Annotated in this window: 54 protein-coding genes; 29 read left to right on the top strand and 25 right to left on the bottom strand. The window is 69.6% G+C overall.

Translation table 11 applies throughout. The features are described 5' to 3' along the window. The first annotated feature begins 394 nt into the window (after positions 1-394). The 7 genes from VF522_RS12270 to VF522_RS12240 all read left to right on the top strand — a co-directional run bounded on the left by VF522_RS12270 (position 395) and on the right by VF522_RS12240 (position 6,312). The gene (locus VF522_RS12270) at positions 395-985 is read left to right on the top strand and encodes a hypothetical protein (protein WP_330908552.1); all 591 of its coding nucleotides are present in this window, start codon (positions 395-397) and stop codon (positions 983-985) included. A gap of 5 nt (positions 986-990) precedes the next feature. Beyond that, positions 991-1,527, top strand: a complete 537-nt coding sequence (locus VF522_RS12265; RefSeq protein ID WP_330908551.1) for a TlpA disulfide reductase family protein — start codon at positions 991-993, stop codon at positions 1,525-1,527. Positions 1,528-1,684: 157 nt separating this feature from the next. Next, positions 1,685-2,143 carry an acetyl-CoA carboxylase biotin carboxyl carrier protein gene (gene accB, locus VF522_RS12260; RefSeq protein ID WP_330908550.1) on the top strand — a complete coding sequence of 153 codons (459 nt, stop codon included), beginning with the start codon at positions 1,685-1,687 and terminating at the stop codon, positions 2,141-2,143. Between the two features lie 3 nt (positions 2,144-2,146). Then, a complete protein-coding gene (accC, locus tag VF522_RS12255; RefSeq protein ID WP_330908549.1) occupies positions 2,147-3,496 on the top strand; it encodes an acetyl-CoA carboxylase biotin carboxylase subunit in 1,350 nt (449 codons plus the stop codon). A 7-nt stretch (positions 3,497-3,503) separates the two neighbouring features. Then, entirely contained in the window at positions 3,504-4,385 is an 882-nt protein-coding gene (gene prmA, locus VF522_RS12250; RefSeq protein WP_330908548.1) for a 50S ribosomal protein L11 methyltransferase, read from the top strand. 34 nt (positions 4,386-4,419) lie between these two features. Next, entirely contained in the window at positions 4,420-5,397 is a 978-nt protein-coding gene (locus VF522_RS12245; protein WP_330908547.1) for a DUF3426 domain-containing protein, read from the top strand. Positions 5,398-5,415: 18 nt separating this feature from the next. Then, positions 5,416-6,312: a carbohydrate kinase family protein gene (locus tag VF522_RS12240; protein WP_330908546.1), complete on the top strand. Its 897-nt coding sequence runs from the start codon at positions 5,416-5,418 to the stop codon at positions 6,310-6,312. A gap of 107 nt (positions 6,313-6,419) precedes the next feature. Here the strand turns inward: VF522_RS12240 and VF522_RS12235 are convergent, their stop codons facing one another. Next, complete coding sequence (locus VF522_RS12235) at positions 6,420-7,187, bottom strand: SDR family oxidoreductase (RefSeq protein ID WP_330908545.1); 768 nt, start codon at positions 7,185-7,187, stop codon at positions 6,420-6,422. Between the two features lie 121 nt (positions 7,188-7,308). Between VF522_RS12235 and VF522_RS12230 the strand changes: the two genes are divergently transcribed. Then, on the top strand, positions 7,309-8,745 hold the full coding sequence (locus tag VF522_RS12230; protein WP_330908544.1) for an MBL fold metallo-hydrolase: 1,437 nt from the start codon (positions 7,309-7,311) through the stop codon (positions 8,743-8,745). Between the two features lie 131 nt (positions 8,746-8,876). Here the strand turns inward: VF522_RS12230 and VF522_RS12225 are convergent, their stop codons facing one another. The 5 genes from VF522_RS12225 to VF522_RS12205 all read right to left on the bottom strand — a co-directional run bounded on the left by VF522_RS12225 (position 8,877) and on the right by VF522_RS12205 (position 13,559). Next, a complete protein-coding gene (locus tag VF522_RS12225; RefSeq protein WP_330908554.1) occupies positions 8,877-9,818 on the bottom strand; it encodes a branched-chain amino acid ABC transporter permease in 942 nt (313 codons plus the stop codon). An 83-nt stretch (positions 9,819-9,901) separates the two neighbouring features. Then, the gene (locus VF522_RS12220) at positions 9,902-10,786 is read right to left on the bottom strand and encodes a branched-chain amino acid ABC transporter permease (RefSeq protein ID WP_330908543.1); all 885 of its coding nucleotides are present in this window, start codon (positions 10,784-10,786) and stop codon (positions 9,902-9,904) included. 48 nt (positions 10,787-10,834) lie between these two features. After that, entirely contained in the window at positions 10,835-12,037 is a 1,203-nt protein-coding gene (locus tag VF522_RS12215) for an ABC transporter substrate-binding protein (RefSeq protein ID WP_330908542.1), read from the bottom strand. A 32-nt stretch (positions 12,038-12,069) separates the two neighbouring features. Continuing rightward, positions 12,070-12,777 carry an ABC transporter ATP-binding protein gene (locus VF522_RS12210; protein ID WP_330908541.1) on the bottom strand — a complete coding sequence of 236 codons (708 nt, stop codon included), beginning with the start codon at positions 12,775-12,777 and terminating at the stop codon, positions 12,070-12,072. Further along, on the bottom strand, positions 12,777-13,559 hold the full coding sequence (locus VF522_RS12205; protein WP_330908540.1) for an ABC transporter ATP-binding protein: 783 nt from the start codon (positions 13,557-13,559) through the stop codon (positions 12,777-12,779). The genes VF522_RS12210 and VF522_RS12205 overlap by 1 nt, the downstream gene beginning before the upstream one ends. A 267-nt stretch (positions 13,560-13,826) precedes the next feature. On the opposite strand from VF522_RS12205, the gene VF522_RS12200 reads away from it, so the two are divergent. Continuing rightward, positions 13,827-14,630: a crotonase/enoyl-CoA hydratase family protein gene (locus VF522_RS12200; RefSeq protein ID WP_330908539.1), complete on the top strand. Its 804-nt coding sequence runs from the start codon at positions 13,827-13,829 to the stop codon at positions 14,628-14,630. Between the two features lie 91 nt (positions 14,631-14,721). After that, positions 14,722-15,951: a D-alanyl-D-alanine carboxypeptidase family protein gene (locus tag VF522_RS12195; RefSeq protein ID WP_330908538.1), complete on the top strand. Its 1,230-nt coding sequence runs from the start codon at positions 14,722-14,724 to the stop codon at positions 15,949-15,951. A gap of 39 nt (positions 15,952-15,990) precedes the next feature. Here VF522_RS12195 and selD read toward each other — a convergent pair whose 3' ends face one another. Beyond that, positions 15,991-17,061, bottom strand: coding sequence for a selenide, water dikinase SelD (gene selD, locus VF522_RS12190; RefSeq protein ID WP_330908537.1), 1,071 nt, complete (start codon positions 17,059-17,061; stop codon positions 15,991-15,993). After that, positions 17,058-18,056, bottom strand: coding sequence for a selenoneine biosynthesis selenosugar synthase SenB (senB, locus tag VF522_RS12185; RefSeq protein ID WP_330908536.1), 999 nt, complete (start codon positions 18,054-18,056; stop codon positions 17,058-17,060). Before senB ends, selD begins: the two co-directional genes overlap by 4 nt. A gap of 71 nt (positions 18,057-18,127) precedes the next feature. Here senB and senA point away from each other — a divergent pair, with 71 nt between their 5' ends. The 6 genes from senA to VF522_RS12155 are packed head-to-tail and all read left to right on the top strand — an operon-like array spanning position 18,128 to position 23,897. After that, positions 18,128-19,306 carry a selenoneine synthase SenA gene (gene senA / locus VF522_RS12180; RefSeq protein ID WP_330908535.1) on the top strand — a complete coding sequence of 393 codons (1,179 nt, stop codon included), beginning with the start codon at positions 18,128-18,130 and terminating at the stop codon, positions 19,304-19,306. A 26-nt stretch (positions 19,307-19,332) separates the two neighbouring features. Then, positions 19,333-20,190, top strand: a complete 858-nt coding sequence (locus VF522_RS12175; protein WP_330908534.1) for a putative selenate ABC transporter substrate-binding protein — start codon at positions 19,333-19,335, stop codon at positions 20,188-20,190. Continuing rightward, positions 20,187-21,008, top strand: coding sequence for a phosphonate ABC transporter ATP-binding protein (locus VF522_RS12170; protein ID WP_330908533.1), 822 nt, complete (start codon positions 20,187-20,189; stop codon positions 21,006-21,008). Before VF522_RS12175 ends, VF522_RS12170 begins: the two co-directional genes overlap by 4 nt. Next, the gene (locus VF522_RS12165; RefSeq protein ID WP_330908531.1) at positions 21,008-21,847 is read left to right on the top strand and encodes a PhnE/PtxC family ABC transporter permease; all 840 of its coding nucleotides are present in this window, start codon (positions 21,008-21,010) and stop codon (positions 21,845-21,847) included. Before VF522_RS12170 ends, VF522_RS12165 begins: the two co-directional genes overlap by 1 nt. After that, the gene (gene phnE, locus VF522_RS12160) at positions 21,844-22,695 is read left to right on the top strand and encodes a phosphonate ABC transporter, permease protein PhnE (RefSeq protein WP_414709510.1); all 852 of its coding nucleotides are present in this window, start codon (positions 21,844-21,846) and stop codon (positions 22,693-22,695) included. Before VF522_RS12165 ends, phnE begins: the two co-directional genes overlap by 4 nt. Positions 22,696-22,697: 2 nt before the next feature. Next, complete coding sequence (locus tag VF522_RS12155) at positions 22,698-23,897, top strand: FAD-dependent monooxygenase (protein WP_330908530.1); 1,200 nt, start codon at positions 22,698-22,700, stop codon at positions 23,895-23,897. Between the two features lie 4 nt (positions 23,898-23,901). On the opposite strand, the gene VF522_RS12150 is transcribed toward VF522_RS12155, so the two are convergent. The 3 genes from VF522_RS12150 to VF522_RS12140 all read right to left on the bottom strand — a co-directional run bounded on the left by VF522_RS12150 (position 23,902) and on the right by VF522_RS12140 (position 26,796). Beyond that, positions 23,902-24,591: an RNA polymerase sigma factor gene (locus VF522_RS12150; protein WP_330908529.1), complete on the bottom strand. Its 690-nt coding sequence runs from the start codon at positions 24,589-24,591 to the stop codon at positions 23,902-23,904. A 9-nt stretch (positions 24,592-24,600) separates the two neighbouring features. Then, complete coding sequence (locus VF522_RS12145; protein ID WP_330908528.1) at positions 24,601-25,821, bottom strand: c-type cytochrome; 1,221 nt, start codon at positions 25,819-25,821, stop codon at positions 24,601-24,603. Between the two features lie 72 nt (positions 25,822-25,893). Then, positions 25,894-26,796 carry a LysR substrate-binding domain-containing protein gene (locus VF522_RS12140; RefSeq protein WP_330908527.1) on the bottom strand — a complete coding sequence of 301 codons (903 nt, stop codon included), beginning with the start codon at positions 26,794-26,796 and terminating at the stop codon, positions 25,894-25,896. Positions 26,797-26,919: 123 nt separating this feature from the next. Between VF522_RS12140 and VF522_RS12135 the strand changes: the two genes are divergently transcribed. The 3 genes from VF522_RS12135 to VF522_RS12125 are packed head-to-tail and all read left to right on the top strand — an operon-like array spanning position 26,920 to position 30,522. After that, positions 26,920-27,894, top strand: coding sequence for a tripartite tricarboxylate transporter substrate binding protein (locus VF522_RS12135; RefSeq protein WP_330908526.1), 975 nt, complete (start codon positions 26,920-26,922; stop codon positions 27,892-27,894). An 11-nt stretch (positions 27,895-27,905) separates the two neighbouring features. Next, positions 27,906-29,453: an altronate dehydratase family protein gene (locus VF522_RS12130; protein WP_330908525.1), complete on the top strand. Its 1,548-nt coding sequence runs from the start codon at positions 27,906-27,908 to the stop codon at positions 29,451-29,453. Between the two features lie 55 nt (positions 29,454-29,508). Next, positions 29,509-30,522 (top strand): MBL fold metallo-hydrolase, encoded by a 1,014-nt coding sequence (locus VF522_RS12125; RefSeq protein WP_330908524.1) that lies wholly within the window; start codon positions 29,509-29,511, stop codon positions 30,520-30,522. Here the strand turns inward: VF522_RS12125 and trhA are convergent. Further along, positions 30,519-31,214 carry a PAQR family membrane homeostasis protein TrhA gene (gene trhA, locus VF522_RS12120; protein ID WP_330908523.1) on the bottom strand — a complete coding sequence of 232 codons (696 nt, stop codon included), beginning with the start codon at positions 31,212-31,214 and terminating at the stop codon, positions 30,519-30,521. The genes VF522_RS12125 and trhA overlap by 4 nt on opposite strands. Positions 31,215-31,409: 195 nt before the next feature. Here trhA and VF522_RS12115 point away from each other — a divergent pair, with 195 nt between their 5' ends. Then, positions 31,410-31,805 carry a hypothetical protein gene (locus VF522_RS12115; protein ID WP_330908522.1) on the top strand — a complete coding sequence of 132 codons (396 nt, stop codon included), beginning with the start codon at positions 31,410-31,412 and terminating at the stop codon, positions 31,803-31,805. A 6-nt stretch (positions 31,806-31,811) separates the two neighbouring features. Here the strand turns inward: VF522_RS12115 and flhD are convergent, their stop codons facing one another. From flhD to VF522_RS12090, 5 genes are all read right to left on the bottom strand, one after another. After that, positions 31,812-32,150, bottom strand: coding sequence for a flagellar transcriptional regulator FlhD (gene flhD, locus VF522_RS12110; protein ID WP_330908521.1), 339 nt, complete (start codon positions 32,148-32,150; stop codon positions 31,812-31,814). Between the two features lie 137 nt (positions 32,151-32,287). Next, a complete protein-coding gene (gene flhC, locus VF522_RS12105) occupies positions 32,288-32,818 on the bottom strand; it encodes a flagellar transcriptional regulator FlhC (RefSeq protein ID WP_330908520.1) in 531 nt (176 codons plus the stop codon). A gap of 10 nt (positions 32,819-32,828) precedes the next feature. After that, positions 32,829-33,137 carry a flagellar protein FliT gene (gene fliT, locus VF522_RS12100; RefSeq protein WP_330908519.1) on the bottom strand — a complete coding sequence of 103 codons (309 nt, stop codon included), beginning with the start codon at positions 33,135-33,137 and terminating at the stop codon, positions 32,829-32,831. A gap of 1 nt (position 33,138) precedes the next feature. Beyond that, positions 33,139-33,612 (bottom strand): cache domain-containing protein, encoded by a 474-nt coding sequence (locus VF522_RS12095; protein ID WP_330908518.1) that lies wholly within the window; start codon positions 33,610-33,612, stop codon positions 33,139-33,141. Positions 33,613-33,709: 97 nt separating this feature from the next. Further along, complete coding sequence (locus VF522_RS12090) at positions 33,710-34,639, bottom strand: dihydrodipicolinate synthase family protein (RefSeq protein ID WP_330908517.1); 930 nt, start codon at positions 34,637-34,639, stop codon at positions 33,710-33,712. Between the two features lie 150 nt (positions 34,640-34,789). On the opposite strand from VF522_RS12090, the gene VF522_RS12085 reads away from it, so the two are divergent. Both VF522_RS12085 and VF522_RS12080 read left to right on the top strand, forming a co-directional pair. Further along, positions 34,790-35,773 carry a tripartite tricarboxylate transporter substrate binding protein gene (locus tag VF522_RS12085; protein WP_330908516.1) on the top strand — a complete coding sequence of 328 codons (984 nt, stop codon included), beginning with the start codon at positions 34,790-34,792 and terminating at the stop codon, positions 35,771-35,773. 28 nt (positions 35,774-35,801) lie between these two features. Further along, on the top strand, positions 35,802-37,532 hold the full coding sequence (locus tag VF522_RS12080) for an IlvD/Edd family dehydratase (RefSeq protein ID WP_330908515.1): 1,731 nt from the start codon (positions 35,802-35,804) through the stop codon (positions 37,530-37,532). A gap of 104 nt (positions 37,533-37,636) precedes the next feature. Here VF522_RS12080 and VF522_RS12075 read toward each other — a convergent pair whose 3' ends face one another. Both VF522_RS12075 and VF522_RS12070 read right to left on the bottom strand, forming a co-directional pair. Beyond that, complete coding sequence (locus tag VF522_RS12075; protein ID WP_330908514.1) at positions 37,637-39,181, bottom strand: MFS transporter; 1,545 nt, start codon at positions 39,179-39,181, stop codon at positions 37,637-37,639. Positions 39,182-39,216: 35 nt separating this feature from the next. After that, entirely contained in the window at positions 39,217-42,801 is a 3,585-nt protein-coding gene (locus VF522_RS12070) for an indolepyruvate ferredoxin oxidoreductase family protein (RefSeq protein ID WP_330908513.1), read from the bottom strand. Between the two features lie 121 nt (positions 42,802-42,922). On the opposite strand from VF522_RS12070, the gene VF522_RS12065 reads away from it, so the two are divergent. The 7 genes from VF522_RS12065 to VF522_RS12035 all read left to right on the top strand — a co-directional run bounded on the left by VF522_RS12065 (position 42,923) and on the right by VF522_RS12035 (position 47,987). Continuing rightward, the gene (locus tag VF522_RS12065; protein WP_330908512.1) at positions 42,923-43,420 is read left to right on the top strand and encodes an Lrp/AsnC family transcriptional regulator; all 498 of its coding nucleotides are present in this window, start codon (positions 42,923-42,925) and stop codon (positions 43,418-43,420) included. A gap of 116 nt (positions 43,421-43,536) precedes the next feature. Beyond that, positions 43,537-44,544: a 1,2-phenylacetyl-CoA epoxidase subunit PaaA gene (gene paaA / locus VF522_RS12060; RefSeq protein WP_330908511.1), complete on the top strand. Its 1,008-nt coding sequence runs from the start codon at positions 43,537-43,539 to the stop codon at positions 44,542-44,544. A gap of 162 nt (positions 44,545-44,706) precedes the next feature. Then, a complete protein-coding gene (gene paaB / locus VF522_RS12055; RefSeq protein WP_330908510.1) occupies positions 44,707-45,000 on the top strand; it encodes a 1,2-phenylacetyl-CoA epoxidase subunit PaaB in 294 nt (97 codons plus the stop codon). Between the two features lie 10 nt (positions 45,001-45,010). Next, entirely contained in the window at positions 45,011-45,784 is a 774-nt protein-coding gene (gene paaC, locus VF522_RS12050) for a 1,2-phenylacetyl-CoA epoxidase subunit PaaC (RefSeq protein ID WP_330908509.1), read from the top strand. After that, a complete protein-coding gene (gene paaD / locus VF522_RS12045) occupies positions 45,781-46,281 on the top strand; it encodes a 1,2-phenylacetyl-CoA epoxidase subunit PaaD (RefSeq protein WP_414709509.1) in 501 nt (166 codons plus the stop codon). Before paaC ends, paaD begins: the two co-directional genes overlap by 4 nt. Next, on the top strand, positions 46,278-47,360 hold the full coding sequence (gene paaE, locus VF522_RS12040; RefSeq protein ID WP_330908507.1) for a 1,2-phenylacetyl-CoA epoxidase subunit PaaE: 1,083 nt from the start codon (positions 46,278-46,280) through the stop codon (positions 47,358-47,360). The genes paaD and paaE overlap by 4 nt, the downstream gene beginning before the upstream one ends. 6 nt (positions 47,361-47,366) lie before the next feature. Beyond that, a complete protein-coding gene (locus VF522_RS12035; RefSeq protein ID WP_330908506.1) occupies positions 47,367-47,987 on the top strand; it encodes a TetR/AcrR family transcriptional regulator in 621 nt (206 codons plus the stop codon). Here the strand turns inward: VF522_RS12035 and VF522_RS12030 are convergent. The 6 genes from VF522_RS12030 to VF522_RS12005 form a co-directional block, all read right to left on the bottom strand. Continuing rightward, positions 47,965-48,666: a pseudouridine synthase gene (locus VF522_RS12030; RefSeq protein WP_330908505.1), complete on the bottom strand. Its 702-nt coding sequence runs from the start codon at positions 48,664-48,666 to the stop codon at positions 47,965-47,967. The two genes, VF522_RS12035 and VF522_RS12030, sit on opposite strands and share 23 nt — an antisense overlap. 156 nt (positions 48,667-48,822) lie before the next feature. After that, positions 48,823-49,425, bottom strand: a complete 603-nt coding sequence (locus VF522_RS12025) for a class I SAM-dependent methyltransferase (RefSeq protein ID WP_330908504.1) — start codon at positions 49,423-49,425, stop codon at positions 48,823-48,825. Continuing rightward, a complete protein-coding gene (locus tag VF522_RS12020) occupies positions 49,422-50,831 on the bottom strand; it encodes an APC family permease (protein ID WP_330908503.1) in 1,410 nt (469 codons plus the stop codon). The genes VF522_RS12025 and VF522_RS12020 overlap by 4 nt, the downstream gene beginning before the upstream one ends. A 103-nt stretch (positions 50,832-50,934) precedes the next feature. Continuing rightward, positions 50,935-53,649, bottom strand: coding sequence for a hypothetical protein (locus VF522_RS12015; RefSeq protein ID WP_330908502.1), 2,715 nt, complete (start codon positions 53,647-53,649; stop codon positions 50,935-50,937). A 63-nt stretch (positions 53,650-53,712) separates the two neighbouring features. Further along, complete coding sequence (locus VF522_RS12010; RefSeq protein ID WP_330908501.1) at positions 53,713-54,132, bottom strand: hypothetical protein; 420 nt, start codon at positions 54,130-54,132, stop codon at positions 53,713-53,715. A 308-nt stretch (positions 54,133-54,440) separates the two neighbouring features. Further along, positions 54,441-54,693: hypothetical protein (locus tag VF522_RS12005; RefSeq protein WP_330908500.1), on the bottom strand; the 253-nt coding region annotated here is incomplete at its 5' end.

Here is a 54,693-nt window from a genome sequence, read left to right as displayed (position 1 = left end):
CTCGATACGCGCTAAAGCGCTCTCGTAGCCGCGCTGGGCCGCCTGCCCGGTCCTCGCAGGCGCCATGCCTTGATGCGCGACCCCGGCCCCGCCCGCACGGGGGCTGGCAGCAGGGCAGGGCGGTGCCACCCTACGGGACTGCGGGGCGGGGTCACGATCCCGTCGACCACGAAGAACCCCGCGCGCCGCCTGACGCGACATTCGACACAGGAGGCCCTGGGTCCCCGCCTGCGCGGGGAGGACCGTCACCTGGGAAACCGCTTTCGCCGCTTCGGCTTCCATGACTTCCCGTCGCAGCGGCGTGCTCATCGTCGTGCTCTGCTTGGCGGTTTCCTGGAGGTGCCCCAAGCCAATGCAGGGGCAGGGGTGGCCCCGTCCATGCAGAATGCACCCGATGGACAGCATGCAGTCGGAAATCGCCGCCGCCGCCGCCCGGCTGGTGGTGGAGGAAGGCCTGGAGTACGGGCCGGCCAAGCGTCGCGCCGTGAAGCAACTCGGACTGAATGCGCGCGCCGCGCTGCCGGACAACGACAGCATCGAGGACGCCGTGCGCGAATACATCGCCATCTTCTGCGGCGACACCCAGCCCGCGGAACTGGCGGCGCTGCGCAAGCTGGCGCTCACGTGGATGGAGCGGCTGTCCGAATTCCGGCCGCACCTGGGCGGCGCGGTCTGGCACGGGACGGCCACGCGGCTGTCGGATATCTATGTGCAGTTGTTCTGCGACGACCCGAAATCGGCGGAGATCAAGCTGATCGAACACGACGTGGACTACACCCCGCGCACGGTGAACGGCTTCAACGGCGATTCGGTCGAGGCCCTGAGCCTGAGCAGCATGAGCCCGGAACTGGGCGAGCCGATCGGCGTGCACCTGCTGGTGTACGACCACGACGACCTGCGCGGCGCGCTCAAGCCGGATGCCAAGGGTCGCACGCCGCGCGGCGACCTGGCCGCGGTGCGCGCGCTGGTGGAGGACAAGGAATGACGGAAATGAGTGCGAACGCGCCGTTGGACACCCGCCGCCGCAACTGGATGCTGGCCGGCGTCGCCGCGGCCGCTGCAGCGGCCGGCGCCGGTGTGGCGTGGTGGAAGCAGAAGCCGGCGCCGGCCGATGACGCCGCGGTGCAGCGCCTGTGGGGCCTGAGCTTCGATACGCCGCAGGGCACGCCCCTCGCGATGGCGCAGTTCCGCGGCAAGCCCTTGCTGGTGAACTTCTGGGCGACCTGGTGCCCGCCCTGCGTGGAGGAGATGCCGCTGCTGGATTCCTACTACCGCCAACATGCGTCGAACGGCTGGCAAGTCGTGGGGCTCGCAGTGGATACGCCGACCGCCGTGCGCACCTTCCTGCAACGCCGCCCGGTGTCCTTCCCGATCGGAATGGCGGGACTCGAAGGCGCCGACCTCACGCGCCAGCTGGGCAACCTCGCCGGCGCCCTGCCTTTTTCGGTGATGTTCGCAGCCGATGGCAGCGTGCGGCAGCGTAGAATGGGCCGCGTCCACGAAGCCGACCTCAAGGCCTGGACCTAGCCTGCCTCCCACCGCGCACCCGCTTCCGCCACACTCGTCCAGCGCTGTCAAGGCGTGGCGGCGAAACAAATAAATAATGTTTGTTGGCGCGAAAAGCCGGAAGTAAGCGAGTTTTGCTGTAAATTCGCCGTCTCTCAGACGAGGCAGGAGAACCTCCATGGACTTGCGCAAACTCAAGACGCTGATCGACCTGGTGTCGGAATCGAACGTATCCGAACTGGAGATCACCGAAGCGGAGGGCAAGGTTCGCATCGTGAAGGGTGGTCCGGCCATGGTGCACGCGGTGCACCAACCGATGGCGATGCCGGCGGCGGTCGCCGCGCCCGCCCTCGCACCCGCGGGCGCCGCACCCGCGCCGGCCGCCGCGCCCGAAGCGCCCAAGGGCCATGCCGTGAAGTCGCCGATGGTCGGTACCTTCTACCGCGCGTCCTCGCCGGGCGCCAAGTCCTTCGTGGAAGTGGGCAGCGTCGTCAAGGAAGGCGACACGATCTGCATCATCGAGGCGATGAAGATCCTCAACGAGATCGAGGCGGACAAGGCCGGCACGATCACCCAGATCCTGTGCGAGAACGGCCAGGCGGTCGAATACGGCCAGCCGCTGTTCGTCATCGAATAACAAATGTTCAAGAAAATCCTGGTGGCGAACCGCGGCGAGATCGCGCTTCGCATTCAAAGGGCTTGCAACGAGCTGGGCGTCAAGGCGGTGATGGTCTACTCCGAGGCCGACCGCGAAGCCAAGTACGTCAAGCTGGCGGAGGAGGCGGTCTGCATCGGGCCGGCGCCGTCGCCGCAAAGCTACCTGAACATGCCCGCCATCATCGCGGCGGCGGAAGTGACCGATGCCGAGGCGATCCACCCCGGCTACGGCTTCCTGTCCGAGAACGCGGCCTTCGCCGAGCGGGTGGAGAAGAGCGGCTTCCAGTTCATCGGCCCGACGCCGGACAACATCCGGACCATGGGCGACAAGGTCTCGGCCAAGCAGGCCATGATCAAGGCGGGCGTGCCCTGCGTGCCCGGCTCCGAAGGCGAGCTGCCGGACAACCCGGCCGAGATCCGCCGCATCGCCAAGTCGATCGGCTACCCGGTGATCATCAAGGCGGCGGGCGGCGGCGGTGGCCGCGGCATGCGCGTGGTGCACACCGAAGCCGCCCTGGTCAACTCGGTGCAGATGACGAAGGCCGAGGCGCAGGCCGCTTTCGGCAATCCCGCGGTGTACATGGAGAAGTTCCTCCAGAACCCGCGGCACATCGAGATCCAGGTGCTGGCCGACAAGCACAAGAACGCGGTGTACCTGGGCGAGCGCGACTGCTCCATGCAGCGCCGCCACCAGAAGATCATCGAGGAAGCGCCGGCGCCGGGCATCCCGCGCAAGCTGATCGAGAAGATCGGCGAGCGCTGCGCCGCCGCCTGCAAGAAGATCGGCTACCGCGGCGCCGGCACCTTCGAGTTCCTGTACGAGAACGGCGAGTTCTACTTCATCGAGATGAACACCCGCGTGCAGGTGGAGCATCCGGTGACGGAACTGATCTCCGGCATCGACATCGTCAAGACGCAGATCAAGGTCGCCGCCGGCGAGAGGCTGCCCTTCAAGCAGGGCGACATCGTGCTGCGCGGCCACTCGATCGAGTGCCGGATCAACGCCGAGGACCCGTACACCTTCGTGCCGTCGCCCGGCCGCATCACGCTGTGGCACGCGCCCGGTGGCCCCGGCGTGCGGGTGGACTCGCACGTCTACAACAACTACTTCGTGCCGCCGAACTACGACTCGATGATCGGCAAGATCATCGTGCACGGCGACACGCGCGAGCAGGCGCTGGCCCGCATGCGCGGCGCGCTGGGCGAGACGGTGGTGGAAGGCATCAAGACCAACATCCCGCTGCACCGCGAGCTGATGGTGGACGCCAAGTTCATGGACGGCGGCACCAACATCCACTACCTCGAAGAGTGGCTCAAGCACCACAAGCGGTGACCTGCTGATGTTCGAACTGCGGCTGCTCTGCCCGGAAGAGCGCGTCGAGCCCGTCGGCGATGCGCTCGAGGCGCTCGATGCCTTGAGCGTGTCGGTGGAGGACGCCGACGCCCAGACGCCCGCGGAGCAGGCGCTGTTCGGCGAGCCGGGCATGCCGCCGCCCAAGGAAGGCTGGCAGCGCTCCCTGGTGATCGCGCTGTTCCCCGGGGAGGCGCAGGCGCAGGAAGCGGCGCAACTGCTCGCGCCGCAGGACTTCTTCCAGGACTGCAAGCTGCTCGGCATCCAGTCCGTGCCCGACCAGGACTGGGTGCGCCTGACGCAATCGCAGTTCGAGCCGGTGGAGATCACGCCCACCTTCTGGATCGTGCCGACCTGGCATGAGCCGCCGGCACAGGCTCGGCAGGTGATCCGCCTCGATCCGGGCCTGGCCTTCGGCACCGGCACCCATCCCACCACGCGCATGTGCCTGCGCTGGATCGCGAACCACCCGCCGCAAGGCGAGCGCGTGCTCGATTACGGCTGCGGCTCGGGCATCCTCGCCATCGGTGCCGCCAAATACGGCGCCGCGAGCGTCGACGCGGTCGACATCGACGAAGCCGCGGTGCATTCGACCGAGGCGAACGCGCAGGCCAACGGCGTGCAGCTGCAGGCGGGCTTGCCCGACCGGGCGAGCGGCCGCTACCGCACCGTGCTGGCCAACATCCTGGCCACGCCGCTCAAGGTGCTGGCGCCGCTGCTGTGCGGCTACGTCGAACCGGGCGGGTCGCTGGTGCTGGCCGGCATCCTGTCGCGGCAGGCCGACGAACTGAAGGCGGCTTACGCGCCCTATGGCCAGTTGCAGGTGAGCGACGAGGAAGACGGCTGGATCCTCATGACCGCCAGGCTGTGAGTCCGCGGGCGGGGCTCACTAGAATGGCTCCCCCATGAGCATGATCACCAGCTGTCCCGCCTGCGGCACGATGTTCCGTGTCGTCCCGGACCAGCTGAAGATCTCCGAAGGCTGGGTGCGCTGCGGCCATTGCGCCGAGGTGTTCGATGCCACCGCGCACCTGAGCGACGAATCGATCCTCGAGATGCCGCCGCTCGCCGAGCCCATCCGGCAGGCGAAGCCGCCGGCCGCGCCCCCCGCGGAAGCGCCCAGGCCGCCGCCCGAGCCGCCCCCGGCCAAGGATCATCCCTCCGACAACTCCAGCCTGTTCGGCGCCGAGAGCCAGATGCTGGAGCCCTCGCCGCTGGACACGCCCTTCGTGTTCCGCCCCTCCGACCTGGTGCGCGAGAGCCGTGACTCGACGATGCCCGAGGACCTGCCTTCGGACATGTCCATGGACATCGACAGCGAGATGCCGCCCGGGGAGGAGCGCGAGATCACGCCGGAGGACCTGCCCAACGTGTCCTTCGTGCGCAAGGCGCGGCGCCGCTCCATCGCGCGGCGCCCCGGCGTGCGCATCGGCCTGGCCGTGCTGAGCGTGCTGCTCGCCGCCCTGCTGGTGCTGCAGCTCGCCTGGCAGGACCGCGACCGCCTGGCGCTCGCGCAGCCCGCGCTGCGGCCGTGGCTGGAGCACATGTGCAACGCGCTGGAGTGCCGGCTGGGGCCGCCGCGCCAGATCGAATCCATCGTCATCGAGAGCTCGGGCTTCAACCGCCTGCGCAACGACGTCTACCGGCTTTCCTTCACGCTGCGCAACACCGCGCCGGTGCAGGTCGCCGCGCCGGCGATCGAGCTGACCGTCACCGACGGCAACGACCAGGCGATCGCCCGCCGCGTGATCACGCCGCAGGAGATCGGCGCATCGGCCGATACGATCGCCTCCGGCAGCGACTGGTCGGGCTCGCTCGGCCTCGCGGTCAGTCCTTCCAATGCCCGCGTGGCCGGCTACCGGCTGCTCGCCTTCTATCCCTGAACCCCAACGGAAAGATCCATGGCCGCCGTCATTTGCGGATCCCTCGCCTTCGACACCATCATGACCTTCGAGGGCCGGTTCGCCGAGCAGATCCTGCCCGACCAGCTGCACATCCTGAACGTCTCCTTCCTGGTTCCGGCGCTGCGGCGTGATTTCGGCGGCTGCGCGGGCAACATCGCCTACAGCCTGAAGCAGCTGGGCGGCACGCCGCTGCCGATGGGCGCGGTGGGGAGCGACGGCGCCGACTACCTGCAGCGGCTGCAGCAGCTGGGGATCGCCACGGAGTTCGTGCTGCGCGTGGACGACACGTACACCGCGCAGGCGATGATCATGACGGACCGCGACAACAACCAGATCACCGCGTTCCATCCGGGCGCGATGATGCAGGCGCACCGCATGAAGATCGCCGCGCGACCCGACATCAAGCTGGGCATGATCTCGCCGGATGGCCGCGACGCCATGCTGCAGCACGCCGAGCAGTTCAAGGCCGCCGGCATCCCCTTCGTGTTCGATCCGGGCCAGGGCCTGCCGATGTTCGGCGGCGACGAGCTCGCGCACTTCATCGACCTGGCGACCTGGGTCACCGTGAACGACTACGAAGGCAAGATGCTCAGCGAGCGCACCGGCTGGAGCACCGCGGAGATTTCGCGCCGCGTGCAGGGCCTGGTGGTGACGCTGGGCGGCGACGGCTGCGAGGTGTGGGTGAACGGCGAAGTGACGCGGGTCGCGCCGGAAAAGCCGCAGGCGATCGTCGATCCCACCGGCTGCGGCGACGCCTGGCGCGGCGCGCTGCTGTACGGCCTGGAGCAGGGCTGGACGCTCGCGCGCTGCGCACAGCTGGGCAACAAGGTCGGCGCGATCAAGATCGCGGCGAGGGGGCCGCAGAACTACACGCTGGAAGGCGTCAAGTCCTAGCCGTCATCCCCGCGCAGGCGGGGACCCAGGGCATCCAGGAAAGCGGCGCATTGCGCCGTTTCTGCATTCGGAGCCCTGGGTGCCCGCCTGCGCGGGGATGACGGGGATCACCCCCGCGCGATCGTCACCCCGCCATCCACCACGATGGTCTCCCCGACGACGTAATCCCCCGCGCGCGACGCGAGGTAGATCGCCGCACCCGCCATGTCTTCCGTGCCGCCCACGCGCCCGGCCGGCACGCGATGCGCCACTTCGTCGCCGTGGTCGCGCGCCTGCTTGTTCATGTCGGACGGGAAGGGGCCCGGTGCGATGCCGCTCACCACGATGTTGTCCCTCGCCAGGCGCAGGGCGAGCCGCTTCGTGAGGTGGATCAGCCCGGCCTTGCTCGCGGTGTACGAGTAGGTCTCCCAGGGATTCACCGAGATGCCGTCGATGGAGGCGATGTTGATCACCTTCGCCGGCCTGACCTTTGCCGCGCGTTTCAGGTGCGGGTGCAGCGCCTGCGTGAGGAAGAAGGGCGCCTTCAGGTTCAGGTCGACCACCTTGTCCCAGCCGCTCTCGGGGAAGGTATCGAAGTCCTCGCCCCCGGCGGCGCCGGCGTTGTTCACGAGGATGTCCAGCGCCGGCTCGCGCTCGCCGACCGCCGCGGCGAGGCGGCGCGCACCCTCGACCGTGGACACGTCGATCGGCAGCGGAAAGCAGGGCCCGATGCTGGACAGTTCGGCGGCGGTGGCATCGCAGGCGTCCGCCTTGCGGGCCGTGATGTAGACCTTCGCACCCTGGTGCAGGAAGCCGGTGGCGATCATCCTGCCGATCCCGCGCGAGCCGCCCGTGACCAGCGCGACCCGCCCGTTCAGCGAAAACAGATCTTGCATGGGAACTCCTTTCGTACTGGCGAAGCCTAACCAGCCGCGCGCAGGCTTCCAATCACCTGAATGACAACGACCGGCGCTCCCGCCCCCATGCGCGCACCGGCAGCACCGGCAAGGAGACCCCATGTTCCCACGTGCTTTCGTGTCCCTCGCGGCCGCGTCCCTCCTGGCGGCCTGCGCCCACCGGGACGACGCCGCCACGGTGCTGCAGCAGTCGGACGCCGCGATGGGCGGTGCCACGCTCAAGACGCTGCGTTATGCGGCCGCCGGCACGGGCGGCACCTTCGGCCAGGCCTACGTGCCCGGCGCCGGCTGGCCGCGCATCACGATTCCGAGCTACGCGCGCTGGATCGATTACGAGAACGCCGCCCTGCGCGAGGACTCGGTCCGCGTGCGTGCCGAGGTGAACGGCGGCGGCGGCCTGCCACCGATGGGCATGGGCGAGCAGCGCGTCTCCGCCTGGGTGCGCGGCACGCAGGCCTGGAACGTGGTCGGTCCCGCGGCCACGGCGGCGCCGGTGGCGCTCGACGGCCGCATCCACGACCTGTGGACCACGCCGCACGGCGTGGTGAAGGCGGCGCAGCGCAACGGCGCGACCGTGCGCCGTGACGGCGGCATGAACGTGGTCTCCTTCAGCGAGCCCGGCCGCTACCGAGCGATGGCGTGGATCGCCGCCGACGGGCTGGTGCAGCGGGTGGACTCCGTGATGCCGCATCCGGTGACGGGCGACACGTCGGTGAGCACGCTCTACTCCGGCTGGCGCGACTTCGGCGGGGTGAAGTTCCCGGCGCGCATCGTGCAGACGCAGGGCGGCTCGCCCGTGCTCGACCTGAACGTCACGGAGGTGCAGGCCAACGCGCCGTTCCCCAGCGACGTGCCGGCGACGGTGTCCGGCTTCGCCGAGCGCGTGGACGCGCAGCCGGTCGCCCCTGGCGTCTGGTTCATGGGCGGCGGCTCGCACAACAGCGTGCTGGTGGAGTTCGCCGACCACCTGATGCTGGTGGAAAGCCCGCTGTACGACGGCCGCGCGCAGGCGGTGCTGGCGGAGGCGCGCCGTCTCGTGCCGAACAAGCCGGTGCGCTACGTCGTCAATTCGCACCACCACTTCGACCACACCGGCGGCCTGCGCGCCGCGGCCGCGAGCGGTGCGACGCTGGTGGTGAGCGAACCCGCGCGGGGCTGGTTCGAGCAGGCCTTCGCGACGCCGAACGCGATCCGTCCCGACGCCTTGCAGCAGTCCGGCCGCCGCCCGGCCTTCCTCGGCGTCAATGGCCAGCGCACCTTCACGGACGCGACGCGCGAGGCGCAGGTGCACTTCATCGAAGGCAACCCGCATGCCCAGGGCTTCATGCTGGTGTGGCTGCCGCGCGAGCGGCTGTTGATCCAGGCCGACGCCTACACGCCCGCCGCGCCGGGCAGCGCGCCGCCGGCACAGGCCAATCCGCTGCACGTGAACCTGGTGCAGAACATCGAACGGCTGCGGCTGGACGTGGATCGCATCCTGCCGCTGCATGGGCGGGTGGTGCCGTACTCGGAACTGAGGACGGCGGCGAAGATGTGAGGTGATTCGTCATCCCCGCGGAGGCGGGGATCCAGACTTCGTAGGGCGGGCAAGCTCCGCTTGCCCGCCGTTGCGGCGGTTCATGGTGGGCAAGCGAGCTTGCCCACCCTACAGGAACCAGAGCAACGCGGTCAGGCCTTGCGCGCCTTCCTCCGCTCGTGCCAAGCCAGCACCTCGCCGACGATGCCCTTGCGGAAAGCCAGCACGCAGACCACGAAGATGGCGCCGATGATGACCGTCACCCACTCGCCGACCTTGTCGGCCAGCATGTTCTGCAGCGAGATCACGATGCCGGCGCCCAGCACCGGGCCGAAGAAGGTGCCCACGCCGCCCAGCAGCGACATCAGGATCACCTCGCCCGACATCGACCAGTGCACGTCGGTGAGGGTGGCGAACTTCATCACCAGCGTCTTGAGCGAGCCCGCCAGGCCGGCCAGCGAGGCCGACAGCACGAAGGCGAGCAGCTTGTAGCGGTCCACCTCGTAGCCCAGGGAGATCGCGCGCGGCTCGTTTTCGCGGATCATCTTCAGAACCTGGCCGAAAGGGGAGGTGACGATGCGCAGGATGCCCAGGAAGCAGGCGACGAACACGGCCAGCACCACGTAGTACATGACGGTGTCGTCCACCAGCGGGAACACGCCGAACAGCCTGCCGCGCAGCACGCCCTGCAGGCCGTCCTCGCCGCCCGTGAACGGGGCCTGCAGGCAGAGGAAGTACACCATCTGGGACAGCGCCAGCGTGATCATGGCGAAATAGATGCCCTGGCGCCGGATGGCGACCAGTCCGAATACCAGCCCGAGAAGCGCCGCGGTCAAGACGCCGGCCAGCACGCCAAGTTCCGGCGTCCAGTTCTGCACCTTGACGAACCAGCCCGTCACGTAGGCGGCGAAGCCGAAGAAGGCCGCATGGCCGAAGGACAGCAGGCCCGTGAAGCCCAGCAACAGGTTGAAGGCGCAGGCGAACAGCGCGAAGCACAGCAGCTTCATCACGAACACCGGGTACAGGCCGAGCATGGGCGCGGCGAGCGCCAGGACCAGCAAGGCCAGGTAGGTGAAGCGCAGGGCCCGGCCCATGCCTTGACCATGCCGGGCGATCGCGGCGTTGGGCGGTTCGATCGGGAGTTCGTCGACGGCGACGGAGCCGGCGGGAGTGGACATCAAGCCTCCTTGCCGAACAGGCCGGCGGGACGGACCATCAGCACGATGGCCATGATCACGAAGACCACGATGGCTGACGCTTCGGGATAGAACACGCGGGTGAAGCCTTCGACCACGCCGAGGAGCAGGCCGGTGACCACCGAGCCCAGGATGGAACCCATGCCGCCGATCACGACGACGGCGAACACCACGATGATCAGGTTGGAGCCCATGAGCGGCGTCACCTGGATGACCGGCGCGGCCAGCACGCCGGCCAGGCCCGCGAGCGCGGCGCCGGCGCCGTAGGTGAGCGTCACCATCAGCGGCACGTTGACGCCGAAGGCCTGCACCAGCTTGGAGTTCTCGGTGCCGGCGCGCAGGTAGGCGCCCAGGCGCGTGCGCTCGATCAGGAACCAGGTGGCCAGGCAGACGGTGATGGATGCCAGCACCACCCAGGCGCGGTAGTTCGGCAGGACCATGAAACCGAGGTCGGTGGCGCCGGACAGCAGTTCCGGCGCCGAGTAGGCCTGGCCGGACACGCCGTACTCCTTGCGGAAGGCGCCCTCGAGGATCAGCGACAGGCCGAAGGTCAGGAGCAGGCCGTACAGGGGATCGAGCCCGTACAGGCGCTTGAGGAACAGGCGTTCGATCACGACGCCCAGCACGCCCACGATCAGGGGCGCCAGAACCAGCGCCCACCAGTAGTTCACCTCCCACTTGTCCAGCAGGATCCAGGTGGCGAAGGCACCCACCATGTACAGCGCGCCGTGCGCGAAGTTCACGATGTCCAGCAGGCCGAAGATCACGGCCAGCCCGAGGCTGAGCATGGCGTAGAAGGCGCCGTTGACGAGGCCCAGCATCAGCTGGCCCAGGAAGGCCTGGTGGGGGATTCCGAAGATTTCCATGGAGCGGTGTGGATGCCGGGACGCGCGCGGCGTCCCGGCGGTTTCAGCTTACTTCTTCAGCAGCGAACACTTGGACTCGGCGACGGTCGTGAACGCCTGCTCGCCGGGGACCTTGGCCACGAGCTTGTAGTAGTCCCAGGGCGTGGTGGACTCCTTGGGGGTCTTCACCTGGAACAGGTACATGTCGTGGATCATGCGGCCGTCGGCGCGGACGCTCCCGTTCTTGTGATAGAAGTCGTTGTACTTCATCGACTTCAGCTCGGCCATCACCTTGTCGGCGTCGGTCGTGCCCAGCTTCTGCACCACCTTCAGGTAGTTCGTGGTGGCCGAGTAGTCGGCGGCCTGCAGGCTGGAGGGCATGCGCTTGAACTTGTCGAAGAAGCGCTTGGCGAACTTGCGCGACTCGTCGTCCTGGTTCCAGTACCAGCTGTCGGCCACCTGCAGGCCCTGGGCGTTGGCCACGCCCACGGAGTGCACGTCGTTGATGAACACCAGCAGGCCCGCGACCTTCATCTTCTGGGTGATGCCGAACTCCTTGGCCGCCTTCATCGCGTTGACGAAGTCGCCGCCGGCGTTGGCCATGGCCAGGATGTCGGCCTTGGAGCCCTGCGCCTGCAGCAGGAAGGACGAGAAGTCGGAGGCATTCAGCGGGTGCTTCACGGAGCCGACGACGGTGCCGCCGTTGGCCTTCACCACGGTGGTGGCGTCCGCTTCCAGCGAGTGGCCGAAGGCATAGTCGGCCGTCAGGAAGTACCACTTCTTCGCGCCGGCCTTCACCAGCGCGTTGCCGCCCACCTTCGCCAGGGCCACGGTGTCGTAGGCATAGTGCACGGTGTAGGGCGTGCAGTCCTCGTTGCTCAGGCGGGCCGAGCCGGCGCCGATGGAGATGAAGGGACGCTTCTTCTCCTTGGCGATGCCGGCCATGGCCAGGTTGGTGCCGGAGCTGGTGCCGCCCACCAGCATGGCCAGGTTCTGGCTGTCGATCCACTCGCGCGCCTTGGAGGCGGCGACGTCGGCCTTGTTCTGGTGGTCGGCGGTGAGCACCTCGATCGGGCGGTTCAGCACCTTGCCGCCGAAGTCCTGCACGGCCCACTTGATCATCTCGGCGCCCGAGGGACCGTCGATGTCGGCGTACAGGCTGGACATGTCGGTGATGAAGCCGATGCGCACGGGGCCCGTCTGCGCCTGCGCGAAGGCGCCGGTGGCGGCGAAGCCGACGGCCAGGGCGGCCACGAGAGTCTTCAGTTTCATAGCAGGGTCTCCTTGTTGAAAACGGATGTTGTCTAGACGCCCAGGTATTCCTGGAGCATGCCCAGGTTGTCGTTCAGTTGCGCCTGCGCGAACTCGCGCACGATCTTTCCGTGCTCCATCACGTAGAAGCGGTCGGCCAGTGGCGCGGCGAAGCGGAAGTTCTGCTCCACCAGCACGATCGTGTAGCCCTTGGCCTTGAGCGTGCGGATGGTCTCGGCGAGCTTCTGCACGATCACGGGCGCGAGGCCTTCGGAGATCTCGTCCAGCAGCAGCAGGCGCGCGCCGGTGCGCAGGATGCGCGCCACCGCCAGCATCTGCTGCTCGCCGCCCGACAGGCGCGTGCCGGGACTGGCGGCGCGCTCCCGCAGGTTGGGGAACATCTCGTAGATCTCGGCGATGCTCATGCCGCCCTGCGCGATGGTGGGCGGCAGCATCAGGTTCTCTTCCGCCGAGAGGCTGGCGAAGATGCCGCGCTCCTCGGGGCAGTAGCCGACGCCGAGGCGGGCGATGCGGTGCGGCGCCATGCGGATCGTCTCCTGGCCGCGGATGCGGATGGAGCCCTTGCGCGCGCCGGTCAGGCCGACGACGGCGCGCATGGTGGTGGTGCGGCCGGCGCCGTTGCGCCCGAGCAGCGCCACGACCTCGCCTTCGTCCACCCGCATGTTCACGCCGTGCAGCACGTGCGACTCGCCGTACCAGGCGTGCAGGTCCTCGATGTGAAGGGTCTCCTGCGCCGACATCAATGGGCTCCCTGCAGTTCGTTGTCGGTCGAGCCCATGTAGGCCTCGATCACCTGCGGGTTCCTCGACACTTCCGAATAGGGACCGTCGGCGATCACCGCGCCGCGCTGCAGCACCGTGATGCGGTCGGCGATGGAGGACACCACGTTCATGTTGTGTTCCACCATGAGGATGGTGCGGCCCTGCGAGACCTTCTTGATCAGTTGCGTCACGCGGTGCACGTCCTCGTGGCCCATGCCCTGGGTCGGCTCGTCCAGCAGCATCAGTTCCGGTTCCAGCGCCATGGTGGTGGCGAGTTCCAGCGCGCGCTTGCGGCCATAGGGCAGGTTGACGGTCAGTTCCTCGACGAAGTCCTGCAGGTCCACGGCGTGCAGCAGTTCCATGGCGCGCTCGTGCAGGTGGTGCAGCGATTTCTCCGGCCTCCAGAAGTGGAAGGAAGTGCCCAGGTTGCGCTGCAGCGCGGCGCGCACGTTCTCCAGCACGGTCATGTGCGGGAACACGGCGGAGATCTGGAAGGATCGGACGATGCCGCGGCGCGCGGTCTGCGCCGGACGCTCGTGCGTGATGTCGGTGCCGCGGTAGGTGATCCTGCCGCGCGTGGGCGGCAGGAACTTGGTCAGCAGGTTGAAGAAGGTGGTCTTGCCGGCGCCGTTCGGGCCGATCAGCGCATGGATGTCGCCGCGCCTGACCTTCAGGTCCACGTTGTTCACGGCCACGAAGCCCTTGAACTCCTTGGTCAGGCCCTGGGTTTCCAGGATGGTCTCGGCAGACGCAGCGGACAAAGCTCTCCTCCAGGGCCCGGCGGGCCCACCACGGGCGCCAATGGTCGCGGGCGTGCTGCAGCGCATAAAGGGGGTTAGACCCTAAGTAGTTTTGCTGGCTGGACAGCCAGAGCCCCGCAAGGGCTGCCCCGGCGTCCCGCAGGCAGCCCGGAGCCGGGCATCTCTGCTAGCGAATCAGGAGCGCCCCCGCAGGCTTATGGGAAAGCGCAAGCTGTCAATAGTCTGACTCGCGCAGAATGCACGAGGGTCGACGACAGGAGCATTGCGATGGCCGAGGAACGGGTGCGGGTGGCGGTGGATGCGCGGGGCGTGGCCGAGGTGGCCATGGTCCGCGCCGACAAGATGAATGCGCTGGACCCGGAGATGTTCCGCGCGCTGATCGCGGCGATCGCGCAGTTGCGGGCCGACCCGAAGGTCCGCGCGGTGGTGCTGCACGGCGAGGGGCGCGCGTTCTGCGCGGGCCTCGACAAGGAGAGCCTGCAGGGCATCGCGGGCGATGGCGCCTCCGCCGTCGGCGACATCGTGCCGCGCACCCACGGCCTCGCGAATTTCTGGCAGCAGGTCGCCTGGGGCTGGCGCGAGCTGCCGGTGCCGGTGATCGCGGCGGTGCACGGCGTCGCCTTCGGCGGCGGGCTGCAGGTCGCGCTGGGCGCGGACGTGCGCTGCGTGCATCCGGAGGCGAAGCTGTCGGTGATGGAGATCCGCTGGGGGCTGGTGCCCGACATGGCAGGTTGCGTGCTGCTCACCGAGCTGTGCCGCGGCGACGTGGCGCGCGAGCTGACCTTCACCGGGCGCATCGTGTCGGGGATGGAAGCGCAGGCTCTCGGCCTCGCTACGCGGGTGAGCAACGATCCGCTGGAGGATGCGCGGCAGATGGCGCGCCAGATCGCGGCGGGCAATCCGGATGCGGTGCGGGCGGCCAAGCGCCTGTTCAACACCGCGACGCCGGTGGATGCCGCGCGGGTGCTGGTGGCCGAAGCGTTCGAACAGCAGCGGCTGATCGGCAGCGTGAACCAGCGGGAGGCGGTGATGGCCGCTCTCGAGAATCGCGCGCCGGTGTTTCGCCGGTAGGCGGGACGGCGCCGGGAAGTCTGTAACCACCCTGCGCGCCCCAAAATCCTCGCTCGATTCCGCCACAATGGCCGTTCAGCCCACGAACGCCATGCACACCAAGAGTTTTTCCCTCCTCCCCGTCGTCTTCGCCATCGCCGCAGGCGCCCTCGTTCCCAGCGCGGCGTCCTTTGCCGCCAAGCCCTCCGCCCACAAGAAGCCCGCAGCCGCCGCGCCCGCCCCGGCGGCCGTCGCTGGAGAGACCGCCGTTTCCGGCGGGGCGCCGGCGCTGGCCGCCAAGGCCTGGCTGCTGATGGACTTCGACTCCGGCCAGGTGCTCGCTTCGGCCAACCCCGACGAAGCGCTGCCGCCGGCGTCGCTGACCAAGATGATGACCAGCTACCTGGTCGAGCAGGCCCTGCGCTCGGGCAAGCTCAAGAAGGAAGACCTGGTGACGGTCAGCCAGAACGCCTGGTGCCGGGGCTCGGGCACCGAGTCGTGCATGTACCTGCCGCTGAACAGCCAGGCCACGGTGATCGACATCCTGCGCGGCATCATCATCCAGTCGGGCAACGACGCGTCCAAGGCGATCGCCGAGCACATGGCGGGCTCCGAAGAGGGCTTCGCCAAGCTCATGAACGCCGAAGCCAAGCGCCTGGGGATGACGCACACAAACTTCGTGAACGCCACGGGCCTGCCCGATCCGGCGCACAAGGCGTCCGCGCGCGACCTCGCCATCCTGGCGCGCGCCATCATCCGCGAAAGCTCCGAGTACTACCCGATCTACGCGGAACGCGATTTCACGTACAACAAGATCAAGCAGGGCAACCGCAACGCGCTGCTGTACACCGACCCGACGGTGGACGGCCTGAAGACCGGCCACACCGCGGATGCGGGCTACTGCCTCGTCACTTCGTCCAAGCGCAACGGGATGCGCCTCATCACGGTCATCCTCAATACCAGCAGCGCGCAGGCGCGTGCGGACCAGACGCGCACGCTGCTCGGGTGGGGCTTCGGCAACTTCGAGAAGGCCACGCCCATCCAGCCGAACACCGCGGTGGCGACGGCGAAGGTCAACTTCGGCAAGGTCGACACCGTTGCCGCGGGCCTGGGATCGCCGTGGACGGTGACCGTGCCGCGCGGCCAGCAGGTGCAGACCTCGGCTCAGATCAAGCCGGACCTGGAAGCGCCCGTCGCCAAGGGCGCGGTGATCGGCAAGGTGGTGGCGAGCTCGAACGGCAAGCCGGTGGGAGAAGCGCCGCTGGTCGCGCAGGCCGATGTGGAACGCGCGGGCTTCATGCTGCGCGCGTGGCAGCACGTCACCAAGTTGTTCGGCAAGTGATCGTTTCGCGGTCCCCGCCCCGGCGGGGCCGCGAAGCCGTCAGCGCACGACCAGCCGCTTGCCAGCGGAGGCGGCCCGCGCCTGGCCGATCACGGCGGCCTGACCGAATCCATTGCGGCGGAAGATGTCGAGCACCTGGTCGACCGTCTCCGGCGCGCACGACACCAGCAGCCCGCCGCTGGTCTGCGGATCGCTCAGCAGCGCCTGGTCTTCGTCGGCAAAGCCCGCCGGCAGCGCGACGTCGGCGCCGTAGCCGGCCCAGTTGCGGCCCGACGCGCCGGTGACGAAGCCGGCGCGCGCCATCTCGCGCACGCCTTCCAGCAGCGGCACCTTGTTCCACTCGATCTCGAGCGACAGGTTCGCGCCGCGCGCCAGTTCCAGCGTGTGGCCGGCGAGGCCGAAGCCGGTGATGTCGGTGAGCGCGTGCACGCCGTCGAGGGCCGCGAGCTCGACGCCGGGCGTGTTCAGGCGCGTGGTGGTCGCGATCATGCGTTCGTAGCCGGCGGCGTCGAGCTGCTCCTTCTTGAGCGCGGCGGACAGCACGCCCACGCCCAGCGGCTTGCCCAGCACCAGCACGTCGCCCGCCTTCGCATCGGCGTTGCGCTTGACGCGTTTCGGATGCACCAGGCCCAGTGCCACCAGGCCGTAGATCGGCTCGACGGAATCGATGGTGTGGCCGCCGGCGATCGGGATGCCCGCTGCCTTGCACACCGACTCGCCGCCTTCCAGGATGCGGCCGATGGTGGCGGTGGACAGCACGCTGATCGGCATGCCCACCAGGGCCAGCGCCATGATCGGCTTGCCGCCCATGGCGTACACGTCGGAGATGGCGTTGGTGGCGGCGATGCGGCCGAAGTCGTACGGGTCGTCGACGATCGGCATGAAGAAGTCGGTCGTCGCGATCAGCGCCTGTTCCTCGTTGAGCTTGTAGACCGCGGCGTCGTCGGCGGTCTCGATGCCCACCAGCAGCTCGGGCGGCACCGGCAGGCGCGCCGTGCCCTTGAGGATCTCGGACAGCACGCCGGGAGCGATCTTGCAGCCGCAGCCGCCGCCGTGCGACAGCGAGGTGAGGCGGGGTTCGGCGGCCGAAGCGGGAAGGGCGGCGTTCATGTGGGGCTTTCCAGTTCTTGCAGGAGGTTCAGGAGCGCGGAACGCTCCGCGCCCGCGTCGAACAGCGGAGCGCGCAGGGCGCATTGTGCGCCGAGGTGCGCAAGCCGGCCGGCCGCGGGGTCTTCCGCGGCCTGGCCGTCCCGGCACGCCTGCAACAGCCGCGCCAGCGCCTGCGCGTCGCCGTGCGGGAAGTAGCCGTCGTAAGCGCTTCCCAGCATGCCGACGTTGCCCGCGACCCGGCTCGCCAGCACCGGCGTGCCGCAGCGCACGGCTTCCATCAGCACGTGGGCGCCGCCTTCCAGCGCGCTGGTGTGCACCAGCAGGTGCGAGCTGCGGATCCAGTCCAGCGTGTCGCCGTGCGGCAGCCCGCCCAGCCAGCGGTACTGCGGGCAGTCGCGCGCCGTCGCCCGCGCCGCTTCGGCCAGGGCGGTTTCGCCGGCGGCATCGCCGATGTGCACCAGGCGGATGTCGCCGTGATCGCGCAGCAGCCGGGCCGCCTCGAAGAGGGTCTGTGGCGTCTTCACCTGCCGCAGGTGGCCGACCATCACCGCCTGCAGGTGATCGCCGGGCCGCGGCAGCGGCGGGATCGCCGCCGTCGACTGGTAGACCACGCGCGCCTTGCCGCGGTGCTCGGGGGCAAGCGCATCGGGCGCGCACTCCTGCAGCACGACCAGCCGCTGCGCCAGGTCCACCGAGCGCTGCGCTTCCGCGCTGGTGGCCAGGTCCTGGTACAGGTCGGTGCCCGTGAGCACCACCGCGAGGCCGCGCCCGGGATGCGCGCGGGACCACGCCAGGATCGCGTCGGCCGAACGGCGTGCGTGGAGCGCCAGCATCGCGCCGTCGGATCCCGCATCGGCGTCCGGCCACTGCTTGGTGATGCGCACCCGGTGATCGCGACCGATCAGCTCCTCCCAGCGGCGGGCGGTTCGCCAGTTGCCGTTGTTGGCGTCGGCGAGGGCCGGGCTTACGATGACGACCGATGAGGAACGGGACATGGACCGGTTATAGCGCGCCCGGCGCGGATGCGGCACTGGCCTTACGGCAGGGCCCGCCGGACGCCGCCGGGATGGCGCTGCTCGCCGCGCGCGAGCGCACGCTGCGGCTGGCGGAAGACTTCCAGGCGGCGCTCGGGCCCGACCCGCAGCTGCCCTATGCGGCCGAACTCAATCCGCCGCTGTGGGAGCTGGGCCACGTCGGCTGGTTCCAGGAGTGGTGGATCGCCCGCAACAGCCAGCGCGACCTGGGCGTGCGCGCCATCGACGGCGTGCCGCGACCCCCGCCCTGGCTGCCGCAAGCCGACCAGTGGTACGACTCCAGCCGCGTGCCGCATCGCCCGCGCTGGGACCTGCCCCTGCCCGATCTCGCGACCACGCGCGCCTACCTCGACGCCACGCTGGCGCAGACGCTCGAGCTGCTGCACGCGCTGCCCGACGATGCCGGCGACGACGCCCTGTACTTCTTCCGCCTCGTCGCATTGCACGAGGAGATGCACTCGGAGGCCGCCGTCTACATGGCGCAGAGCCTGGGCATCCCGCTGCGCGAGAGCCGCGCCCCGGCCACCGCCGGCCCCGGCCGCGAGCTTCTGGTCCCGCAGGCGGACTTCCGCATGGGATCGGACGGCGCCGGCTTCGCCTTCGACAACGAGCTGCTCGGCCACGAAGTGCGCCTGGCGCCTTTCGCGATCGACGCCGAACCGGTCACCTGGGGCGCCTTCCTGCCCTTCCTGGAAGCCGGCGGCTACGAGGACCTGCAGTGGTGGACGCCCGAGGGCCGCGCCTGGCTCGGCACGCTGCGCCAGCGGCGCCCCGCCGGCCTGCGGCGCAGCGGCAGCGGCTGGGAGCAGATGCGCGATGGCGCCTGGCACCGCCTGCGCGACCAGGAAGTGGCGATGCACCTCGGCGCGCACGAGGCCGACGCCTGGTGCCGCTGGGCCGGGCGCCGGCTGCCCACCGAAGCCGAATGGGAATGCGCGGCGCTCACGCAGCCTGCCTTCCGCTGGGGCCAGGTCTGGGAATGGACCGCCAGCCCCTTCGAGCCCTATCCGGGCTTCGAACCGCATCCGTACCGCGACTATTCGCGGCTCTGGTTCGGCACGCGCCGGGTGCTGCGCGGGGCCTCGGGCGCGACGGCGCCGGCCCTGGCCCATGCCCGCTACCGCAACTACTTCGAGCCCCACCGGCGCGACATCTTCGCGGGTTTCCGCAGTGCCCGCGTGGGCGACGGGCCCAAGCGTTCTGCGGTCTAATCCCGCTTCCTTCCTGGAGTCCAGCCATGCAAAACAAGACCGTCCTGCGCCTCTTCGCCTCGCTCGCCATCGGCATCGCCGCCGTCTCCGCGCAGGCCCAGCAGGTGTTTCGCATCACCGCCATCCCCGACGAGTCCCCGACGGAACTCGCGCGCAAGGCCGCGCCGCTGGCGAAGTACCTGGAGGGCAAGCTCGGGGTGAAGGTCGAGTTCACGCCGGTGACCGACTACGCCGCCGCCGTGGAAGCACTGGTGAACAAGCAGGTCGACCTCGCCTGGTTCGGCGGCTTCACCTTCGTGCAGGCCAACCAGCGCTCGGGCGGCAAGGTCGTGCCGCTGGTGCAGCGCGAGGAAGACGAGAAATTCCGTTCGGTGTTCATCGCCACCGACCCGGCCATCAAGGGCCTGGCCGACCTCAAGGGCCGCGACTTCACCTTCGGTTCGCAGTCCAGCACCTCGGGCCACCTGATGCCGCGCAGCTTCCTGCTGGCCGCGAAGGTCGACCCCGACAAGGACCTCAAGCGCGTCGCCTATTCCGGCGCGCACGACGCCACGGTCGCGGCCGTCGCTTCCGGCAAGGTCGACGCGGGCGCGCTGAACATCTCCGTGTGGGAGAAGCTGGTGGCCGACAAGAAGGTCGACACTTCCAAGGTGCGGGTGTTCTACACGACGCCGGCCTACTATGACTACAACTGGAGCGTGCACGCCGACATGCCCGCCGCGCAGCGCGAGAAGCTGGCGCGCGCCTTCCTCGAGCTGAGCCCCGAGACGCCGGAAGGCCGGCAGATCCTGGCGCTGCAGCGCGCGACCCGTTTCGTTCCCACCCGCGTGGAGAACTACAAGGGCATCGAGGCCGCCGCCCGCAACGCCGGTTTGCTGAAGTGAAGATCCAGCTGCACTCGGTCTCCGGCCGCCATCCGGCGGCGCGTCCCACGGCCTCCGCGGCCCTGCGGCGCGTGGACCTGGAAGTGCATCCCGGCGAGCAGATCGCGGTGATCGGGCCTTCCGGCGCCGGCAAGACCACGCTGCTGCACATCCTGGCCTGCGCCCTGCGGCCCGATGGCGGCACGCTGCTGCTCGACGGCCGCGACCCGTGGCGGCAGCCCGCGCGCGTGCTGCGGGCCTTGCGCGGCGCGCTGTTCCTCGCGCCCCAGGTGCCGCCCCTGCCGCCGCGCCAGCGCGTGGTCACCGCGGTGCTGGCCGGCCGCCTGCCGCACCAGGGCCTGTGGCACAGCCTGCGCAGCCTGGTCTATCCCACGGGCATCGCGCAGGCCGATACGGCGCTCGCGCGCTTCGACGTGTCGGACAAGCTGTTCGCGCGCGTCGACCGGCTCTCCGGCGGCGAGCGCCAGCGCGTCGGCCTGGCGCGCGCGCTGCTTTCGGATGCGCGCCTGCTGCTGGTCGACGAGCCGCTGTCGGCGCTCGATCCCGCGCGCGCGCAGCAGGCGGTCGCCACGCTGACCGAAGCCGCCCGCGACAAGGACGCGACGCTGGTCGCCACGCTGCACGACGTGCCGATGGCGCTGCAGTACTTCCCCCGCATCATCGGCCTGCGCGCGGGTGAGATCGCCTTCGACCTGCCCGCCCGCGACGTGAGCCGGGAACTGCTCGACGAGCTCTATGCCCACGAAGGCCTGCCCGCGCTGCCGCTGCCGCTCGAAGAGCCCGTGCCCGAACTGCACGTGCCCATGACCTGCCGCTGATGGCCGCCGTCCTGCCCCGCCACGACCCTGCCGCACGCGATCCGGCCTGGGTGGCCCGCGTCAGCTGGCTGCTCGCGGCCGGCGTGCTGCTGTGGCCGCTGCTGGCGTGGACCGAGTTCAAGCCCTGGACCCTGTTCGCGCCGGACAGCCTGAAGCCCACGCTGCATTTCCTGGCCGGCTTCATCCCGCCGCGGCTCGACCTCGAGTTCCTGGCCCTGGTCGCGCGCGAGACCTGGCGCACGGTGGCGATCGCCACCGCCGGCCTGGCGCTGGCGCTGCTCATCGCCCTGCCGCTCACGATCCTGTCGGTGCGCGTGCTGTCCATCTCGGGGCTGGCCGGACGCATGGCGGTGCTGCCCGCGGCCGTGCGCTTCGCGCTGCGCGGCGTGATGGTGGTTCTGCGCAGCGTGCCGGAACTGATCTGGGCGCTGGTGTTCGTGCGCGTGGTGGGCCTCGGCCCGACGGCGGGCGTGCTCGCCATCGCGCTCACCTACGGCGGCATGCTGGGCAAGGTCTACGGCGAGATCCTGGAAAGCGGCGACGCGCATGCGGCCACCTCGCTGCTGCGCAACGGCGCGGGCCGGCTGCAGGCCTTCTTCTACGGCCTGCTGCCGCAGAACGCGGGCGAGCTCACCAGCTACACGGTGTACCGCTGGGAGTGCGCGATCCGTTCCTCCGCCGTGCTCGGTTTCGTCGGCGCCGGCGGCCTCGGCCAGCAGATGGACGCGTCGATGAAGATGTTCAACGGCGGCGAGGTGAGCACCATGCTGCTGGTGTTCGTGCTGCTGGTGGCCGGCACCGACCGGCTCAGCGCGTGGCTGCGCCGCGTCTTGGCATGAGGGACGACGACATGGCCCGCATCCAGCCGCAAGCCGCCGCCAACGAGATCTACCGCCTGCCGCCGCCGCTGTTCGACGCGCGCTGCAAGGCCTGCTGGTTCGTGGCCGCGGCCCTCGCGCTGGTGGCCACCAGCTTCTGGTCGCTGGACCTGCAGTGGGCACGCTTCCTGTCCTGGGACGCGCTGCAGCGCATGGGCCGCTTCGCGGGCGAGCTGCTGTCGCCCAATTTCGATGCGGCCTTCCTGCGCAAGCTGTGGCCCGCCGCGCTCGAAACGCTGGCGATGTCGATGCTGGGCACGCTGCTCGCCGTTGTGTTCGGACTGCTGATCGCACTGCCCGCGAGCCAGCTGCACGCCGACGACAAGGCACGCTGGAAAGCGCCGGCCCGCCTGCTGCTGAACGTGCTGCGCAGCGTGCCGGAGCTGATGTGGGCGGCGCTGCTGCTGATCGCCGCGGGACTCGGACCCTTCGCCGGCACGCTGGCGCTGGCGGTGCACACCACGGGCGTGCTCGGCCGCCTGTTCGCCGAGGCGCTGGAGAACGCCGCACCCGGCCCCGCCTTCGCGCTGCGCGTGCGGGGCGTGCCGGAAGGACGCGTGTTCCTGTACGCGACGCTGCCGCAGGTGCTGCCGCAGCTGGTGAGCTACGCGCTGTACCGCTGGGAGAACAACATCCGCGCCGCCGCCATCCTGGGTGTGGTCGGTGCGGGCGGACTGGGCCAGATGCTGGCTTTCCACCTGGGCCTGTTCCAGATGGCCGAGACCGGCTCGGTGCTGGCGGCGATGCTCGTGCTGGTGGCGATCGTCGACATCGCGAGCTACGCGGCGCGCCGCGTGATGGCACGCTGAGCATGGCGGCCCCGCGCGTGGCGATCGCCGGCGCGGGCCTCGCCGGGCTCACGCTGGCCCTGGCGCTCCTGCAGCGCGGTTTCGCGGTGCGGGTGGTCGAACAGGCGACGGCGCTCGGCGATGTCGGTGCCGGCCTGCAGCTGAGTCCCAACGCGACCCGCTGCCTGTACGCCCTCGGACTCGAGCCGGCCCTCGCGCAGGTGGCTTGCGTGCCCGCGGGCAAGCAGGTGCGCCTGTGGAGCTCCGGGCAGCGCTGGAAACTGTTCGACCTCGGCGAAGCGGCGGTGGCCGAATACGGCTTTCCATACCTGATGCTGCATCGCGCGGACCTGCACGAGGTGCTGGCGCAGGCGGTACGCGCACGCGATCCGGACTGCATCCGCCTCGGCGCGCGCTGCACCGGATTCGCGCAGGACGCCGGTGTCGTTCGCTTGCAGCTGGAAGACGGCAGCGCGCTGGAATGCGACGCGCTGGTCGCCGCCGACGGCGTGCATTCCGCCTTGCGCGCGGCGCTCGGCCATGCCGACCATCCCGCCTTCACCGGCTGCGTCGCCTGGCGCGGACTGCTGCCCATGGAGCGCCTGCCCGAACGGCTGCGCGAGCCGGCCGGCACCAACTGGATCGGGCCCGGCGCGCACGTCATCACCTATCCGGTGCGGCGCGGCGAGCTGCTCAATTTCGTCGGCATCGTCGAGGGCGCGGACTGGGTGCGCGAATCCTGGACCGAGCGCGGCACGCGCGAAGCCTGCGCGGCGGACTTCCGCGGCTGGCACGAGGACGTGCAATTGCTGATCGGCCTGCTCGACGCCCCGCTGAAGTGGGCGCTGATGGGACGCGAGCCGCTCGCGCGCTGGGGCGCGGGCCGCGTCACGCTGATGGGGGACGCCTGCCATCCCACCTTGCCCTTCCTCGCGCAGGGCGCCTGCATGGCGATCGAGGACGCGCTGGTGCTGGCCCGCTGCCTGGACGCGCGGCGCGACGCACCGGACGCCGCCCTGCGCCGCTACGAGGCCTTGCGCCTGGACCGCACCGCGCGCATCGTGCGCGGCGCCGGCGAGGCCGGCAAGCGCTTCCACAACCCGGCGCTCGCCGAGGCGGCGGGCGCGCAGGCCTACGTCGCCCGCGAGTGGAGCGAGCAGCGCGTGCGCGAACGCTACGGCTGGCTGTTCGCGTACGACGCGCTCGCCGTGCCGGTGGCCTGACGGCTCATTGATCGCGGATCACGCCCGCCGCGCGCAGGCGGGCGAGCACCGCGGCGACCGTGTCGTCGCAGCGCGCCCCCGCGAAGTCGTGCAGGTAGGCGGCCTCCGTCTCCGGATCGAAGTCCAGCTGCTCGCGCAGTTGCGCGCGGGCGCGCAGGTAGCGCGTCTTCACGACGTCGGCCGACACCTGCAGCGCCTGCGCGGTGTCTTCGACCGCCAGTCCCTGCACGGCGCGCAGGATGAACACCGCGCGGTAGATCGGCGGCAGCAGGTCGATGGCCTGTTCGATGCGGCGGCGCACCTGCTGCCGCGCGAGTTCCTGTTCGGGGGATGGCGGCGTCGGGGCCAGGTCGGATGGGTAGCGTGGCATCTCGTCCTCCTGCGCGGGATCGCCGTCCCACAACACCGTCCGCCCCAGCTTGCGGTGCTGGTCCAGCGCCTGGTGGATCGCGATGCGCGTCAGCCAGGTCGCGAGCGAGGCGTCGCCGCGGAACGAGGCCAGGCCCTGGAAGGCCCGCAGCCAGGTCTCCTGCACGACGTCCTGCGCTTCCGCGTTGTCGTGCAGGATGCCGCGCGCCGCGCGGTACAGCAGGCGGTTGTAGCGCCGCATCAGCTGCTCGAAGGCATGCGCCTGTCCCTGCCGCAGGCCGGCAAGCAGCAGGCGTTCTTCGTCTCCGGCGGGCACGCGTTCCATGCCGCGACGCTACAGCGATCTCAGGTATTGCGCCAGATCCAGGATGTCCTGCGCGCTCAGGCCCAGGCCCATGCGCGCGTTGTAGGTCGCCACGACCGCTTCCTGGTCGGCCGCCGATCCGTCGTGGAAGTAGGGCGCGTGCTGCCAGTTGCCGCGCAAGGGAGTGGTCCTGTACAACTTCGTCGCCGAGCGCGCGGCGTAGCTGGGCACTTCGGGCTCCGCCATCGAATCGGCCGGCGGATGCAGCCGCACGTTCGCATCGGTGAAGTTGCCGCCCGTGTGGCAGGTCGCGCAGCGCCCCGCACCCGCGAAAAGGTCCCGTCCGCGCGCGGCGGCCGCGGCGTCGAAGGAACCCGCCGGCGGCTCGGGCGCCCGCAGCGACAGCTGGTAGGCCTGCAGCGCGGGCAACTTGCTCGACACCAGGTCCTGCGTGCCGTTCGTGATCGAGATGTTCAGGCGCGGTTCGGTGAAGGTGCCCTGGCCGCCCATCTGCGTCACGGCCACGTAGCGGTTCCAGTACGCGATGTCCCTGCCGTCGCCGGTGAAGGTGATGCTGTGCACGCCGGCGAGTCCGAAGGCGGGCGGGATGACGGCGGGCTTGCTCAGGCCGTCGATGTTGAAGCGCGGGTCGTACCTGCCCTTGCCCCAGGAGTTGTAGACCGCCTTCTTCGCCGCGTCGAGCGCGGGCGACAGCGCGATGATCGCGCCCGGGTTCAGGTCGCCATTCGCCCAGCCGTCGAGCCGCCGGCCGATGCCCGGCGCCAGGCTGTTGTCGACCGTCGAATGGCACAGCGCGCAGGTGACGCCCACGCGGGTCAGGCGTTCGACGCCGGCGACCGTCTGCACCGTGCCGCGCACGCCGACCACGGCGTCGGCCTTGATCAGGGCCAGCGTGGTCGCGGTGCTGTCGAGGTTCGCCGTGCCATTGCGGATCGCGTCGGCCACGGCGGGCGGCAGTGCATCCGAATCCACCTTCAGCCCCACCGAGAGCGCCACGCGCGGTGTGACCGCCTGTTCGATCGGCTCGTTGATGCGCAGGGTGTCGGTCCAGAAGATCTCGTCGCCGAAGGTGTCGTTGCGGAAGATCTGCCGTCCCTGCGCCCGCAGCGCGGCATCGGCCGGCGGTCCGGCTGCGTCCCCACCGCCGCCCCCGCCCCCGCAGCTCACGAGCGTGGTTCCCATTCCAAGCAAGGACAGCGCCGCGAGCGCGGCAGTGGCACGGTGCTTCATCGACGTCTCCAGCAGGCACTCCAGGTGCCTTTTGACGTTAGACGCGGTGAAACCCGAAAAGGTGACGGCGATCTAGCCGTCCGCCCCGGCGACCTTGCCTGCGCCGAGCGCGCTCCAGATCCGCGGCGCTTCGGCCAGCAGCAGGCGCGCCAGCGCGGCCTTGGGGCCTTCGGACCACACGAGACCCATGCGGCGCACCGGCGCGGGCGGCGGCAGCGGGATGCGGGCCAGTTCCAGGCCTTCGGGCCAGGGCGGCGTCCAGTCGGGGACCAGCGAGACGCCCAGGCCCTGGTGGACGAAGGTCGCGATCGCGTTGAGCGCGTCGATCTCGATGCGCTCCTGCGGCTGGATCTGGTGCTCGCGCAGCCAGGTGTCGGCCATGCGGCCGCCCCACATGCTGCGGTCGTAGCGGATGAAGGGCTCGCTCGCGAGCAGCACCAGCGGGTCGCGCCCCGCCATCGCGGCCGGCGCGAGCACGCACAGCGGCTCCTCGACCAGCACCTGCCAGCCGAGCGACTTGGGCAGCGTGAACTGCGGCTCGACGATCACTGCCGCGTCGAGCATGCCGCCCGTCACGCGCTGGTACAGCATGCTGGAGTTGCCGGGCTCCATGTAGACCGCGAGCTTCGGGTGCTTTTCGTACAGGCCGCGCAGCAGCGGCGGCACCACGCCCGTGAGCGCGGAGGCCGAGACCCCGAGCCGCCATTCGCCGAGCGAAGCGTCGTCGTTGGCCAGGGCGTGCAGGTTGCGCACGTCGCGCAGGACGCCGCGGGAATGGTTGAGGATGCGCAGGCCGGCTTCGGTCGGCTTGACGGTGCGGCCGGCGCGTCGGACGAGAGCCGCGCCCATCGCCTCTTCCAGCGACTTCACGCGGGCGGCGACGGCGGCGGGCGTGATGTCCAGGCGGCGCGCGGCCTCGGCCATGGAGCCGCTTTCCACCACCATCACGAAGCTTTGCAGGAACTGCGTGTCCATGCGGAACAAAACTTCATTATCGATTGAAGATGGGAAAGCAGGATTTATCGCTTCCCGCCGCGGGGCCATGATCCCGCCCGTGTCACGCGCTGCGTGGCGAACCACGACCCAAGGAGACCAGCTTTGCAACGCACCCGCCGCCACGTCCTGAGCCTCGCCGCCACCCTGCTGGGTGCCGCCTGCCTGCCCGCGCAGGCCGCCGGCTTCCCGGACAAGCCGGTGAAGGTCGCCGTCGGATTCGCGGCCGGCGGTGGCGCCGACATCATCGCCCGCCTGGTGGGCACGCAGATGGGCGCGCAGACCGGCCAGTCCTTCGTGGTGGACAACAAGCCCGGCGCCACCGGCACCATCGCCGCCACCTTCGTCGCCAAGGCGCCGGCCGACGGCTACACGCTGTTCCTCGGCTCGCAGTCCACCATGCTGGTGGCGCCGGCCATCTACCCGAAGCTGCAGTTCGACCCCATCAAGGACTTCACGCCGGTCTCGATGCTGGTGTCCATGCCCATGATCCTGGCGGTGCACCCCAGCGTGCCGGCGAAGAACATGCAGGAGCTGATCGCGCTGGCGAGGAAGGGCGGGCTGTCGTACGCGTCCGCCGGCGCGGGCGGCCCGCAGCACGTGGCGGGCGAGCTGTTCAAGACGGGGCTGGGCCTCGACATCACGCACGTCCCCTACAAGGGCGAAGCGCCCGCGCTCACCGACGCCATCGGCGGCCAGGTGCCGGTGCTGTTCTCCAACGTGCCGGCGGTGTCGCAGTACATCCAGTCGGGCAAGCTGCGCGCCATCGCCGTCACGAGCCTCAAGCGCCATCCGGCTTTCCCCGATGTGCCCACCATCGCCGAATCGGCGAAGCTGGCCGACTTCGAGGTGCTGACCTGGTACGGCCTGTTCGCGCCGGCGGGTACGCCCGCCGACGTCGTGAAGAAGCTGGAGTCCGAAGCCATCGCCGCCCTGAAGTCCAAGGAGCTTTCCGGCAAGGTGACGGAGCAGGGCTTCACCATCGTGGGCAGCACCAGCGCGCAGTTCAGCGACCTGATGAAGGCGCAGGTGCCGCGCATGGCCAGGCTGATCCAGGCCGCCCACATCCGCGCCGACTGAAGACACACACCATGATCGAACTCTCCGCCAAGAAGGTCCACGGACCCATCATCCGCCTGCACCCCAACGACAACGTCGTCGTCGCGCGCACGGACGTGGGCATCGGCACCGCCGTGCCCAGCGAGGGCTTCACCAGCCGCAGCCAGGTGCCGGCCGGCCACAAGATCGCCGCGCGGACCATCCAGGCCGGAGAGGCGATCCTGAAATACAACGTCTGCATCGGCTTCGCCGCGGTGGACATCGCGGCGGGCACCTACGTGCACTCGCACAACGTGAGCTTCCGCGAGTTCGACCGCGACTACGCCTACGGCAAGGAATACGTGGCGACGCCCGTGCTGCCGGACCAGGAGCAGGCCACGTTCATGGGCTACGTGCGCCCGGACGGCCAGGTCGGCACGCGCAACTACATCGGCATTCTCTCCACCGTGAACTGCTCGGCGACCGTGGTGCACAAGGTGGCGGAGTGGTTCACCGAGGAGCGCCTGGCGGACTTCCCCAACATCGACGGCGTGGTCGGCCTGTCGCACGGCCTGGGCTGCGGCATGGAGATGAGCGGCGAGCCGATGGACCTGCTGCGGCGGACCATCGGCGGCTATGCGAAGCATCCCAACTTCGCCGCGGTGCTGATCATCGGCCTCGGTTGCGAGCGCAACCAGTTGTCCGGCCTGCTGGCGCAGGAGAAGCTGGAAGCGAATCCGCGGCTGCAGACCTTCGTGATGCAGGAGAGCGGCGGCACCCGCAAGACCATCGAGGCGGCCGTCGAAGCGGTGAAGAAGATGCTGCCGCGCGCCAACGACGCGGTGCGCACGCCGGTGTCGGCGAAGCACCTGAAGATCGGCCTGCAGTGCGGCGGCTCCGACGGCTTCTCGTCGATCACGGCGAACCCGGCGCTGGGCGCGGCGATGGACATCCTGGTGCGCCATGGCGGCACGGCGATCCTGTCGGAGACGCCGGAGATCTACGGCGTGGAGCACACGCTGACGCGCCGCGCGGTGAGCCGCGAAGTCGGCGAGAAGCTGATCGACCGCATCCGCTGGTGGAAGCAGGAGTATTCGCCGGGCCGCGACGTGCAGATCAACGGCGCGGTGAGCCCGGGCAACAACATGGGCGGCCTGGCGAACATCTTCGAGAAGTCGCTGGGCTCCTCGATGAAGGGCGGCACCACCGGACTGATGGAGGTGTACCGCTATGCCGAGCCGGTGAGGCAGCAAGGCTTCGTGTTCATGGACACGCCCGGCTTCGACCCGTGCTCGGCCACCGGCCAGATCGCGGGCGGCGCCAACATGATCCTGTTCACCACCGGCCGCGGCTCGATGTTCGGCGCCAAGCCGGTGCCCTCGATCAAGCTGGCGACCAACACGCCCATGTACAGCCGCCTGTCGGAAGACATGGACTACAACTGCGGCGAGATCCTGGACGGCACCAAGACGATGCCGGAAACCGCCGAGGACATCTTCCGGCTGACGCTGCGCATCGCCTCCGGCGAGAAGAGCAAGAGCGAACTGCTGGATCTGGGCGACCACGAATTCGTGCCGTGGAACATCGGCGTGGTGAGCTGACACGGCTGAGCCAGGGCGGGGCAGAATGGCGCAACCCATTCCAGAGGAGACTGCCTTGCCCGCCTTGCGCATCCCGCTTTCGCTGACCGTCGTCGCTGCCGCTCTCGCACTGGCCGCCTGCGCTACGCGGGTCGACGCACCTGCTTCGCAGGCCAGCGTCGATGCGCACGTCGCGCAGGCACGGCAGCTCGCCGGCGGCGACCTCCAGATGCTGATGCCGTTGTGCCAGCCGCAGCCGGCGACGCGTCCCGATCCCACCGTCACCAACAACCGACTCGCGCAGGCGATCGCGGCGCCGCCGCCCGAGCCGGGCCAGGTCTTCGACAACCTGTACTTCGTGGGTTCGGCCTGGGTGACCGCCTGGGTGCTGAAGACGTCCGACGGCCTGATCCTGATCGACGCGCTGAACAACGCGCTCGAAGCACGCGGCCTGATCGACGGCGGCATGGCGAGGCTGGGGCTCGACCCGCGGCAGATCAAGTACGTGATCGTGACGCACGGCCACGGCGACCATTACGGCGGCGCCAACTACATCCGCGAGCGCTACGGCGCGCGCGTGGTCGCGAGCGAGGACGACTGGCGGATGATGGAAACGGCGCTGGAGTTCAGTTCACCGCACTGGGGCGCGCCGCCGAAACGCGACATCTCGGTGAAGGACGGCGACCGCCTCACGCTGGGCGACACCACGATGACCTTCTACGTCACGCCGGGGCACACGGTCGGCACGCTGTCGCCGGTGTTCGACGTGAAGACCGGCGGCCGCAGCCACAAGGCGCTGCTGTGGGGCGGCACCTCCTTCAATTTCGGCAAGGACTTCGGGCGGCTGGAAAGCTATGCGGCCGCGACCGAACGCATGCGGCGGATGACCGCGCAGCTGCCGGTCGACGTGCTGCTGTCCAATCACGCCGGCTGGGACGGCACGCTGCAGAAGATGGCGGCGCTGCGGGCCTCGGGCGGCCGCGGACCGCATCCCTTCGTCACGGGGCCGCAGGTGGTCGATCGGGGTTTGCACCTGATGGGCGAATGCGCCCGCGCGCAGCGGGATCGCTTCCGCATGGCCGGCGCCTAGACCGCGAAATGCGCCACCGCCATGAAATGGCAGGCGCAAGCGGCGAGCACCAGCACGTGCCACAGCAGGTGGCCGAAGCGGATTCGGTCGTCGAAGTAGAAGACCACCGCGCCCACCGTATAGAGCAGGCCGCCGGCCACGATCAGGGCGACGCCCGCGGGCGGGATCTCCCGCGCCAGCGGGCCGAGCATGAACGCCGCCATCCAGCCCATGCCCACGTACAGCAGCGTGGACAGCAGGGGATGGCGGATGCGGTCGGTGAGCTTCGCGCCGACGCCCAGCAGGGCGACGCACCAGACGCCGGCCAGGGCCCAGGGACCGCCGTTGTCGGCCAGCACGCCCAGCAGGAAGGGCGTGTAGGTGCCGGCGATGAACAGGAAGATGGCCGCGTGGTCCAGCCTCTGCAGCATCCGCTTCCAGTTGTGGTCGCGCGCCGCGTGATAGACGCAGGACACCGTGAACAGCAGCACCATCGTCGCGCAGAAGACGACGGCGCCGGCCCCTTGCAGGACGCCCACGGCCATCGCCTTGGCGATCGCCCACGGGCTGCAGCCGGCCGCGAGCAGCGCGCCCGCGCCGTGGCTCGCCGCATTGGCCCATTCTTCCTGCCAGCATTGCACGCGCGGCGCCGCGGGCATCGCCGCCGCATCCGCGGCGACGGGAAGAGGGGTCAGGAAGTTCGGCCTGAGCATGGCGGGTTCCTCGCTGGAATGCCTGGATCCTGCCGCGGGCCCGGCGGCCGTCCTGTCGGCCTAAACCCACGGGCCGTGAGCGCCGGTACCGCCCGCGAGCGGCGGAGGAGAACCCGAAACCCAGCGCTGTTCGGCCGATCGCCGCGGCGGCCGCGCTCCTACCATCGTTGCACACCGATGGAGAAGGAGAACCGTATGAAGAAGATCGTTGGGATCGTGCTGGCCGCGACGGCCCTGGGTGCCGGCGCCGTGCCGGCCGGCAGCTACGACGTGCTGCAGGACGCCGACTGCCCGCTGGTGGGCAAGGCCGAACTCGCCGGGGCCGTGCAGCGCGCGGGCAAGGTGACGAACCTGAACCTGCCGAAGGACATGGTGCTGCGCACCGAGCTGCTGTGCACCGCGGACCAGTCGGTGCGCGGGCGTTTCTACTACACGGTGCGCGCGTCGATCGAGAAGCTGGTGAGCGACGGCGAGCAGCAGCGCTGGGCCACCGTGGCTCGGCACACGGGGTATGGCAGCACCGCCGGCAGCACCGCGCTGCTGCGTGAAGTGCAGTTCACGGTGCGCGACCTGGTGCGCCAGGAACCCTGAGGATCTTCAGGCGCGGGCCGCCTCCGGTGCGCCCGCGGCGGCCAGCGGGTCGCCCGCCAGCAGGATGGAAAGATGCGCCTGCTGGAGCGACCGCTCCTTGCTGCCCTGCATCAGGGTGCGGAACGCGGGAAGGTCGTCCAGCCGGAATGCGCACAGCACGAAGTTGCTGGTCGCGAGCTTGATCACTTCCGCGAGCGACATGCCGATCAGAAGGTCGGCCATGGCGGCGCTGATCCCCAGGCGCAGCATCGCTGCCGCCCTGTCCTCGCGCAGCATCTTCTGCGCCAGCAGCATGTAGCTGAGGTTCAGGTCCGCGATCTCCTTGTTCGCCACCAGCGCGTCCATCGCATTGCTCCGGGATTTGTTTCAAGAAGTATCACGGAGTGCGGCGGGCGATGGCGTCACCGTCCGGCCCTGCGGGGCTGCCGTTCGTCCCGTGAGCGCCGCGGATTGCGGCATATTTCGGCCCCTGCGACCCGCCCTCAGGCCGGACCGCCTTCGGGACGCTTCTTCTTGCCGGCGCGCGCCGGCGGCCGGCACAGCACGCAGACGTAGTCCGGACGGTTCTCGTAGGCGTGGCCGACGAAGCGCCCGGTGCAGCGGGTGCACTGCACGACGTGCAGCATGTCGTTCTCGAAGAACTTCACCAGCGTCGCGGCCCGCGTGAAATCCAGCACCTCCTGGTCGCCGTTGGCCTGGACCTGCTCGCGGTACATGCGAAAGGCGCGGATCAGGGCGTCGAGGCGGCCGTCCGCATGCGCGAGCATGTGGGTGTAGATGTTGTGGAACATCGACGCGTGGATGTTCGCCATCCACGTCATGTACCAGTCGACGGAGAAGGGCAGCAGGCCCTTGGGCGGCGACGTGCCCTTGATCTCCTTGTAGAGGCGCACCAGCCGCTCGCGGCTCAGGTTCACCTCGGCTTCCAGGAACTGCAGCCGCGCGCCCAGCTCGATGAGCGCCACCGCGAGCTGGACTTCACGGGCTTCCTGGAGGACGCTGATGCGCGACATGGGGCCCGGCTTACCGTGCGGACGACGGCTGCAGCTCGTCCATCCGTGCCCGCAGTTGCAGCAGCTGCGGGCGCGTCATGTTCTGCAATTCCTCCTGGCGGGCGCGCACGCGCAGTGCGAGCTCCAGGGCCAGGGCGCGTTCGCGGTCGCCGAGAGCTTCCGCATCCGCTTCCTGCAGGCCGCGGTACAGCGCCGCGCAATGGGCGTCCAGCTCGGGCAGCCGCTCCCAGCGGCCGGCCCGGGCCAGCTCCACCATCAGCGTGACGCGCGCGGCCAGTTCGCTCCAGGCCGCCAGGGCGTGAGAGGCGCTGGCCCCCATGTCACTTCTTGTAGACGCCCCCGCAGACCACCACGTCGTCCACGCGCTCGCAGTAGGCCGTCTTGGGCTCGATCTTCTTGCTGACCGGGTTGTTGAACTTGTAGTCCGTCCAGAACGTGCCCTTCGCCTTGGCGAATTCGACGCGCTCCTTGATGTACTCCTTGCCGTCCATGTCGGTCATGCTGATGAAGTTCTTGCCGACCATCTTCTCGTTGGTGCCGTGCGCGACGCAGACGCCGTCGAGGGTGTGAGCGGCCAGGTACAGGTCGCGGTCGTGGAAGTCCTTGTTGTTGCGGTCGTTGATGGCCGCGAAGGCCTTCTCCTTGCCGTTCGCCTTGAGGTAGGCGACGCCCTTCTTCACCATCGCGACCGCTTCCTTGTCGGTCGCGGGGGCGCCGTCGGCAGCGGGCACGGCGGTGGCGGTGAGCAGGGCGCCCATGGCGAGCGACAGCTGGATGGCGAGCAAACGGTTCATGTACTACTCCGGGAGTTGGTGGATCAAGCCTTATTGTCGAGGTAGGGGCCGATCCCGAACTGCGGAGGAATGGGCAGTTTCCCGCCCTGTTTCCCCTTTAGGCCAGGGCGCCGGCGTTCGGCATGACGAAGCCGACCCGGTCGAGCGTTGCCGCCAGCGTCTGCTGCTGTTCCGCGTCCAGGTCCACCAGCGGCGGGCGCACGTGCACCCAGTCCTTGCGGCCGGTCTTGAGCGCGATGGCGGCCTTCATGGCGGGGATCATCGGGAACTGCGCGAAGGCGGCGCGCTGTTCGTCGAGCTTCTTCTGCTGCGCGTCGGCGTCGGCCTGTTGCCAGGTCTTGTAAAGCTGCACGATCGCGCTCGGGTTCACGTTGCCGGTGGCGGTGATGCAGCCGGCGCCGCCGCCGCGCAGGTTGGCGAGAAGGAAGTTCTCGCTGCCCGCGAACACGTCGAAGCCCTGCGGCTGGAAGCGTTCCAGCATCGCGGAGGTGTTCTTCCAGTCGCCCGAGCTGTCCTTGATGCCGGCGATGGCCTTCGGGTAGGCCTTGAGCAGGCGCTCGATCAGCGTCAGCGGGATCGGCACGCCCGACACCTGGGGGATGTGGTACAGGTAGATGCGCAGGCGTTCGTCGGCCACGGCATCGATCACGGCGGCGTAGGCGCGGAACAGGCCTTCGTCGCTGACGCCCTTGTAATAGAAGGGCGGCAGCATCAGCACGCCGCCGCACCCGGCCTTCACCGCCTGCTTCGTCAGCTCGATCGCATCGGGCAGGGCGCAGGCGCCGGTGCCCGGCATCATGCGCGCGGCGGGCAGGCCCGCTTCCAGCAGCGCGTCGAGCAGGCCGCGCTTCTCGTTCACCGTCAGCGAGTTCGCCTCCGAGTTGGTGCCGAAGACCGCCAGGCCCACGTCCTGGTCCAGCAGCCACTTGCAGTGGCGGATGAAGCGGTCCGGATCCGGCGAGTAATCGGCGTTGAACGGCGTCAGGACGGGCGAGAAGATGCCTTTCAGGCGGGGCGTGGTGGGCATGGACGGACTCCGGGAAGATGCTGGCGCCGGGATTCTGGGGCGCAAACCGCAAGATATTTTGTGTTCAGAAGATAGCGCAAGCGTGTTTCCCTGGCCTGGCCGCGCGCGGACACTTCACGCTGGGAAAAAAACCGACCCTTGGAGACAAGCATGCCCCAGATCCTGCGCCGCGGCCTGTGCGCCGCCCTGTTCGCCGCCGCCGTGTTGCCCGCCGCCGCCCAATCGCACTATCCGGACCGTCCGGTCAAGCTGGTCGTGCCCTACCCGCCGGGCGGCGCCACCGACGTGATCGGCCGCATCGTGGCGCAGCGCCTGTCCACCGCGCTCGGCCAGCAGGTGGTGGTCGACAACCGCGGCGGCGCCGGCGGCAACATCGGCGCGGACCTCGTCGCCAAGGCGAAGCCGGACGGCTACACCCTGCTGATGGGCGCGATGACTTCGCACTCCACCATGGCGCGCCTGGAGCGCGGCAAGCTCGCCTACGACCTGCAGAAGGACCTGACCGCCGTGCAGGTGGTGGGTTACGTGCCGCTGGTGTTCGTGGTGCACCCCTCCGTGCCGGCCACCAGCTTCCAGCAACTGGTGAGCTTCGCCAAGGCCAACCCGAAGAAGCTGACCTATGCGTCCTCCGGCGCCGGCGCGCCGCAGCGCATGGCCGTCGAGATGTTCCGCGTGCAGTCGGGCGCCGACATGATCCATGTGCCCTACAAGGGCAGCGGCCCGGCCATGACCGACCTCGTCGGCGGGCAGGTGCTGATGGCCGCGGAAACCGTCCCGGCCGCCCTGCAGCAGATCAAGGCCGGCAAGCTGCGCGCGCTGGCCGTCACCACCCCGCAGCGCATCTCCATGCTGGCCGACGTGCCGACCGTGGAAGAGTCGGGCTGGAAGGGCTTCGAGGTGGTGTCGACCTTCGGCGTCATGGCGCCCGCCGGCACGCCCGCGGACGTCCTGGCGCGCCTCAACGCGGAAATCGGCAAAATCATGCAGGACCCCGCGGCGAAGGAGCAGTTCCTGCAGCAGGGCGTGTACACCCTGCCGCCGCAGACGCCGCCCGAAGCGGCCGGCCGCCTGCGCGCCGAGATGGCCAAATGGTCCAAGGTGATCGACGAGACCGGCGTGAAGGCCGACGACTGATCGCCGCATGACGAATGACTGACGACGAATGACCAAGCCTGAAGATCCCGCCGGCATGCGCAAGGGCCTCACCAACTACGGTGACGCCGGTTTCTCCCTGTTCCTGCGCAAGGCCTTCATCAAGGGGGCCGGCCTCACCGACCACGCCCTCGACCGCCCCGTGATCGGCATCACCGACACGGGCAGCGGCTACAACCCCTGCCACGGCAACATGCCGCAGCTGGTGGAGGCGGTGCAGCGCGGGATCATGCTGGCCGGCGGCCTGCCGGTGAAGTTCCCGACGATCTCCATCGGCGAGAGCTTCGCCGCGCCCACCAGCATGTACCTGCGCAACCTCATGTCCATGGACACCGAGGAGATGCTGCGGGCGCAGCCGATGGACGCGGTGGTGATGATCGGCGGCTGCGACAAGACGGTGCCGGCCCAGCTGATGGGCGCGGCCTCGGCCGGCCTGCCCGCGGTGCAGCTGATCACCGGCTCGATGCTGACCGGCTCGCATCGCGGCGAGACGGTCGGCGCCTGCACCGACTGCCGCCGCTACTGGGCGAAATTCCGCGCCGACGAGATCGACCAGCAGGAGATCGACGACGTCAACAATCAGCTGGTGCCCAGCATCGGCACCTGCTCGGTGATGGGCACCGCCAGCACCATGGCCTGCATCGCCGAGGCGCTGGGCATGACGGTGCCGGGCGGCGCGTCGCCGCCGGCGGTGACGTCGGCGCGCATGCGCGTGGCGGAGCAGACCGGTGCGGTCGCGGTGCAGATCGCGAAGAGCCGTCTCACCATCGACAAGATCCTCACGGAGAAGGCTTTCGAGAACGCGATGCGCGTGCTGCTCGCCATCGGCGGCTCGACCAACGCGATCGTGCACCTCACCGCCATCGCGGGCCGCTGCGGTTTCGACGTCGACCTGAAGGCGCTCGACCGCATGGGCCGCGAGACGCCGGTGCTGCTGGACCTGAAGCCTTCGGGCCAGCACTACATGGAGCACTTCGACGCCGCGGGCGGCATGGCCACGCTGCTGCGCGAGCTCAAGCCGCTGCTGCACCTCGACGCGCTGACGGTCACCGGCCGCACGCTGGGCGAAGAACTCGAGCGCGCGAGCCCGCCGTTCAAGCAGGACGTGGTCCGTTCGCGCGACAACCCGATCTACCGCGAAGGCGGCATCGCGGTGCTGCAGGGCAACCTGGCACCGGGCGGCGCGATCATCAAGCAGTCGGCGGCCGATCCGAAGCTGATGGAACACGAAGGCCGTGCCGTGGTGTTCGAAGGCCTGCAGGACCTGGCGACGCGCATCGACAGCGACGACCTCGACGTGAAGGCCGACGACATCCTGGTGCTGAAGAACATCGGCCCCAAGGGCGCGCCGGGCATGCCCGAGGCCGGCTACATCCCGCTGCCGCGCAAGCTCGCGCGCCAGGGCGTCAAGGACATGGTGCGCATCTCGGACGGCCGCATGAGCGGCACGGCGTTCGGCACCATCGTGCTGCACGTCACGCCCGAGTCCGCCATCGGCGGGCCGCTGGCGCACGTGAAGAACGGCGACCGCATCCGCCTGAGCGTGAAGAACCGCGAGATCAGCCTGCTGGTGTCCGGCGAGGAACTGGCGCGCCGCGCGCAGGCGCAGCCGGTGCAGGTGCCCACCGCCGCGCGCGGCTACCGCAAGCTGTTCCTCACCACGGTGACGCAGGCGGACCAGGGCGTGGACTTCGACTTCCTGGCGTCGCCGGAGAAGAAGGGAACCATCCCTCGCACGTAGCGGCGCTGGATGTTTCGTAGGGTGGGCAACTTCGTTGCCCACCATTTCGTGCGTGCAAGGGCATGGTGGGCAAGCAAGCTTGCCCACCCTACGGGATCAGGGAGTCACGCAGACTTTGCGGCGTGTTCCTTGAGGTCCATCGTCGGTGTGCGCAGGGCCGCCAATGCGGCCAATCCCGCGAACACCGCGAGCGCCCCGAACACCAGCTGGAACGCGTGGTCCACCCGCGCGGGATCCAGTTGTTTCACGTCGATCGGTCCGTCGCCTCCGGACTGCAGCAGCACGAATGCCAGCCCGCTGAAGGCTGCCGTGCCGATCGACGCACCCGTCGAACGCGTGAGCGACATCAGCGCCGCGGCGGTACCCAGACGCTGCCGTCCCGCGAGGATCTGCGTCGCGAGCTGCGCGCTGGGCATCACGGTGCCGAAGCCGACGCCGCAGACCGCGGCGGCAATGGTGATCACCCACGGCAGCGGCGGCAGCAATGCCAGCGCCAGCACCGCGAACGCCGCGGCGCCGAGGCCCCAGGGCGGCAGTCTCCCGCTGATGCCGGTGTAATGGCTGATGCGGCTGTTGAGCGTGGAGCCGACGACGATGCCGGCGGTGAGCGGCAGCAGCTGCATGCCGGACCCGAGCGCGTCGGCATTGCGCGCCACCTGCAGGTAGATCGGCAGCAGGAACAGCAGCGCGAACATCGTGGCGGCGAAGCCGATCACGGACAGGCAGATCCACGGCACGCCCGGCAGGCGCAGCACCTCGAGCGGCAGGAAGGCATGCGGATGGCGGCGCTGCTGGCGGGCGAGCACGATGCCGCTCGCGATCGCCACCGCCAGCAGCAGCGCGCTGGTGCCGGACACGAGGCGGAAACCGTGGCCGACCTGTCCCAGCCACAACAGCACGCTGGCCGCGCACACGACGAACAGCGCGAACCCGGCCGGATCGTAGGGCGCGTGGCGGTGCGCCGACGGCGGCGGCCTGGGCAGCCGCGACATGCGCCAGAACGCGAGCACGCCGAGCGGCAGGTTGGCGAGGAACAGCCAGCGCCAGTCGCCGTGGTGCACCACGAGGCCGCCGATCAGCGGACCGCCGACGCTCGACGCGGTGAAGATGGTCGCGAAGTAGGCCTGGTAGCGCGGCCGCTCCCACGGCGGCACCAGCTCGCCGATCAGCGCCTGCGACAGCACCATCAGCCCGCCGCCGCCGAGTCCCTGCAGCACGCGCGCCGCGATCAGCAGGTGCATGGTCGGCGCGAGGGCGCAGGCGAGCGAGCCGGCCATGAAGATGCACAGCGCGACCAGCATCACGTTGCGCCGGCCGAAGCGGTCGCCCATGCGGCCGTACAGCGGCGCCATCACCGTTGCCGCGAGCAGGTAGCCGACGGCGATCCAGGAAGTGTCGGCGAGGCCGCCGAGTTCGGCGGCGATGCGCGGTGTCGCGGTGACCAGCAGGGTCTGGTCCACCGCGCCCATGAACATGGGCAGCATCACCGCGCTGAAGAGCGCGAAGAACGAAGAGCGCTCGATGGCCGGTGTGGCCACCGGCGCCGTTGCCGTTGCCTCGGCGTCTTCGGTGCCCGTGGTCGAGGAGGGCAGGCTGCCTTCGGACAGCAGGCTGGGTTCGGTGTCCCGATGGAGGTCGCGCTGGTTCACCCGGCGATGCTACGCGGACAATGAAGGCCTGGAGGTCAAGCCGCCGCCGTCACCCGGATCCCCCGGATCTGGCCCGCTTCCTTCGTCGCCGCCGGCCGCGCATAGGTCGCCGGGTCGAAGCGATGCAGCAATTCCGCTTCCCGCGCCCGTGCGAGCGCGACGTTCGCGAGCTTGACGTGGCCGAAGCCGCGCATGGACAGCGGCAGCGCCGCGATCTCCGTGGCGAGCTTCAGCCGGTCGGCGGTGAGTGCCGGCAGCAGCGCTTCGATGCGTTCGCGATACGCCTCGACCAGCTGGCGTTCCATCCGCCGTTCGGCCGTCCGCCCGAAGACGTCCAGCGCGGTGCCGCGCAGGCGCCGGCCCTGCGCCAGCACCTTCATGAACGGCAGCATCCACCCACCCAGCCGCACCTTGCGCGGAGCCTGCCCGTCGCGCGCGCGGCTGAGCGCCGGCGGCGCCATGTAGAACTCCAGCGCGATCTCGCCTTCGAACTGCTGCTGCAGCGCGTGCAGGAACTCGCCGTCGGTGTACAGCCGCGCGACCTCGTATTCGTCCTTGTACGCCATCAACTTCAGCAGCGCTTGCGCCACCGTGCGCGTGAAGGGCAGCGACGCATCGACGTGCAGCGATTCCTCGCGTTCGCGCACCTGCACCACGAGCTGGGCGTAGCGGCGCGCATAGCTTTCGTCCTGGTAGGCGGCGAGATGCGCCATGCCGCGCGCGAGGATCGCCTCCAGCGATTCGGCGTTCGCCGGCCGCCGCGGCAGCTCGCCGCGCAGCAGCGAGGCGATCGCCTCCATGTCCGCCGCCGCCAGCCGCCCCAGCGAGAACGCGAGCTTGTTGTTGTCGACCGCGACGCCGTTCAGTTCGATGGCGCGCAGCAGCGCGTCCAGGCTCACCGGGACCAGCCCGCGCTGCCAGGCCGACCCCAGCGCGACGATGTTGGAGAAGATCGAGTCGCCGAGGAAGGATTCGGCGAGCGCCTGGGCGTCCAGTGTCTCCACCCGCTCCGCGCCGGCCGCGAAGCGCAGCTTCTCCAGCAGCTGCGGCACGCGCAGCGAGGCATCGGGGTTGCGCACGTTCTCGGCCACCGGCACCTCGTGCGTGTTGGCGAGGATGCGCGTGCGGCCGTGGCGCACCGTGGCGAGCGCGTCGGGCGAGGCGCCGACCACGAGGTCGCAGGCGAGCAGGGCATCGGCCTGCTGCGTGTCGATGCGCACCTGGTTCAGGCGCGAGGCGACGTCGGCGAAGCGCACGAAGCTCAGGACCGAGCCGCCCTTCTGCGCGAACCCCATGAAGTCCAGCACGCTGGCGCTCTTGCCTTCCAGGTGCGCGGCCATCGCGACCAGCGCGCCGATGGTGACGACGCCGGTGCCGCCGACACCGGTGACCAGCAGGTCGTAGGGCGCGGTCCACACGTGCGGCGCGGGACGCGGCAGCGCCGCCACCCGCTTCATGAAATCCTCGGTGCCGGCGCCCAATGCACCCGCGCGCTTGCGGGGCTGGCCCCCCAGCACCCCGACGAAGCTCGGACAGAAGCCCTTGGCGCAGGAATAGTCCTTGTTGCAGTTGCTCTGGTCGATCCTGCGCTTGCGGCCCAGCGGGGTTTCCAGCGGCTGCACGGCGACGCAGTTGCTCTGCACCGAGCAGTCGCCGCAGCCTTCGCAGACGCGGTCGTTGATGAACACGCGCCGGTTCGGCTCCACCATCTCGCCCTTCTTGCGGCGGCGGCGCTTTTCTGCCGCGCAGGTCTGCTCGTAGATCAGCACGGTGACGCCCGGCATCTCGCGCAGCCGGCGCTGCACCGCATCGAGCGCATCGCGATCGTGGAATTCGGTGCCGGCGGGGAAGCGGTTGCGGATCGCGTCGTACTTGGCGATGTCGTCCGAGAGCACCACCACCTGCTTCACGCCCTCGGCTTCCACCTGCCGCGCGATGCCGTCGACGCTGATGATGCCGTCGACCGGCTGGCCGCCGGTCATGGCGACCGCATCGTTGAACAGGATCTTGTAGGTGAGCGTCGCTTTCGCGGCCACGGCCTGGCGGATCGCCAGGTAGCCGGAATGGTAGTAGGTGCCGTCGCCCAGGTTCTGGAACACGTGCGGCACCTTGGTGAACATCGCGTGCGAGACCCAGTCCACGCCTTCGCCGCCCATCTGGATCAGGCCCTCGGTGTCGCGGTTCATCCAGCTCGCCATGAAGTGGCAGCCGATGCCGGCCTGCGCATGCGAGCCTTCCGGCACCTTGGTGGAGATGTTGTGCGGGCAGCCGGCGCAGAAGTAGGGCAGGCGCTTGACCGCGTCGCTCTCGTTCGAGAGCAGTTCGGGCAGCGTGAAGTCGCGCACCAGGTGGCGCCGGTCGAGATCGGGATAGTGGCCCACCAGCCAGTTGGCGATGAGGCCGATCAGGCGCGAGGGCCGCAGCTCGCCGAGCTCCGACACCAGCGGCTGCTCCTGCGCATCGCGCTTGCCCACGATCGCCGGCCGCTCGGCCGCGTTGTAGAACATGGAGCGCAGCTGCTCCTCGACGACGGGTCCCTTTTCCTCGACGACCAGCACTTCCTTCAGGCCGCGCGCGAACTCGCGCATGCGCACCGGCTCGACCGGGTAGGTGAGCCCGAGCTTGTAGATGCGCACGCCATGCGCGGCGAGCGTGTCGAGGGAGATGTCCAGGCGGCGCAGCACTTCCAGCAGGTCGTAATGCGCCTTGCCGGCGGTGACGATGCCCACGGTCGCGCGCGGGCTCTGCACGATGTGGCGGTCGATGCTGTTGACGCGGGCGAAGGCGCGCACCGCATCGAGCTTGGCGTGCAGCCGCTGCTCGATCGTCAGCGAGGGCAGGTCGGGCCAGCGGTAGTGCAGTCCTCCGGGCGGCGGCATGTAGCCGGTGAGCTGCCGCACGGTGTCGCCGTCCTGCCAGGCCGCGACGCGCGCGTTCACGAGGTCGAGGTCCACCGTGGAGCCGCTCTCCACCACTTCGGACAGCGCGGTGAAGCCGACCCAGTTGCCGGAGAAGCGCGAGAGCGCCCAGCCATAGAGGCCGAACTCCAGGTACTCGGCGACGTTGGCGGGCGAGACGACGGGCGCGTGCCAGGACTGGAAGGCCTGGTCGCTCTGGTGCGGCATCGACGAGGACACGCAGCCGTGGTCGTCGCCCGCGACCATCAGCACGCCGCCGTGGGGCGAGGCGCCGTACGCATTGCCGTGCTTGAGTGCATCGCCCGCGCGGTCGACGCCGGGGCCCTTGCCGTACCAGAGCGCGAACACGCCTTCGCAGGTGCGCTCGGGGTCGGCTTCCACCCGCTGCGTGCCGAGCACCGCGGTGGCGCCCAGTTCCTCGTTGATCGCGGGCAGGAAGCGCAGCCCGGCCTCCTCGAACTTCCTGCCGGCCTTCCAGACGGCCAGGTCCACCATGCCCAGCGGCGAGCCGCGATAGCCGCTGACGAAGCCGCGCGTGTCGAGCCCGGCCGCCGCATCGCGCTGGCGCTGCATCAGCACCAGGCGCACCAGCGCCTGCGTGCCGGTGAGGAAGATCGCGCCGCTGTGCGCCCACAGGCTGTCGGCAAGGCGGTAGTCCGGACGGACGACGGTGGAAGAGGTGGGGGCGACGGTTTCGGCCATGGGCGATGCTTCTCTCGACGAGAGGCACAGCTTAGGCGGCGTCCAGGGAAATATGCTTTCTCTTTTCTCCTCATAATAGTTACGCGGAGAAAATTATTCTCTGATCGATGGGGATGCGGGAATGAACGAACTCGACCGCCACGACGTGCTCCTCCTGAGCGAACTGCAGCGCGATGCCCGCCAGACCGTGCAGCAGCTGGCCGACGCGGTCGGCCTGTCCAGCACGCCGTGCTGGAAGCGGGTGAAGGAAATGGAGAGCAGCGGGATCATCCGCGGCTACACGGCGCTGGTGGACCGCGAGAAGGTGGGGCTCACGCTCGCGGTGCTCGCGGAGGTGAACCTCACGCGGCACAACGAGGACGACGTGCGCCGCTTCGAGGAAGCCGTGGCCGCGTCGCCGCAGATCGTGAGCTGCTATGCGACGACCGGCCAGGCCGATTACGTGATCAAGGTGCTGGTGCCGGACATCAAGAGCTACGAAGCCTTCCTGCACGACACGGCGTTCAAGCTGCCGGGCGTGACGCACGTGCGCTCGAGCGTGGTGTTGAAGGAAGTGAAGGCGGAAACGAAGCTGCCGCTGCAAGTGCCGACGGCCGCCCGGACCCGCAGGTCGGGGTGAGCGCGCGCAGCGCCGAACCCCGACGCACCGCGTAAGCGTCGTCGGGGTTGCTCCAACCCTGGTTTCCGTCCTATCATCGACCGACCGGTCGGTAGAACTCGACCGCAGGAGCCAGCATGTACACCCAGGCCATGGACACCCAGGGCAAGGACGCCGAAGGGCGCAAGCCGGTGCGGTCCGCCGAGGACCTTCAGCGCGAGGACGCCTTCGAGGCCCGCATCGCTTCCGGCGAATTCATCGAGCCCAAGGACTGGATGCCGGAGCACTACCGCAAGACGCTGGTGCGGCAGATCAGCCAGCACGCGCATTCGGAGATCGTGGGCATGCTGCCCGAGGGCAACTGGATCACGCGCGCGCCGACGCTCAAGCGCAAGGCGATCCTGCTGGCGAAGGTGCAGGACGAAGGCGGCCACGGCCTTTATCTCTATTCGGCCGCCGAAACGCTGGGGACTTCGCGCGACCAGATGCTGGAGGCGCTGCACACCGGCCGCGCGAAGTACAGCTCCATCTTCAACTACCCCACGCTGACCTGGGCCGACGTCGGCGTGATCGGCTGGCTGGTCGACGGCGCGGCGATCATGAACCAGGTGCCGATCTGCCGCTGCTCCTACGGCCCGTATGCGCGCGCGATGATCCGCATCTGCCGCGAGGAAAGCTTTCACCAGCGCCAGGGCTACGAAAGCCTGCTGACGATGATGCAGAAGGGCACCGACGCGCAGCGCGCGATGGTGCAGGACGCGGTGGACCGCTGGTGGTGGCCCTCGATCATGATGTTCGGCCCGCCGGACGACCAGTCGCCCAACACCGCGCAGTCCATGCGCTGGGGCATCAAGCGCGTCTCCAATGACGAACTGCGCCAGCGCTTCGTCGACGCGGCGGTGGAACAGGCCAGGGTGCTGGGCGTGGCGCTGCCCGACCCCGAGCTGAAGTGGAACGAGGAGCGCGAGCACCACGACTTCGGCACGATCGACTGGGACGAGTTCTGGCGCGTCATCGGCGGCAATGGCCCGTGCAATCGCGAACGCCTCGCGGCCCGCGTGAAGGCGTGGGACGACGGGGCGTGGGTTCGGGAAGCCGCGCTGGCGCATGCGCGGAAGCAGCGGGGCGAGGCGAAGGCCGCGTGAAATGCGGACTTCCGGACGCAGAGGACGCAAAGGGTACGCAGAGGACGCAAAAGAAAACCTTTGAAGTTTTTCTTTGCCTCTTTTGCGTCCTCTGCGTATCTTTCGCGTCCTCTGCGTCCTCTGCGTCCGGTTGTTGGGTGTTGATTCTCAAATGGAGCAGACATGAGTGACCCGAAGCAAGAGTGGCCCTTGTGGGAAGTCTTCGTCCGCAGCAAGTCCGGCCTCGACCACAAGCATTGCGGCAGCCTGCATGCCGCCGACGCGAAGATGGCGATCCAGATGGCGCGCGACGTCTACACGCGGCGGCAGGAAGGCACCAGCGTGTGGGTCGTGCGTTCGGACCACATCGTGGCGAGCGACCCCGGCGAGAGGGACATGTATTTCGACCCGATGGAGGACAAGGTGTACCGTCACCCGAGCTTCTACAAGCTGCCCGACGCGGTCGACCACATGTGAGGCGCGGACGATGCAGGCTTCCATCACCATGGCCCAGCAGCCGGGCGTGCAGTACCTGCTGCGCATCGCCGACACCGCGCTGATCCTGGCGCAGCGCACCTCCGAATGGACCGGCCATGCGCCGGTACTGGAGGAGGACATCGCACTGGCCAACGTCGCGCTCGACCTCGTCGGCCAGTGCCGTGCCGTGCTCACCCGGGCCGGCCAGCTCGAAGGCCAGGGCCACGACGAAGACCAGCTCGCCTTCCTGCGCGAGGAGCGCGACTACCGCAACGTGACGCTGGTGGAACTGCCGCGCGGCGACTTCGCGGTGACCGTGGTGCGCAACACCATCATGTCCACGTTCTTCAAGCTGCTGTGGACCGGGTTGCAGGCCTCCAGCGACGGCGAGCTCGCGGCGATCGCCGGCAAGGCCGTGAAGGAAACGCGCTACCACCAGCAGCACGCGGCCGACTGGCTGGTGCGCCTCGCGGGCGGAACCGAGGAATCGCGCAGCCGCACGGACCACGCCGTCGCCGATCTCTGGCGCTACACCGCGGAGCTGTTCGCCTCCGATGCCGTGGACGAATACGCGCATGCCACGGGCCTCGGCCCGCGCTGGTCCGACCTGCAGGATGCCTGGCGCGTGGAGATGGAGCACATCTTCGCGGAAGCGGGGCTCGCACTGCCCGCGCCGCTGCCCTTCCTCAGCACCGGCAAGCAGGGCGTGCACAGCGAGCACATGGGATTCATCCTCGCGGAGATGCAGCACCTGCAGCGCAGCTATCCCGGAGGCGTGTGGTGACACGTAGCGAGCGCGCCTGGGAAGTGCTGGGCGGCGTGCCGGATCCCGAGGTCCCGGCGCTGTCGGTGCGCGATTTGGGCATCGTTCGCGACGTGATCGACCACGGCGAGGAACTCGAGGTCGTGCTCACGCCAACCTACTCGGGCTGCCCGGCCACCGAGGCGATCGAGCAGAGCGTGCTGTCCGCGATCGAATGCGAGGGCCTCGGCCCCGCACGCGCCACATTGCGCCGGGCCCCGGCCTGGACCACCGACTGGATCAGCGACGACGGCAAGCGCAAGCTGCGCGAGTACGGCATCGCCCCTCCCCACGCCGTCATCCCCGCGGAGGCGGGGACCCAGGGCATCCGGCTGTTCCCGCGCGAGCGCGGGGTCGCATGCCCCCATTGCGGCAGCACGCAGACCGAACGTACTTCCGCCTTCGGCTCCACCGCCTGCAAGTCGCTCTACCGCTGCCTCGCCTGCCGCGAGCCCTTCGAATATTTCAAGCCGCTATGAGCGTCACCTTCCACCCCCTGCGCGTGCGCGCCGTGCAGCCCGACACCGCGGAAGCCGTGATCGTCTCCTTCGACGTGCCCGAGGAACTGCGCCCGGTGTTCGGATTCACGCAAGGCCAGTACCTCACGCTGCGCAAGGACATCGATGGCCAGGACCTGCGCCGCTCCTATTCCATCTGCGCCGGCGTCGACGACGGCGAGCTGCGCGTCGGCGTGCGCAAGGTCAAGGGCGGCGTGTTCTCCAACTGGATCAACGAGCACCTGCAGCCCGGCGACACGATCAGCGTGATGGCGCCGCAGGGCCGCTTCTTCGTGCCGATCGACGCCGGGGCGAAGCGCCACCATCTCGGCATCGCCGGCGGCAGCGGCATCACGCCGATCCTGTCGATCATGAAGACGGTGCTGGCGCGCGAACCGAAGAGCCGCTTCACGCTGATCTACGGCAACCGCAGCCTGAAGTCCACCATGTTCAAGGAGGAACTGGAGGACCTGAAGGACCGCTACATGAAGCGCCTCGCGCTGCACCACGTGTTCTCCGACGAACACACCGACGCGCCGATCAACATGGGGCTGGTGAACCGCGACAAGCTCGGCGAGTTCCTGGGCACGCTGGTGCCCGCCGCGGCCGTCGACCATGCCTTCGTCTGCGGTCCCTTCCAGATGAACGACGAGGCGGAGGCCGCGCTGCTCGCCGCCGGCGTGCCCGAGGAGAGCATCCACATCGAGCGTTTCGGCATCGCGCAGCAGGCGGGCCAGGTGGGCGCCGTGGTGCACGAGACGAAGCCGGAGGACGCGGAGCTCGCGCGCGTGGCGATCATCCGCGACGGCCTCAAGCGCGAGTTCGTGTTCACGAAGGACCAGCCGAGCATCCTCGACGCCGCTTCGGCGGCCGGCCTCGAAGTGCCGTTCTCCTGCACCTCGGGCGTCTGCGGCACCTGCCGCGCGCGCTGCATCGAAGGCGCGGTGCGCATGGAGCGCAACTTCGCCCTGGACAAGAAGGAGGTCGCGGCCGGCTTCATCCTGACCTGCCAGGCCCACCCCACCACCGAGAAGGTCGTACTGTCCTTCGACGAAAGGTAGCGAGCCATGGGACGCGGACGACACGCCGGCTACGACGAGCAGCGCGAGATGATCCTCGAGCGCGCGGCGGCGCTGTTCGCGCATGGCGGCTATCCGGGCACCTCGATGAACCAGGTGGCCGAAGCCTGCGGCCTGTCGAAGGCGACGCTGTACCACTACTTCCGCGACAAGTACGAGCTGCTGGTGAACATCGCCGAGGGCCACGTCACGCGCCTTCGCGCGATCGTCGACGAGGCGCTGGCGGAGGAGCGCGCGCCCGAGGGCCGCATGCGCGCGCTGGTGCGCCGGCTCGTGGAGGAATACGCCAATGCGCAGAACGAGCATCGCGTGCTGACCGAGGACGTGAAATTCCTGCAGGCCGAGGACCGCGAGCGCATCCTGGGCAAGGAGCGCGAGGTGGTCGCGGCCTTCGCGCAGGTGGTCGCCGCGCTGCGTCCGGACCTGAAGGAAGCCGCCATGAGCAAGCCGCTCACGATGCTGCTGTTCGGAATGGTGAACTGGATGTTCACCTGGATGAAGCCGCAGGGGCGGCTCGCCTACGAGGACATGGCGCCGGTGGTGGCCGACCTGTTCCTTGGCGGCCTGGAGAAGGTGCAGGCGCCCGTCAGGATCGCGGCGCTGGACTGAAGCGCCACTCGGGTCCGGGCTCCGCCACGATGCGCAGCACCCCGGAAGCGGTCGCCAACTCCACGGATTCCGCATGCAGCCACAGGCGCTGCACGCCGAGCCATTCCGCGACCGCCCGGTTGTGCGCGCCCTTGCCGTGCGTGGCATCGCCCACCAGCGGATGCGCGATGTGCTTGAAGTGGCGGCGGATCTGGTGGCGGCGGCCGGTGAGCGGCTCGACCTCCATCAGCGCATAGCGGCTGGTCGGATGTCGCGCGTCCACCGGGAATGGCCACTCGAAGGTGGCCAGGCGCCGGTAGTGCGTGACGGACGGCAGGCGCGGCTGGCCTTCGGAAGGCAGTTCGGGATCGCGCGCGAGCGCCTGGTCAATCGTGCCTTCCGCGTCCGGCCAGCCGCGCACCAGCGCGCGATAGCGCTTCGCGACGCGGCCTTCCTCGAACGCGAGTCCCCACTCGCGTGCCGCGGTGGCATTGCGCGCGAACAGCAGCACGCCCGACGTTCCCTTGTCGAGGCGGTGCAGGGGCCACAGCCATTCGCCCAGCTGGTCGCGCAGCAGCTTCAGCGCGGTGCGGTGCTCGTGCGCGTCGAGCCCGCTGGGATGCACCAGCAGGCCCGCCGGCTTGTCGATGGCGACGAGGTTCGCATCCAGGTGCAGCAGTCGGAGAATTTCTTCGGGCATGGCAAGGGCTGCAATCGTAGGATGATTTCCCACAGCCGCGGTGGAGAAGCCTGTGGACAAGCCGGTGGGCTTCTGCGCGGACCCGCGCCAGGACTGGCTTTCGCCAAGCTGATCATTGCGCAGGCAGTCGGGCGACCGCCGGTGCCCCCGCGCCTTTCAGCCGGCGCGCGCGCGCTTCTTGTGCTCCGGCCGGATCGTCCAGGAGTGGACGGTCTTGCCGTCCACGCGCTCCGTGCGTTCCGGCGGCCACTCGTCGCCCATGTCGAAGTCGTGCGAGACCACGCGCGTGCCGACCTTCAACTGCCGCCACAGTTGCGGGCGCAGCTTCTGGTTGATGACCGGCAGCAGGTACAGCGTGACCACCGTCGCCTTCGAGAAATCGCTCTCGAAGAGGTCGGCGACGAGGAACTGCGCGCGGTTGCCCACGCCCGCCTTCTCGGCGTTTTCCTTCGCTTCGGCGATGCGCCTGGGATCGATGTCGATGCCCACGCCGCGCGCGCCGTACTTGCGCGCGGCGGTGACGACGATGCGGCCGTCGCCGCAGCCGAGGTCGTAGACGACGTCGCTGCGCTTCACCTTCGCCATCTGCAGCATCCGGTCGACCACCGACTGCGGCGTCGGCACGTAGGGCACATCGAGCCGCGGCGTCGCCTGGGCCGGGTCCGACTGTCCCAGGGACGGCAGGGACAGCAGGGCCGGCGCGCAGAGCAGGGCGCGGGTGGCGGCGCGGCGCGACAGGAGCGGATGCGGCGTGTTCATGCGCGTTTCTCCTCCGACGATGGCCGCAGCGCCGTCGCTGCGGGCCTGGCATGCAGCAGGGCGAGCACCAGCGCGCCCGCCGCCAGGACGGCGACCCCGATCCAGGCGGCATTGAAGCCGCCCAGGCTCTGGCTGCTCACGTAAGAGAGGCTGGACCACAGCATGTACGCGCAGGTGGCGCAGAACAGCGCGGGCAGCACCGGATAGAGAGGGACGCGATAGGGCGCGGGCGCAGCGGGCGCGCGCCGGCGCAGGAGGAACAGGGCGATGCCGGTGAGCAGGAAGAACAGCCAGAACACCGGCGCGGTGAATTCCACCATCGCGCGGAAGCCGCCGCCGGTCCACGCGCCGACCGCCAGCAGCAGCAGGGCCGCCGCGTTCTGCAGGTGCATCGCGTTGCGCGGCGTGCTGCGCGTGACGTCCCACCGCCCGATGGGATGCAGCGCGGGCCAGTCGCGGCCGGCCGCGTAGTTGCTGCGCGCGCCGACGATCATGGTGGCGTTGATGGAAGTGAGCGCGGCGATCGCCACGGCGAGCGACATCAGCTTGCTCGCGCCCGCGCCGAAGGCGGCCGCGAGCAGGTCGGCCGCGGGCGCTTCCGATTTCGCCAGGCCCTGCAGGCCCAGCCCCCGCCAGTAGGCCCAGGTCACGAGCAGGTACAGCGCGGTGATGAGCGCGATGGCGGCGACGAGCCCGAGCACCATGTTGCGGCGGTTGTCCTTCAGCTCCGCGCTGACGTAGGCGGCTTCGTTCCAGCCGCCGTAGGTGAGCAGCACGAACACCATCGCGAGTCCGAAGGCGCCGGCACCGGGCGTGCTGCCGGCCTTGGTGGCTGCCGCGACCGGCGCACTGCCGGACGAAGCCAGCCAGGCGCCCGCCAGCACGATCGCCAGCAGCCCCAGGATCTCGAGGCTGGTGAGCGCCACCTGGGCCGAAGTGCCGGCGCGGATGCCCCGCGCGTTGACCCACCACAGCAGCAGCACGATGGCGACCGCGTAGACGAACGATCCGCTCGCGCCCAGCGGCAGGACCTGCTGCATGTAGTCGCCGAACACGAAGGCGAGCAGCGCGATGGAGCCGGTGGTGATCACCGCGAAGCGCGCCCACGCGAACAGGAAGGCAAGGCCGCGGCCGTAGGCGAGGCGCAGGAAGTGGTAGTCGCCGCCCGCGCTGGGATGGCTGGTCGCGAGTTCCGCGTAGCACAGGGCCCCGATCAGCGAGATCACGCCGCCGAGGATCCAGGCGCCGAACATCCAGGCCGTGTCGCCCGCCATGCCGGCGACCATCGAGGGCGCCTTGAAGATGCCCGCGCCGATCACCACACCGACGGTGAGCATCACGATCGCCCGCAGGCCGAGCACCGGGTGGGGTTCGGCCGGAGACGGTGAGATTGCGGCTGGGCTCATCCTGGCGGGGCAGTGTGCCAGCAAAGGCGCGCGGCGCCCACCGGGTCCGCGCGCAACAAAACGAAAACATCGATCCAGAAAGGACGTGCGTCCCCGCGCCGGCCTACTGCACGTTGGCCGCCACGGACCCGTTTGCGTTGAGCGTCAACGTGCAGGTGCGCGCCTTGTTCCCATTGCTGGAGCACGCGCCCGACCAGATCGCGTCGCGTCCGTTGGTCACGGCGAGCGTCACCGATGCACCGGCCGCGAAGGCGGCACTCCCGGTGCTTCCGACCGCCACGCTGATGCCCGCCGGCGTGGACGTGATCCGCTCGCCGCCGCGTCCCGAGGCCGACACGGTCAGGGTCGCGGTCCCCGTCGCGGGCGGATTGACCGTCAGGCTCGCCGACTTCGACACGCCACCGAAACTGGCCGTGACGGCGCCCGTGGTGGCTGCGCTCACGCCGGCGGTGGTGACGGTGAAGTTCGCGCTGGTGGCACCCGCCGGCACGGTGACGCTGGCCGGCGTGACGATCGCGCTCGCGTTGTCGCTGAGGACCACGCTGGCACCGCCGGCCGGCGCCGCGCCGGTGAGCGTGACGGTCCCGGTGACGCTGGCGCCTCCCGTGACGGTGGTGGGCGACAGAGCGAGGCTGGACAGCGTCGGGCCCGAGGGCGCAGCCGTCACCGCCAGCGAGGCGAACAGGATGGTGTCGCCCAGCCTCGCGCTCAGCTGCACCGTGGTGCCGGCGCTCGGGAAGGTGGCGATCGTGAAGTCCGCGCTGGTGGCGCCCTGGGGCACCAGCACGCTCGCGGGCACGCTGGCGGAGCCGGGCAGGTTGCTGCCCAGCGCCACCGACGTGCCGCCCGCGGGGGCGGCCTGCGCAAGCGTCACGCGACCCGTGGCGGATTGGCCGCCGGTGACGCTGGCCGGAGTGACCGTGAACGAGGACAGCGTGGCCGCCGGCGCCGGCGTGCCGGAGGGATTCACCGTGAGGTCGGCGAAGCGCGTGACCCCGCTGCCGGTCACGGAGATCCGTGCCACCGTCGTTTGCGCGACCACGTTCTTGGGGATGAGGCTGATCGCGCCGCGGTTGTCGCCCGCGGGGATCACCACCAGCGTGGACAGGAAGGGCAGCAGGTCGGGGTTGTTGCTCGACACGCGCAGGTACTGGTCGAAGGTGGCGGTGGCGTCCACCGTCACCAGTCCGTCGGACACCTGACCGGCATTGATGGTCGCCGGGAAGAGCGTCAGCGACAGCGGATGCGGCGCCGGCATCAGGGTGACCGTCGAGGTCGTCGACACCCCGTTCCAGCTGGCCGTGATCGTCGCCGTGGTTTGGGTGCTGACGTCGCTGGTCGGCAGGGACAGCGGGGCGGAGTAACTCCCTGCCGGTACCGTGACGGAAGCCGGCGGCTGGACCGCTGGCGTATTGCTCGCCAGGGAGACCACCGCGCCGCCGGCGGGAGCCTGGCCCGCGAGCATGAGGACGCCGGAGAGCGGCACACCTGCGCTCACCTTGGCGCCGGAGAACGTGATCGACTGGAGCGCCGGCGGGTTGAGCGTGAACTGGCTCGACGCCGAAACCCCGTTGTAGGTCGCGGTCAGGGTGATGGGCGTAGGCGCCGTCACCTGGCCGGCCACCACCCGGAACTGGGTCCAGGCCTGCGAGCCCTGCACGGCGACGGTGGCGGGCACCGGGACGATGGCCGGATGCGAACTGGAGAGCGCGACGTTGCCGCCGGCGGACGGCACCGGGCCACTGAGCTGGAGCTCGACCCAGGTATCGTCGCCGCTGAAGAGCGGGATGCGCAAGGGCGTGACCGACACCGGCACCGGCGGCGCCGAACTCACCGTGAAGGAGCGCACCGGCGACCACGCCGTGACGGCGGTGGTGGTCGGCGAGGCCATGCCCTGGTGGGAGCGCACGCGCCAGAACTTCGTGCCCGCCGTCAGGGATCGGATGACGTAGCTGTTGGGCGTGATCTGGACCGCGGTCGGCACCTCGTTCGTGCGGAAGTCGGAGAACGGCGAGATCTGCAGTTCGTAGCCGGAATCCTGCGGGTTGAGCGTGTGCGTCCAGCCGAACGTGATCGGCAGCGTCAGCGTCGCGCCGGCCGCCGGCGCCGTGGGTTGCGGTGCGGGCGGCACCGGGTTCGCGTAGAAGACCGAGAACGTGATGGTGTTGGACGGTTGCCCGACGGTGCCGTCGGCGTTCACTGCGTACACCCGGGCGGTGTAGCTGCCTTCGGGGTTGGCGATCGCGAAGCCGTACTGCGGCTGCGGGATGTTGTCGAAGCGGATCGTGTTGGTGATGGGGAAGCGCGCATCGGTCGAGGCTTCGTAGATGTAGCTCGCCGCGCCGGGCACCGCGCTCCAGGTGAAGCGCATCGACTCCCAGGGGTGGAAGGTGGCGTAGCCCACCGGCGGGTCGAGCACCGCCTTGCCCGGAGCCTGCGCCGAGGCGCCGCTCACGGTGAAGCTGCGCGCGGCGGACCACGCGCCCTGCTCGAAGCCGCTGTTGACCGCCTGCACGCGGAAGAAGTAGGTGCCGTTGGCCAGGCCGCTCACCGCTGCCTGGGTCGCGGTGCTGGTGGACCCGATCTTCTGCACCGGCGAGAAGGTGGAGGAGGTGCTGACCTGCCAGTTGTAGGCGATGACCCCCGGCTCGCTCACGGCCGACCACTGCGCGGTGAAGGGGATCTGCACGCTGGCGCCGTTGGCGGGCGCCAGCACCGTCGGCGCCGACGGCGGCACAGCGAGCACCCGCGGGGCGAGGGCGAGCAGGACTGCGCACAGCAGGTACAGCAGTGCGGCGTACAGACGATCGGCTCTCATGGATCACCTCCGTGGCTGCGGAAGGAGGAGCAGGCGGCGCGCCCGCGGATGACGACGGCGGGACTAGCGATCCCGTGGACCTGCTTCGCAGGGACGACCGGCCGCCTGGGCCGGCAGGAATTTCGTGCTGACGCGGCCGTCGGCTGCGATGCGACGCGAAACGCAGGCCTCCGGGTCGACCACGTGCACGGTGTTGGAGGCGTCGACGGCGACGATCATGGACTGCGGCAACTCGCCGCCGGCCGGCGCCGCTGCGCCTGCAGGATGCACCGCCAGCCTGCCGTCGGGCGACAGCGTTCGGGTGACGCCATCGCGCTGCGTGAGCTGGAGGTTGCCGTGGGCATCGCGCGCGACGGCCACGATGGCGCCGGACGCGGCGGCATCCGTGGGCGAGGGCTGCGGGTTGAGGGTGACTGTCGTGAGTCCCGCCAGGGCGCTCAGGGCTGCGGGCGTCCCCGGCTGCACCGGCGCTGGCGGCTGCATCCGGGACGACGACTGTGCGGGCGGGCTGCTGTCCGAACCGCCGCAGGAGGCGAGGACTGCGCAACAGCAGCCAAGGAGGACAACGCAGGCACCGGCTCCCGGCCGGAGCACGCGCCGCTTGCAACGGACTTCGTCCATTCGGTATCCCCAGCGCAGCCGCAGCTTCTTCCGTCCGGCGCTTTCCCGTGCGTCGCGGGGAAGGGCATGCGGTTGGCGGCAACCATTCTAGGACGGGCCGCTGCTCATCGGGATCGATCGTCAAGCCGGGAAGCGCGCCCGCCGAAGCGGATGCGCTCCCCGGCGCTTCGTCAGGCCAGGATGAAGTCGGCCGCGGTCACGACGTTGTCGCCCACGCCATTGACGCCGAACAGCGCGATCGAGTTGCTCCCGATGGTCACCAGGGTGTCGAGCCCGGCGATGGCATCGAGGTTGGCCAGCGTGATCGAGACCGAGGCGCCGAAGGTCGCCGCCGTGATCCCGAGCGCGCTGATGTCCAGGCGGTCCTGGCCGCCCAGTGCGATGGCGTCGAAGTCGCTGATGCGATCGGCGCCGAAGCCAGTC

Origin of the sequence: Ramlibacter sp. (assembly GCF_036383835.1) — a bacterium.
In the GTDB taxonomy this organism is placed as follows: Bacteria; Pseudomonadota; Gammaproteobacteria; order Burkholderiales; family Burkholderiaceae_C; genus Ramlibacter.
Note: the sequence above shows the minus strand (reverse complement) of the source record. Positions and strands in the feature narration are given on the sequence as shown.

Excerpts from the sequence above, each read along its gene's own strand:
- VF522_RS12270 (WP_330908552.1), top strand. The coding sequence starts at position 395 with ATGGACAGCATGCAGTCGGAAATCGCCGCCGCCGCCGCCCGGCTGGTG.
- VF522_RS12265 (WP_330908551.1), top strand. The coding sequence starts at position 991 with ATGAGTGCGAACGCGCCGTTGGACACCCGCCGCCGCAACTGGATGCTG.
- accB (WP_330908550.1), top strand. The coding sequence starts at position 1,685 with ATGGACTTGCGCAAACTCAAGACGCTGATCGACCTGGTGTCGGAATCG.
- accC (WP_330908549.1), top strand. The coding sequence starts at position 2,147 with ATGTTCAAGAAAATCCTGGTGGCGAACCGCGGCGAGATCGCGCTTCGC.
- prmA (WP_330908548.1), top strand. The coding sequence starts at position 3,504 with ATGTTCGAACTGCGGCTGCTCTGCCCGGAAGAGCGCGTCGAGCCCGTC.
- VF522_RS12245 (WP_330908547.1), top strand. The coding sequence starts at position 4,420 with ATGAGCATGATCACCAGCTGTCCCGCCTGCGGCACGATGTTCCGTGTC.
- VF522_RS12240 (WP_330908546.1), top strand. The coding sequence starts at position 5,416 with ATGGCCGCCGTCATTTGCGGATCCCTCGCCTTCGACACCATCATGACC.
- VF522_RS12235 (WP_330908545.1), bottom strand. The coding sequence starts at position 7,187 with ATGCAAGATCTGTTTTCGCTGAACGGGCGGGTCGCGCTGGTCACGGGC.
- VF522_RS12230 (WP_330908544.1), top strand. The coding sequence starts at position 7,309 with ATGTTCCCACGTGCTTTCGTGTCCCTCGCGGCCGCGTCCCTCCTGGCG.
- VF522_RS12225 (WP_330908554.1), bottom strand. The coding sequence starts at position 9,818 with ATGGGCCGGGCCCTGCGCTTCACCTACCTGGCCTTGCTGGTCCTGGCG.
- VF522_RS12220 (WP_330908543.1), bottom strand. The coding sequence starts at position 10,786 with ATGGAAATCTTCGGAATCCCCCACCAGGCCTTCCTGGGCCAGCTGATG.
- VF522_RS12215 (WP_330908542.1), bottom strand. The coding sequence starts at position 12,037 with ATGAAACTGAAGACTCTCGTGGCCGCCCTGGCCGTCGGCTTCGCCGCC.
- VF522_RS12210 (WP_330908541.1), bottom strand. The coding sequence starts at position 12,777 with ATGTCGGCGCAGGAGACCCTTCACATCGAGGACCTGCACGCCTGGTAC.
- VF522_RS12200 (WP_330908539.1), top strand. The coding sequence starts at position 13,827 with ATGGCCGAGGAACGGGTGCGGGTGGCGGTGGATGCGCGGGGCGTGGCC.
- VF522_RS12195 (WP_330908538.1), top strand. The coding sequence starts at position 14,722 with ATGCACACCAAGAGTTTTTCCCTCCTCCCCGTCGTCTTCGCCATCGCC.
- selD (WP_330908537.1), bottom strand. The coding sequence starts at position 17,061 with ATGAACGCCGCCCTTCCCGCTTCGGCCGCCGAACCCCGCCTCACCTCG.
- senB (WP_330908536.1), bottom strand. The coding sequence starts at position 18,056 with ATGTCCCGTTCCTCATCGGTCGTCATCGTAAGCCCGGCCCTCGCCGAC.
- senA (WP_330908535.1), top strand. The coding sequence starts at position 18,128 with ATGGCGCTGCTCGCCGCGCGCGAGCGCACGCTGCGGCTGGCGGAAGAC.
- VF522_RS12175 (WP_330908534.1), top strand. The coding sequence starts at position 19,333 with ATGCAAAACAAGACCGTCCTGCGCCTCTTCGCCTCGCTCGCCATCGGC.
- VF522_RS12165 (WP_330908531.1), top strand. The coding sequence starts at position 21,008 with ATGGCCGCCGTCCTGCCCCGCCACGACCCTGCCGCACGCGATCCGGCC.
- phnE (WP_414709510.1), top strand. The coding sequence starts at position 21,844 with ATGAGGGACGACGACATGGCCCGCATCCAGCCGCAAGCCGCCGCCAAC.
- VF522_RS12155 (WP_330908530.1), top strand. The coding sequence starts at position 22,698 with ATGGCGGCCCCGCGCGTGGCGATCGCCGGCGCGGGCCTCGCCGGGCTC.
- VF522_RS12150 (WP_330908529.1), bottom strand. The coding sequence starts at position 24,591 with ATGGAACGCGTGCCCGCCGGAGACGAAGAACGCCTGCTGCTTGCCGGC.
- VF522_RS12145 (WP_330908528.1), bottom strand. The coding sequence starts at position 25,821 with ATGAAGCACCGTGCCACTGCCGCGCTCGCGGCGCTGTCCTTGCTTGGA.
- VF522_RS12140 (WP_330908527.1), bottom strand. The coding sequence starts at position 26,796 with ATGGACACGCAGTTCCTGCAAAGCTTCGTGATGGTGGTGGAAAGCGGC.
- VF522_RS12130 (WP_330908525.1), top strand. The coding sequence starts at position 27,906 with ATGATCGAACTCTCCGCCAAGAAGGTCCACGGACCCATCATCCGCCTG.
- trhA (WP_330908523.1), bottom strand. The coding sequence starts at position 31,214 with ATGCTCAGGCCGAACTTCCTGACCCCTCTTCCCGTCGCCGCGGATGCG.
- VF522_RS12115 (WP_330908522.1), top strand. The coding sequence starts at position 31,410 with ATGAAGAAGATCGTTGGGATCGTGCTGGCCGCGACGGCCCTGGGTGCC.
- flhD (WP_330908521.1), bottom strand. The coding sequence starts at position 32,150 with ATGGACGCGCTGGTGGCGAACAAGGAGATCGCGGACCTGAACCTCAGC.
- flhC (WP_330908520.1), bottom strand. The coding sequence starts at position 32,818 with ATGTCGCGCATCAGCGTCCTCCAGGAAGCCCGTGAAGTCCAGCTCGCG.
- fliT (WP_330908519.1), bottom strand. The coding sequence starts at position 33,137 with ATGGGGGCCAGCGCCTCTCACGCCCTGGCGGCCTGGAGCGAACTGGCC.
- VF522_RS12095 (WP_330908518.1), bottom strand. The coding sequence starts at position 33,612 with ATGAACCGTTTGCTCGCCATCCAGCTGTCGCTCGCCATGGGCGCCCTG.
- VF522_RS12090 (WP_330908517.1), bottom strand. The coding sequence starts at position 34,639 with ATGCCCACCACGCCCCGCCTGAAAGGCATCTTCTCGCCCGTCCTGACG.
- VF522_RS12085 (WP_330908516.1), top strand. The coding sequence starts at position 34,790 with ATGCCCCAGATCCTGCGCCGCGGCCTGTGCGCCGCCCTGTTCGCCGCC.
- VF522_RS12080 (WP_330908515.1), top strand. The coding sequence starts at position 35,802 with ATGACCAAGCCTGAAGATCCCGCCGGCATGCGCAAGGGCCTCACCAAC.
- VF522_RS12070 (WP_330908513.1), bottom strand. The coding sequence starts at position 42,801 with ATGGCCGAAACCGTCGCCCCCACCTCTTCCACCGTCGTCCGTCCGGAC.
- VF522_RS12065 (WP_330908512.1), top strand. The coding sequence starts at position 42,923 with ATGAACGAACTCGACCGCCACGACGTGCTCCTCCTGAGCGAACTGCAG.
- paaA (WP_330908511.1), top strand. The coding sequence starts at position 43,537 with ATGTACACCCAGGCCATGGACACCCAGGGCAAGGACGCCGAAGGGCGC.
- paaB (WP_330908510.1), top strand. The coding sequence starts at position 44,707 with ATGAGTGACCCGAAGCAAGAGTGGCCCTTGTGGGAAGTCTTCGTCCGC.
- paaC (WP_330908509.1), top strand. The coding sequence starts at position 45,011 with ATGCAGGCTTCCATCACCATGGCCCAGCAGCCGGGCGTGCAGTACCTG.
- paaE (WP_330908507.1), top strand. The coding sequence starts at position 46,278 with ATGAGCGTCACCTTCCACCCCCTGCGCGTGCGCGCCGTGCAGCCCGAC.
- VF522_RS12035 (WP_330908506.1), top strand. The coding sequence starts at position 47,367 with ATGGGACGCGGACGACACGCCGGCTACGACGAGCAGCGCGAGATGATC.
- VF522_RS12030 (WP_330908505.1), bottom strand. The coding sequence starts at position 48,666 with ATGCCCGAAGAAATTCTCCGACTGCTGCACCTGGATGCGAACCTCGTC.
- VF522_RS12025 (WP_330908504.1), bottom strand. The coding sequence starts at position 49,425 with ATGAACACGCCGCATCCGCTCCTGTCGCGCCGCGCCGCCACCCGCGCC.
- VF522_RS12020 (WP_330908503.1), bottom strand. The coding sequence starts at position 50,831 with ATGAGCCCAGCCGCAATCTCACCGTCTCCGGCCGAACCCCACCCGGTG.
- VF522_RS12015 (WP_330908502.1), bottom strand. The coding sequence starts at position 53,649 with ATGAGAGCCGATCGTCTGTACGCCGCACTGCTGTACCTGCTGTGCGCA.
- VF522_RS12010 (WP_330908501.1), bottom strand. The coding sequence starts at position 54,132 with ATGCAGCCGCCAGCGCCGGTGCAGCCGGGGACGCCCGCAGCCCTGAGC.